The following is a 56698-nucleotide window of genomic DNA, read 5'->3' as shown; positions in this document are numbered from 1 at the left end:
ACCGGCCTGATGGCGCGGCTCGACCTGATGGAGCGCATTCGCCTCAGCCCTGAAGGCATATCCATCGACGAGGCAAAGCGCCTGACGCGGGGGATGATCGCCTCCGGCCATCGGGTCTTCGTGCTGACCTATCACACGCCGTCCCTGGTGCCGGGCAACACGCCCTATGTGCGCACGGCAGAGGATCTGCATCGCTTCCTCCAATGGCTCGACGCCTATTACGCCTTCTTCCGCGAGGAGATCGGCGGGCGGTGCGGCAGTTGGCGGGAGGCACGACCCGGCACGCCGATGTCGCATCATCCGGTGCCGGCCGCCGCGGCGCGCTGATCCTCGGAGAGCAGCATGCGGAACCTGCTCACATCCATCCTGCTGCCGCCGCTGCTCATGATCCTGGCGGCTGCTGCCGGTGGCGTGCTGGCCTGGCGGCGCGCCAGGGGCGCCGCGGCGCTGGTCCTTTTCGCCTCGCTGGTCACAATGCTGCTTGCAACACCCCTTGTCTCCGGCCTGCTGGAACGCTCTCTCGAACTGGAGCGCAGCACCGGCGCCCCGGCATCGCAACCGGAGGCGATCATCATCCTGGGCGCCGAGATCGCGCGCGACCGGGATGGCGCGCCGGATGTCGGCCCCCTCACACTCGAGCGACTGCGCGCCGGGGCAAAGCTGCAGCGCGCGACCGGTCTGCCGGTTCTCGTCACGGCCGGTGTGCAGCAGACGGGAGAGCCCTCACTTGGCAGGCTGATGGCTCGCAGCCTGGAGACCGATTTCGGCGTGCCAGTGCGCTGGGTCGAGGAAGCGGCGGCGGACACCCACGAGAACGCCACCTTCGGCACCACCATGTTGCGACAGTCGGGGATCGCGTCGGCCTATCTCGTCACCCATGGCTGGCACATGCAGCGCGCCCTCGAATCCTTCACGCGGCTAGGCATGCCAGTCACCGCCATGCCCGTGCGGCAGGTGCCACGGCAGCGCTTCGATCTCTCGGGCCTGACGCCGCGGCCCGACCACCTCGCGGCAAGCTGGTTCGCGCTGCGTGAATGGGCAGGGCGACTGGTCTATCGCCTGCGCGACGGCAGCGCCGTCCCGCCGGGTTGAAGCGCCATCCCTGGTGCGGCTTGCGTTCGACTGCGCGCACGCAAGCCGCAACGATCACAAGTCTGTGCGGGCACCTTCAACCCGCCAGGTGATTCCAGTCATGCCTGACCTGCTTCAAGCCGCGCAGCTGACCGGCACCGCGGCATCGGTACCGCCCGGCTTGCGGCCGACGAAGGCGACCATGTGGCGCGCCTCATTGTCGAAGGTGACATCCTTCACCGCTTCAAGCCCCGCGGCGCGGAACTTCGCCTCCACTTCTCCCGGATCATAGCGGTACTGGTATCGGGGGCTGAAATTGTCGAACAGCGAGACCGTGCGTTCCCGGCGGTTCGCCTGCGTGATCGGCGTCGCTTCCCCGCGCATCCGGGCAACCATCCGCACCGCGAGAGTATGCGCGGGCACCAGGTGCCAGCAGAGTTTCCAGGTGACATCGACCGGCATACGGGAGGTGATGCTGCGGATGGCGGCGTTGGGAATGCCGATCCACGGTTCGCGCCGTCGATACAACTGGACGTAGACATGCGCGCCAGGCTTGCCGAGGGCGAGGAAGCTGTCGAAGGCGCGCCAGGTATCCGGCGTGTGGTGCAGGACGCCGCTGGTGTGGATGTGATCGAAGGTGGCGGGCGCGAAGGGCGGCTCGAGGATGTTGCCTTGCACGAAATGCACCGGCGGCGCACCGGCGGCCTCCTGCTGTTCCGCATGCGCGGCGGCGCGTTCGACGCTGCGGGAGAGGTCCATGCCCACGACCTCGGCACCATAGCTGGCGATGGAGGTCGTCAGCTTGCCGTTGCCGCAGCCGGCGTCGAGCACCAACTTGCCGCGCAGCGCATTGGCCGGCAGGTCCATGGAGATGAGGAACTCGCCCTGCCGCAGGCCAAGGTCGTCCTTGAACCAGGTGCGGTCCTCGTACTGGTATTCCTGCCACTGGCGCCCAAAGCTCTCATTGCTGCGCCGGTCGAAGGCGCTGGCATCGACGCTGCCGAGCTGTCGCAGCATCACCTCCATGCCATCGAGCGCTGCCAGCGTTGCGCGATGCTGAAGATAGAAAGGTGTGTATTCCTCATAGGCATTGCGGATCATCCGCGGGACGCCGGCGATGATGGGGAAAAGCATCGGGCATGTCGTGCAGCGCAGGAAGCCCTCGCGGATGTCCTGCTGCAGCGATGGCCGGCTGTCGCCGGTCCCCGCCAAGCCCTGCTCCTCGCCGATGCAATGCAGCGTCAGAGCCGCCTTGCATGCGGGACAGCGGAGAATGTCGAGAAGCCTGATCTTCATGCTGCAACCCCTTCGCTCGTGGCCCGGCGGCCCAGCGCCGGCGCGCTCGCCACGGCCAGACGCCATTGTTCAACAACGCGCGTGGCAACATCGTCCCAGGTATGCCGTTCCGCCCAGCCGCGGATCGCACCGACATCGAAGGGGCCCGCCAACCCAGCAATCAGCGCGGCAGCGAGCGCCGCGGAATCCTCCGCATGGTCGATGAGGCGGCCGGCGAATTCGGGCACCATTCGCGGTATCTCACCGACCCGCGTGGCGACCACCGGTAGGCCCGAGGCTTGCGCCTCCCACACCACGTTCGGGCATCCTTCGTGATCGCTCGCCAGCACGAACAGGTCCGCCGCGCGCAGCCAGGCAGCGACCCCTCCGGGTGGCAGCGGCCCGGCAAGGATCACGCGGTCACCCATGCCGAGTTCATCGGCCAGGCGACGCAACTCCGGCCCGTTATCAGGCTCGCCGCCAGCCCCACCGATGACCGCGAAGCGCAGATCAGGGGCCGCCTGCAGCACCTCGGGCAGGACCCTGATGACGCGCTGGAAGCCCTTTCGCGGCGAGCGGTGGCCGACGGAAACGAGCAGCCGGCCGCCTTCCGGCAGGCCGAGGTCCCGGCGCGCCTGCTCCCGCGATCCCGGGGCGAAGCGCCGCGCATCAACGCCATTGGCTATGACTTCGATCGGCGGGGCGCTCTCCATCGGCCCATATTCGGCCATCAGGTCGCGCGCGCCCTCGGCCAGGGGATGCGAGACGGCGATCAGTCGGTCGGCCCTGCGCAGCGCCCAGGCCAGGGCGCGCCGGCGCAGCCGATCCGCCGCGGCGACGAGCGGTTCCGTGCCGCGAAGCGTGATGACGACCGGTCGGTTCAGGCTGCGCCCAAGCAGCACCGCCGCGAAGCCATCCGGATAGCCGAAATGCGCGTCGATCAGGTCGAAGTCGAAGCGACGCATGACGCCCCGAGCCGCGCGCAGCGAGGACAGGTACAGCATCGCCCCATCGAGCGCCTTGCCGTAGCGCGGCGAATACCAGAAGGCCGGATGGCTGACATCAAGCCCGCCGATGCTCTCCCGCGACGGAACCGCGGGGCGGGCGTGGAACGCACGTGGCGCCAACACCTCGATCTGCGCATGGGCCGCGCAGTGACGCAGCCGCTCGAGCACGAACAGCCCATGTTCCGGCGTTGCAGCGCTAGGGAAGACCGTGCTGAAGGCCATCACCCGCATGGGCCGCGCCCGACCCGACGGTGCATGGCGCGGCATTTTCCGTGCAGGCTCATCCTCAACGCCCGGCCCGCAATTCCGCCATCAGGCGCTCCGCCTCGGGCCTTTCGGCGAACACGTTGCCGCTGGCCAGCACGGGCGTCAGCACCGCCACCGCTTCGTCTCGCTGGCCGAGCGCCTTGAGCCCGTAGGCGAGCCGATAGGTCATGGCGGCGTCGGGGCCGCGTTCGCCGCGACTGCCCTCGGTCGCCTGACGCAGCAGCCCCACCCCGCGTTGCAGCGCGCCCTGCCGGACCAGGACCCAGCCCAGGGTGTCGGCAGTCGCCGGGCTGGGTGCGAGGAAATAGGCGCGCTCGGCGAGCGTCAGCGCACGTTCGCGCTCAACCCCTCGCGATACCAGCGACCAGGCGAGGTTGTTGAGCGCGGTCGCGTCTCCCGGTCGCCGCGCCACGACCGTATCAAGCCGCCGCTCGGCATCCTCGTAGCGCCCGGCCTGCAAGTCGAATTGCGCGAGCAACGACAATGCCGTCAGATCCTCCGGCTCGCGCACAAGCCAATCGGCCAACGCCGCAGCGGCATCCGGCAGCCGGCCTGCAGCCGCCATCATCGTCGCGCGCCGTATCGCCAGCTCTGATGATGGCGCGATGGCATAGGATTCAGTGTAGGCCTGCGCCGCGTCGGCACTGCGTCCGGCCGCGGCCAGCAGGTCGCCGCGCAAGAGCAGTGCCGCCGGCAGCGCCTCGGGTCGTTGGGCAATCTGTGCGGCCATGGTGAGTGCGGCATCGAGTCCGCGTGCCTGCCGTACCAAGCCGACCAGCGTGCCCTGCAGGACGGGATCGCCAGGCTGGGTGACGCGGCCCTCGCGCAGTACCGATTCAGCCGACGCCATATCGCCCTTGTTCGCCAGCAGGATCGCCAACTGCCGGCGAGCCGCGGCACTGCGCGGGTCCTCGGCGAGCGCCATGCGACTTGCCGCTTCCGCCCCGGCCAGGTCGCCCGCCACGGCGCGCGCCTCGGCCAGCAGCATCGGCATCTGCGCGCCCCGCCCGCGCCCTTGCAGCGCCTCGGTGCCCAGGATGGAAGCTGCGCGCGCCGCCTCCCCCGTCATCAGCAATACGCGCGCCGTGATCGAGGCAAGCTGCGCGTTGTCGGGCGCAGCCGCCTGAGCGGTCGTCAGCACATCGCGTGCCGTGGCCGCACGCGGTCCGCGGGATACCGCGACACTCGCAAGCTCCTGCGCGGCGACCGGGCTGCCTGGTTCGTTGCGCAACACCTCGGCGAGCAGCCCCTCAGCCTCCTCGTACTTGCCTTCGACTGCCGCCACCCGTGCCAGCCCAAGCCGCGCTGCCTGGAAGTTTGGCTCGTCGCGCAGGAGCGCCGTGTAGGTGGCGCGCGCCGCTGTCAGGTCAAGCCGCACGGCCTGCAGGGCAGCCTCGAGCAACCGGCCGCCAGGCGTGAGCTTCGCTTCGGGCGCCATGCGGGCGAATTCGGCCTCGGCCGACGGAACGTCGCCCGCCATCAACGCGCTGACCGCGAGCATCGCCCGCGCCCCACCTTGGTCTGGCGCCAGACGCAGGGAACCCTCGGCAGCCTCGGTCGCGCCGACCACGTCGCCGGACGCAAGGCGTGCGGCGGCGAGGCGCGCGAGCAGTTCCGCATTGCTCGGCGCCAACTCGGCAGCACGACGCAGCGCTTCGGCCGCCGCCTGGGGCTGGCCTATCGAGACCTCGATCTGGCCCAACATGTCGAGCGTAGCGGCATCCGCTGCCCCGCGGCGGACCAGGTTCTGCAAAGTGGCGATGGCATCAGCGGTGCGGCCGCCGGCCAGTTCCAGCGTCGCGAGCAGGCGGACGCCGCGCGGATCCTCCGGCTGGCGCGAAACATAGCGCCGGGCGGCATCCTCGGCCTGCGCCGGCTGGCCGACCGCACGCTTGGTCAGCGCCACTAGCAGCAGCCCACCAGGGAAATTCACCACCTGGCCGCCCAGCCGCTGCAGCGTGACATCAGCCGCCCGCCAGTCCTCCGCCTTAGCCTCGAGCGCAGCGCGCAGGAACAGCGGGGCCAGCGCATTGGGCGCAGTGCGCAGCGCGGCGTCGATCTCGGCCCGTGCCTCGGCATCCCGGTCGAGGCGCATCAGAGCCTCGGCGCGCAGGCTGCGCGCCACGATATTGCCTGGCTGCTGAACGTTGGCCACGGCTACGGTGGCTGCCGCTGCCGCAAATTCGTTGCGTCCAAACTGGAACTGCGCCTTGCGCATCAACGCCGTCACCGAATGCGGATCGGCGGAGAGCGCGCGGTCCACTGCGGCCTCGGCTGCGGCCAAGTCGCGGCCAACCAGCGCGACCTCGGCCACGGCCAGATGCGCCTGCGGCGTGCCGGGGGCCAGTCGGACTGCCTCGGCGGCAGAGGCGCGTGCCTCCTCGATCTGACGATTGGCCAATTGCGCCAGCGCACGGCCCGCTGCGATCTGGCCACCCAGGGCGGCGGGTTCGCTGACTGGTGGGAAGTCGGTCAGCAGTTGGTCGAAGCGGCGCAGGCCGAGATAGGCCTGCAGCAACATCGCGGTCCCGGCAGCGCGGTCGTAGCCGCGTTCGATCGCGGCGCGTGCTTCCTTCTCCGCGGTGTCGAAGTCGCCGACCTGCAGGCTCGCATCGGCGAGCGCCGCGCGTGTTTCCGCCGAATTCGGCGCGGTGCGCACCGCGTTGCGCAGTTCGATCTGCGCGGCTCGCAGGTCACCGCGTGCCTGTGCCTGCCTGGCGCGTTCCATCGACGCCGAAGCCGGCCAGGCAAAAAGCGTTGCGCAGACCACCCCGGCGAGGAGGTTGAGCCGGGCGTGTTTCACAGTGTTTGCCATGCGTCGCTCCTCTGCGTCGGATCGGGGTTGTCGATGGCCGTATCCGCCGGGTCGCCGCAGGCCCGCGCCGCAGCCAGCCCGTGCGTTTCCAGTAGGCTGTACAGCGTCGGCCGGCTGACCCCGAGCAGCTTTGCCGCACCGGTCAGGTTGCCCGGGCTGCGCGCCAGGGCGCGCTCGACCGCGGTGCGTTCGGCCCGCGCGCGGGCCCCGCGCAGATCGAGATCCTCATCCACCGAGGCTTCGGGCGCGGCGAGTTCAAGATCGGCCGCGCTGACCAACGGGCCATCCGCCATCACCGCTGCGCGGCGGATGCGGTTTTCCAGTTCGCGGACATTGCCGGGCCAGGTATGGGCGGCAATCGCTTCCGTCGCCGCCGGGTCGAAGCCGCGGAAGCGGCGGTCGAATTCACGCCCGAAACGGGCGAGGAACCAATTGGCGAGCAGCACCGCATCGCCGCCGCGTTCGCGCAGGGGCGGGATGCGTACTGTGACGGCGTTGAGCCGGTACAGCAGGTCGCCACGGAAGCCGCCGGTCTCGGCCAGCGCATCGAGCGGCTGGTTGGTGGCGGAGACGACGCGCACATCGACCTGGATCTGCGCGCGGCCGCCGACGCGCTCGATCACCTGGTCCTGCAGGAAGCGCAGCAGCTTGGCCTGCAGGGTGACAGGCATCTCGCCGATCTCGTCGAGGAACAGCGTGCCGCCATGCGCGTGCTCGATCTTGCCCGGCGTCTGGCGCACCGCGCCGGTGAACGCGCCGCGCTCATGGCCGAACAGCTCGCTTTCCAACAGGTTCTCGGGGATTGCCGCGCAGTTGATGGCAATGAAGGGCTTGGCGGCGCGCGGCCCGAGCGAATGCAGGGCGCGCGCCAGTGCCTCCTTGCCGGTCCCGCTCTCACCCAGCAGCAACGCCGGTACCGAGACAGCGGCGAGGCGTTCCACCGTGCGGCAGACCTTCAGCATGCCCTCATCGGCGGTGATGATGTCCTTCACCGGGCTCGGCCGCGGTGCGGTGGCAAGGCGCCGGTTCTCCTCCTCCAGCTCGGCAAGGCGCAACGCGCGGTCGATCACCGTGCGCAGCACAGCCAGGTCGACCGGCTTCTCGCAGAAATCATAGGCGCCGAGGGCGACGGCCCTGAGCAGGTTCTCGCGCTGCCCCTGCCCGCTCGCCACCACCACGGGCATGCCGGGATGCGCCCGGCGCAGCGCCTCGAGCGTCGCGAAGCCTTCCGCAACGCCCTCGGCATCGGGCGGAAGGCCGAGATCAAGCAGTGTCGCCGCGGGCTGTTCCTTGCGCGCCAGTGCCTCGGCCTGACGGCGGTCATTGGCGATCACCACCCGGCAGCCGGGAAATGCCCATCGGTATTGGGCGCACAGGCCTGGGTCGTCCTCGACGACCAGTAGGATGGGCTTGCTCATGCCCTGTCCTCCTGCTGTCGCCCCATGGCCGCTGCATCGAGTGCGAGGGTCACACGCATGGTCGTGCCGGCGCCTAGGTGGCTGAGCACGACTAGGTCGCCGCCCGCCTCGCGAAGGATCTCGCGCGCCTGCCAGGCGCCGATGCCGGTGCCGTCGGGCTTGGCGGTGCCGAACGGGCGGAACAATTCGTCGCGGATGAATTCCGGCGTCATGCCGGGGCCGTGGTCGGTGATGTCGATCACCAGCCGGTTGCCCTGGCAGCGCAGGCGGATGCGCACCGTCTCCTCCGGCGCCGAGGCGTCGCAGGCATTGTTGAGCAGATGCAGGATCGCCGTGTCGAAGCGCTCGGCGGCCATGGCAACGCGCGCCCCGGCCGCGCCGTCATCCTCGATCCGCACCGGGCGGCGGCGGTCGGCGACGAGCATGCGCAACCTTTCCAGCGGCACCATGCCGGCCGGTCCGCCGGCGGCGCCGATCTCCTCGTCGGGCTGGCGCAGCCGGGCGATGAGGCTGTTGATGCGCCCGGCCGAGGCCCGGACTGTTAGCAGCATGTCGCGCTGGAATTCCGGATCGCCGATATTCTCCTCGGCATTGGCGAGCAACAGGGTCAACTGGCTGGAGACCGTCTTCACGTCATGGGCGACGAAGGCGAAGCGCTTCGCGTAGTCCTGCAGGCGTCGCTGGTCCACCAGGGTCTCGGCGGCGCGTCGTTCGGCGAGGAACATCGCGACCTCCCGCCCGATGGTGCGCAGCAGGTCGAACACCTCCTGGTCCGTCACGAAGGCAGCGCGCGGCGCCTTGAGCAGGACGACCCCGAACAGCCCTTCGGCATGCAGCGGCAGCGGCACTGCCAGCCAGACCGAGCCGAAGGCCGCCACCAGATCGACCGACGCATCGCCGTTGAACTGCGCAATCCAGGTACCGCCTCGCAGGCTCCCCAGCAGCGCATGGTCCGACTCGAGTGCCATGGGCGCGTTCGGCGCATTCCAACTCGCCGCCCAGGCCAGGCGCGACGCGCCCGCTTCGCGCAGGAGCAGGGCGCCGCCTGGGCTGTCGACCACATCAGCGATGGCCCGGATGGCACGCACGGCGGCCGGCGCTTCATCCTCCGGGGCAGAGAGCGTCGCGACGCAGCGCAGCCATTCACGGCGGTAGTCGTAGCGGGCGGTGAAGAAGTGGTCGACGACGAGGCGCCGCAACCGCGAACGTGCCGAGCGCGTGGTCGCAGCCACCGCGAGCGCCATGGCCGCCGCCGCCAGTAGGCTCGCCTGCGCCACCGGGCTCCAGGCCGCATCGACATGGCGCAACAGCTCCGCCGCGGCACCCACGATCAGCAGGAAACTCCCCGCCAGCAGCAGCGTCGCGCCGTGAAACACCACTTCGCGCGAGACCGGGGGGTCGCGCCGGATGCGGCGGTCGCGCACCGCGGCGATCAGCAGCAACGGCAGGGCAAGACCGGTCAGCGCGGCGCGCGCATCGAGCATGCTCGGCGTAAAACTGCGCGAGATCGCCGCCTCGGCATAAAGAAGCACGTCGAAAGCCGCGAGTCCGCCAAGGGCGATGCAGGGCAGGTTGACGTGCCAACGCGCCGCCTCGCTGGCATTGCGGTAGAGGTTCTCCGCCAGCAGCACGACGAGCAGGGCAAGCCCGATACGCGACAAAATGGCGATGGAAGCGAAACTCGGCGCCGTCAGGACGCCCTGCGCCACGGGCAGCGTCGCGGCGAAGGCGATGGTGGCGACCGCCGCGCCTCCGATGGCGAAGCGACGCAGCAGCGGTCGCGCGCGCTGACCTCCAAATCGCCAGGCAAGACCGAGCAGCAGGGCGAACCACAAGGCTCCGCGCAGGATCTCAAGGGTGCCGGCCAGGTCGGTCAGCGGCGCCCCGGGCGCCAACGCCACGGCGGTTGCCCAGGCCGCGGTGCCGGCACTCGCCGCCGCAGGGAGCAGGGCGGCGCGCCCGCGGCCGGTCACGAGGATGAGCGCGGTGAGCAACAGGCTGGCCACGGCGCAGCCGGCATGCAGCGTCGCCGAGGCTTCCGCCGTCATGGCCGCGCGGCGTCGGTGCGCCGGTTCACCGCGCACCCTCCTGCAGCAGCACCACGCGGATGGTGCCGAGGATGATGGCGATATCGAGCCCGATGCTGCGATGGCGCAGGTAGTACAGGTCGTAGGACAGCTTGTTGCGCGCATCCTCGACCGAGGCGCCGTAGGGGTAGTTGATCTGCGCCCACCCGGTGATGCCCGGACGCACGGCGCTGCGGCTGTGGTAGTGTGGGATGACGGCGCCGAGGTGTTCGACGAAGTTCGGCCGCTCGGGGCGCGGGCCGATCAGCGCCATGTCACCGCGCAACACATTGATTGCCTGCGGAATCTCATCGATCCGGGTCAGCCTTATCAGGCGGCCGACACGGGTGACGCGGGGATCGCGTGCCACCGCCCAGCGTGGCCCGCCCGCTTCCGCATCGACGCTCATGCTGCGGAACTTGAACAGCCGGAACACGCGGCCATTCAAGCCGACGCGCTCCTGTCGGTAGAATATCGGTCCTGCACCTTCAATCCTGATGGCCAGTGCGGTCAGCAGCAGCAGCGGCAGTGTCATCGTCAGCAGCGCTAGGCTTCCGACAATGTCGAAGCCACGCCGCAGCGCCGCAGTCACCGCACCCTCCCGCGCCAAGGGTGTGGCGTCGAGCCAAGCCTCCGGCAGGATATCGAGATCGACCCTGCCCTGCTGCAATTCGCGGAACTCACATGCGCTCATCACGCGAACGCCCGCCTCGGCACACGCGCCCCGAAGGGCTGGCGTCACAGCGTCCGGGTCCGTAGCGACCGCGGCACGTATGCCATTGCGGCGGAGTTCCTTCACGGCGCGGCCGGCGGTCTGCCCGGCGCCATCTTGAAGCGCGATCGGACGTTCATGCGGCGCGATACCCAATACAGTGTGGACGTGATCGAAGGGCGTCGCCGGGTGCAGGCCGGCCGCGTCGATCCACGCCAGCCGCGGCCGAACCAGCCAGCTCCCCAGCGCTGACGCCAGGCCGAGCCGCATCGTGGCCACCAGGGCGACGTATAGCGCCGGGATACTCCAGAACGACATCTGCGACGCGGGCGGCGCGTTTCCCACCACCGTGACCACAAGCGCAGTGCCGAGCGTCAAGAGAAGCATTGCCATGATCGATCGTCCTGCGAGCCGGCGTGCGGCGAACCACGCCTGAGCCTGATAGAGCCCGCAGGCCGCGAGCACAGTGACGAAGACCACACCAATCGCCGCGGCAGAAAGCGCAGAGTGGTTCACCGCCATCAGGTCGGCACCATTCATCCGCCCTCCGGACAGAACAATCCCGGCAACAAACGCAGCCGCAAAGTCCATCACAATGAGAATGGCCAGACCTGGGTGCTGGTTCCTCCCAACGTGTGACTTCATGAATGTCGCCCCCAACGCCCCCGCTGAAGGTATGCACCGACGCGACGCACACAGTCGCGCCCGTTTCTGGTCGGGCGGAATAAAAGCGACAATACAGCGCCCTGCCTTCGCATGGCACTCACTACCTCAATTTCCGTCCCGTCTCGCAGGAACGATGACACGATACCGTTCGATCGCCCCCCGGGTAAACGTAAATCTTCGCGTTCTGACTTGCATTCTTGAAATCCGGACAAGAAATACGAGATCCAATCCATGGAATGCAACCAAACCGCGAATTCTTAATGTGATCACATACGTTTCGACAGCAAGGCGGAAAACCTTTGAACCTCTGCGTTCGTCGAGAATCCATTAAATGATCGAATGCCTTGTTTCATTGATCTGCCGAGTGCCGAGGCATAAAGTCGGGCTCGGCACATCGGCACTGTTAGCGATGACATCGTGTGCCCTGTCGCCGATCGGCGAGGGCTTCAAAATCAAGGCCCGCTATCCTGGGCATACTGGAGACGCGCGAATGAGCACCAAGCGCCGACCGATGATCCTCGTCGCCGCCCTCACCGTCACACTCGGCGCATGCGCCCAAAACACTGCCATTCCGGCAGACACCGCTTCCGCGACCCGTGGGCCTGCGCCGGAGTATGTCATCGGTCCGGGCGACGGCCTCGACATCTATGTCCACCGCTCACCTGAACTGACCGTGAACGGGCTGCCGGTCCGCCCGGATGGGCGGATCTCGATCCCCCTGGTGCCCGATATCGAGGCGGCGGGTCGCACCCCGACCCAACTCTCGCGGGAGATGGAGGACAAGCTGCGCCGCTTCGTCATCGATCCGAATGTAACGGTGATCGTGCGCTCCTTCGTCGGCACCTCCAGCCAGCAGGTGCGCGTGATCGGTGAAGCCACTCAGCCGCGGGCGCTGCCCTATCGCGAGGGCATGACGCTGCTCGACATCATGATCGACGCCCGCGGCCTGACCCGCTATGCTGCGGGCAATCGCGCAGAGATCATCCGTCGCGAGACCGCTGGCTCGCCGCGGCAGGTGATTCCGGTCCGCCTGTCGGATCTGCTGCGCGACGGGGACATGTCACAGGACATCCCGATTCGACCGGGCGACACCCTGGTGATCCCGCAGGGGTGGTTCTGAGATCATGCATATTGCCCTTCAACTCCACCGGTCCGCTTCCGCCGCCTGGCGGCACCGCTGGAAGGCGTTGCTCCTGACCTGGTTCGTCTGCATCGCCGGCTGGATCGGCGTTTTCCTGCTGCCCAACCAGTATATGTCGACAGCGCGGATGTACGCCGATGCCGACGCCATCCTTGGCACGCTGCTGCGCGGCATCGCGGTGGAAGGCACGCAGGCGACCCAGGTGGACGTGCTGCAGCGCACTCTGCTCAGCCGGCCCAACCTCGAACGCGTCGTCGCGCGCACCGATCTCGACATGCGCATCACCAGCCCGCAATCGCGCGAGCAGCTGATCACCGATCTTGGCCGCGAGATCCGCATCACACCGCAGACGCGCAACCTGTTCACCATCGACTATCGCGACCATGACCCACGCGTCGCCCGGGACGTGGTGCAGACGCTCCTCACGCTGTTCATCGAGGCAGCGACCGGCACCGACCGTCGCCAACTCGAGACGGCACGCAACTTCGTCGCGCAGCAGCTCGCATCCTATGAATCACAGCTGCGCGAGGCGGAACGGCGGCGCGCCGATTTCCGTGCCCGCTACGGTGACCTGCTGGCGATCGACGGCAATTCGTCGCGCCTCGATACCGCACGGACCCGTGTGCAGGAGCTGCGCGGAGAGCTCGCCGACGCGCAGGCGCGGCGCGAGCTGACCCGCCAGCAGATCGAGGCACTCAATGCCGCGCCGCCGGCGGCCCGCGGCGGTGGCGGCGGCTCGGCCGAACTGGCCCAGGCGCAGGCGCAGCTGCGGCAGTTGCGGCTGCGATATACCGACCAGCATCCCGACGTCGTCGCTACGCGCAACATGATTGCCGAGCTGAGCCGTGGTGGTGGTGGCGGCGGTGGCGGTGGACGTGCCGGCGGCGGTGCCGCGGGGCCCACCCAGCCCCTGCTGCGTGAGCAGCTGACGCTGCGCATGGTGGATGCGGAGGCGCAGATCTCATCGCTCGAACGAAACTTGCGCGACGCCGAAGTCGACCTCACCCGCATGAACGAGATGGCGCGCAATGCGCCTGAAGTGCAGGCAGAGTTCACCAATCTCGACCGCGACTACACGGTGCTGCGCCGGAACTACGAGGAATTGCTGGCACGACGTGAGTCCATCCAGATCGGCGAGGCCGCGCGCACCAGTTCCGACCGCGTGAAGATTGAGATCGTCGACCCGCCCACCCTGCCCAGCATCCCGGTCGGCCCGAACCGTCCGCTGCTGGCGGCCGGCGCACTGGGTGCGGGCATCGCCGCGGGCATCGCCCTGGCGTTCCTGCTCGTGCAGATCGACGGCACCTTCTATTCGGTGACCGAACTGCGCCGGCTGGGCCTGTCGGTGCTGGGGAGCATCTCGGCCCCGCCGACGCCACGACGCATCCTGCCGGTTGTCATCTTCGCCGCTGCCTTCGCCATGATCTTCGTCGCCTTCGGCGCCGTCCTGTCGGACATGCCTCGCCTGGTGGCGCGCGTGGCGCGGTTCATCGCATGAGCGCCCCCCTGGATCCGCGCCCCCATCTCGTCGAACGCCTTCAGCGGGCGCGCCTTGCGGAAACGCAGACGCATCTTGCCGAACGTGCCGCGCAGGCGCTGGGCGCAGCCGACCAGCCAGCACCGGCGGCAGCACCCGAGAGCGTTCGCGATGCGCCACGCCCGCCGCCGGCAACCTCCCCCATGCCGGCGCTGGTCGCGCCGGTCACCTTGGCCAGCCTGATCGGGGCGGGCCTCGTCGCCTCGGCCGAACGCGCCACCCGCACACGCGTGCTCGAGGAGATTGCCATCGCCCAGACGCAGCTGCTACGCGGTATTCCCAAGCGCAACCTCCAGGACGGCCGGCCCGCTGATACGGTGATGTTCACCTCGGCCCGCCCCGGTGAGGGCAAGACCTTCTGCTCGATCAACATCGCTGCCGGGCTGGCGCGTTCCAGTGGCCGGCCGGTGCTGCTGGTGGATGCGGATGGCAAGCAGGGGTCGCTGACCATGGCGGCAGGCCAGGCCGCGGCGCCCGGCTTCATGGCCTATGCCACCGACACTGCCATGCCGGTGGCGAAGGTCGTGGTGCCGACCGAACTCGATCGCCTCGTCCTGCTGCCCTATGGCGCTCCCAATTCGCGGGAGGGCCAGCCGGCCGGCCCGCGGCTCGCCAGCGCGCTGCAGCGCCTCGCCGCGGCGATGCCGCAGCACATCATCATCGTCGATACGCCGCCCTGCCTCGCGACGAGTGATCCGAGCACACTCGCCCCGGTCGTCGGCCAGGTCGTCATCGTCGTGAAGGCCGAGAGCACCGAACAGCGCGAGGTCGAGGCTGCGCTCGACATGGTCGATGCCTGTCCGACGCTCCATCTTCTGCTCAATCAGGTTAACCTCACCGTCAGTGACAGCTTTGGTGCTTATGGAGGCTATGATGGCTATCACGGCGGCGGTGATGCCTGATGGTTCCCGCCTGAGACGCCATCTGGCCGCGGCCGCCGGGGCGCTGTGCCTCGCGGCACCACCGCTGGCCGCGCAGGAAAGTGGTGGCGGCGGCAGTGGCGGTCTGGCGGGACCGGTCGGAGCACCGGTGGGCGGCGCTTCGCTCGGCGCGCCGGTTGAACCCTTCGCGACCTGGCAACCCGCCGGGCCGGGGCGCATGACGGCGGGGGGGGCAGCGTCCTCCGCGCCGAATGTCCGCCTCGGGCCATTCGGCGCACCCTTTGCCGCCCCAAGCGAAGCCGCCGGCGCCGGCGATCCCGGCCGCGCCTGGAACATCGTTCCCAGCATCGCGGTCGATGTCGGCGCGACCGACAACGTCTTCCAGACGCATAGCGACCGGCGCCGCGACGCCTACACCGTCATCACGCCGGCGATCCTGATAGACGGCGCGACCGAACGGGTGCGCGCCATCATCAACTACGCGCCCTCCGCCCAGCTCTATGCGACATACACCGACCAGAACCGGGTGGCGCAGCTTGGCAATGGCATGGTTCTCGCGGAACTCATCCCCGGCAGGCTCTTCCTCGATATGCGTGGTTCGGCAAGCCTGGGAACGAGCTCGGGCGGCTTCGTTCCGTCGGGGGTGCAGACGGTCAATCGCAACGACCAGGTGCAGAACTACAATTTCCAGGTCTCGCCCTACTATGTCCACCGCTTCGGGTCGGCCGCCACCGCCCAGCTCGGCTACGCCTTCCAATACTCGGCGCAGGAAGGCACCACGCAGTTCCAGCCCGGCGCCACGCTGCCATCCTTCAACAACCAGGACTACATCGGCAATCGCGGCTACCTGGTGGTGCGCAGCGGCGAGGATCTCGGCCGCCTGGCCCTGCAGGGTCGCGTCGACGGAACCGTGTTTTCAGGCACCGGCGTCTATGACGGGGCACATGTCTACGTCGCCTCGCTGGAGGCGCGCTACGCCATCACGCCAACGATCGCCGTCCTGCTGGAAGGCGGATACGAGGACATCGAATACGCCGGCACGAATCCCAATCGCATCCAGGACGCCATCTGGTCCGTTGGTGCGCGCCTGACGCCGACGCCGGAGAGCTTCCTGACGGTGCGGTATGGCCATCGTGGCGGCTTCGACAGCCCGTCGCTCCAGGCCGGCCTGCAATTGGGCGGCTTCACGCGTCTCACGGCAAGCTATGTCGAGCAGCTCGCGACGAGCGCGACCAATGCGCAGGATCTGCTATCCACCACGACGCTCGACGAACTCGGCAACCCCGTCGATTCACAATCCGGCGCACCGGTGCTGTACGCCAACGCCTTCTTCCCCGCTCAGAGCGGGTTGTTCCGCATGAAGACCGGCGCCGTGACGCTGACGCAGTCCTGGCCGCGCGACAGCGTCTCCCTGTCGGCCTACTACCAGGAACAGATTCCGATTTCGGCCGCACCGGGGACCCTGATATCGCAGACCACCGGCTATTACGGCGGCATCTCCTGGACACATGAACTCACGCCCAGCACGGCGCTGAACCTCGGCGTGCAGATCGGGCGCAGCGAATACGGCAACCAGCCCGCGACCACCGTGATCTATGCCAACGCCGCCCTCTATCATCAGATCAACGACCGGCTGAGCGGCGTCGTACGATTCATCTACAGCACCCAGACCTCGGACGTGGCGGCCAGCGAATATTCGCAGTCCGTCATCCTGGCTGGTCTGCGCCAGACCTTCTGAAGGGATCGCGCATGCAGATCGACTGCTACGGGCTGCGCGAGCACCCCTTCCAGATGACGCCCGATGCGCGGCTGTTCTACGCCAGCCGCGCACATAGCCGGGCCTATGCACATCTTCTGTTCGGCCTGGCCCAGCAGGAAGGCTTCGTCGTCGTCACCGGGGAGGTCGGCGCAGGCAAGACGACGCTGATCGAACGGCTCTGCGCCGAACTCGCACCGGCCGGCCACGCCGTCGCGCGGGTGATGACGACGCAGGTCGAGGCCGACGACCTGCTGCGCCTGGTCGCCGTCGCCTTCGGCGCCGATGCCGGCGGCAGCAAGGCGGAAATCCTGCGCGCCATCGTCGACCGGCTTTGGGAAGGTGTCTCCAAGCGCGGGGTCCGCCACATCCTGATCGTGGACGAGGCGCAGGCGCTGCCGGTCGGGGCGCTCGAGGAACTGCGCATGCTCTCCAACGTCACCGAGGGTGAGCGCGCGCTGATGCAGGTCGTGCTGATGGGCCAGCCGCAGTTGCGCCGGACCCTTGCGCGACCCGACCTCGACCAGCTGCGTCAGCGCATCCTCGCCGCCTACCACCTTGGCAGCCTGACGCGGGAGGAGACGCATCTGTACGTGCGCCACCGCATGACCGCGGTGGGTTGGACCGGCCACCCGGCATGGGAGGATGCCGCCCTCGACATGGTGCACCGCCATACCGACGGCATCCCCCGCCGGATCAACCGGCTTTGCTCGCGCATCCTGCTCTCGGGCTCGCTCGAACATCGTTCCGTGCTGACGGTCGACCTTGCCGAGGCAACAGCACTCGAACTCGAACAGGATCTCGGCGAGATCGTCGCGGCGCCGGAGCTGGCCCCCGGGCAGCGTGCAACCGAGGAAGCGATCCAGGAGCTCGAGGACCGCGTCGCCGATCTCGAACGCCTGACGGCGCGACGCGAGCGGACCTTCCGTCGCATCCAGGACCTGCTCGACGCAGCCACGGTGGAGCGCGCGCGTCGATGACCCCGCCGCCCATCCGCAACGCCATGAGCGTGGACGTCGAGGAATGGTTCCAGGTGCAGGCCTTCGCCGGCACCATTCCGCGCGACCGCTGGGACAGCTTCGACACGCGGGTCGAGGCCAGCACCGACCGTATCCTCGCGCGCTTCGCCGAAGCCGGGGTGCGCGCCACCTTCTTCACCCTGGGCTGCGTGGCCGACCGCCACCCGGCGCTGCTGCGCCGCATCGCCGCGCAGGGCCACGAGATCGCGAGCCACGGCCAGGGGCACGAACTGGTCCATGCGATCGGCGAGGCGCGCTTCCGCGCCGATATCCGCCGCGCCAAGCGAACCCTGGAAGATGTCGCCGGGGTGGCCGTGCATGGCTATCGCGCACCCACCTTCTCGATCGGGGCTGCGATCACGCCCTGGGCGCATCGGGTGCTGGCCGAGGAAGGCTACGTCTACAGCAGCTCGGTCTTCCCGGTGGGCCACGACCTGTATGGCGCCCCCGACGCGCCCCGTGGCCCGCATGCACCGGACCCCGATGGCGTCGCGGAGCTGCCGATGACGACACTGCGGGCGCTGGGGCGCAACCTGCCCTGTGCCGGCGGCGGCTGGTTCCGCCTGGCGCCCTATCCGCTGTTCCGGGCGGCGCTGAAGCGGGTCAATGCCGTCGAGGGACGCTCGGGGATCTTCTACTTCCATCCATGGGAGATCGATCCCGGTCAGCCCCGCCTGGCCGAGGCGCCGGCGCGTGCGCGCTTTCGCCACTATGCCCGCCAGGCCTCGATGGAGACCCGCATCGCCCGTCTGCTCCGTGACTTCGCCTGGGGCCGGATGGATGAGGTCTTCGCCGGCGCGATCGCGGGCACCGGTGCCCGCATCCCGGCCCGCCGCGCCGCGGCCGCCTGAAGGCACGGTGATGGCGGTCCAGATCCGCGACCTCGATGAGCATGCTGCCCCCGCCTGGGATGCCTTCGTGCGCGCATCGCCGGCGGCGACCTTCTTCCACCTCAGCCCCTGGGCGCGGGTGATCCGCGAGGCCTTCGGCCACGCCACCCACTATGCTTATGCCGAACAGGACGGTGCGGTGGTCGGCGTGCTGCCGCTGGCACGGATGCGCACGCGGCTGTTCGGCGACCTGCTCGCCTCCACGCCCTTCTGCGTCTATGGCGGCGCCGTCGCCGCGACGCCCGAGGCGGCGGAGGCGCTGGCCATCCATGCCATCCAGATGCAGGAACGCCTTGGAGCGCCGTGCCTGGAATTCCGCCGGCGGGAGGTTCCCGATGAGGGCTGGCAGACCCGGCCCCCGCTGTATTTCACCTTCCGCAAACCGATCGCCATCACCGGCGACGAGCAGGAGGATCTCGCACGCAACATCCCGCGCAAGCAGCGTGCCGAGGTGCGCAAGGCCGTCGCGCGCGGCCTGACTGCGGTGACCGACGGCGATATAGACCGGCTTCACCGGATCTACGCGGAGAGCGTGCGCAACCTCGGCTCCCCGGTGTTTCCGCGCCGCTATTTCCGCCTGCTCGCCGAGGCCTTCCCCGGCGCGCATGACGTGACCACCGTGCTTCATGAAGGACGCCCTGTCGCCGCGGTGCTGAACTTTCATTTCCGCGAGGAGGTGCTGCCCTATTACGGCGGCGGCACGCGGGCCGCGCGCGGCCTCGCCGCCAACGACCTGATGTACTGGGAGGTGATGCGCCGCGCAGGGCACGAGCGCGGCGCGACGGTCTTCGATTTCGGGCGGAGCAAGATCGACACCGGCGCCTTCGCCTTCAAGAAAAACTGGGGCTTCACGCCGCAGGAGCTGCACTACTGCTACCGCCTCGCCCCCGGCGCGCATGTGCCGGAGAACAATCCGAACAACCCGAAATACCGTTTGCTCATCGCGGCATGGAAGCGGCTGCCGCTCGCGGTCGCGAATGTCATCGGGCCGCGTCTCGTGCGCGGGCTCGGATAGGGCGAACCGATGGGACGCCGGCGCCTTCTGTTCCTAGCCCACCGCATCCCCTACCCGCCGGACAAGGGCGACAAGATCCGCGCCTGGCACATGCTCGACCACCTGGCCGATCGCTGGGACGTCGATCTCGGCTGCCTGGTGGATGATCCGGCGGACCTTGCGCATCTCGGCGTGCTGCGCGGCCGCTGCGCCGTGGTGGAACACGCGCTGCTGCCCAATCGCGGACGCATCGCGCGGGCACTGATGGGCATGCGGCCGGGACGGCCGCTCAGCCTCGGCTGGTTTCGCGATGCCCGGCTGGCGGCCTGGGCGCGGGCGGGCCTCGGCGCGGGGCGCTACGACGCGGTGCTCGCCTATTCCTCTGCGATGGCGCCCTACGCCCTGGGGCCAGCGCCGGGACCGGTACGCCGCGTGCTCGACATGGTCGATGTCGATTCCGAGAAGTGGCGGGCCTATGCCGCCGGTGCGCGGCCGCCGATGCGCCAGGTCTGGGCGCGCGAGGCGCGTACCCTGCTGGCCTTCGAACGCCGTGCCGCCGCGGCCTTCGATCGCACCCTGCTGGTCTCGCGTGAGGAAGCGGCGCGCTTCGCCAACCTGGCCCCGGAGGTCGCCGGGCGGATCGGCTGGGTGGATAATGGCGTGGACCTTGGCCGCTTCGATCCGACCCTGCCCTTTCCGGCGAGCGGCGAGGCCACGCTCGTCTTTACCGGCCGGATGGACTACCGCCCGAATGTCGAAGCGGTCATCTGGTTCGCCGGGGCGGTGATGCCGCTGCTGCGCGCCCGCTGGCCTGCCGCCGCCTTCAGCATCGTCGGCGCCAAGCCCTCCCCCGACGTTCTCGCGCTGGCGCAACTGCCCGGCGTGACGGTGACCGGCGAGGTGCCCGACACGCGCCCCTTCATCGCCGCGGCGACCGCCTGCGTCGCACCGCTGCGGATCGCGCGAGGCATCCAGAACAAGGTGCTGGAAGCGATGGCGATGGCGCGCCCCGTCATCTGCTCCCCGCAGGCCTTCGAGGGTGTCCATGCCGTGGCCGGGCGCGATCTGCTCGTGGCCGACGACGCGGGCTCCTGGGTGGAGGCCATCGGCGCCGTCTTCGCCGGCCGGCATCCCGGGCTTGGTCCCCGGGCACGTCAGGCCATCGAGGCGGGGCATGACTGGACAGTGACGCTGCGCGCCCTTGATGCCGCGCTGGAGAATGCTCCGGCACCTCGCCAGCAGGAGGTGGCGGCATGACGGCCATGTTACCCCGCACCGCCGATCGGACCGGCAAGGCGGGGATCATGCCGCCGACTGGCTGGGCCGCCCCGCTCCTCGCGCTTGGCGTCGCCCTGGCCGCCTGGGGCGCGCTGTTCGCGCCGGAAGCCGCCGCGGCCGTGGCCGTATGGGAAAGCTCGACGGCGTACAATCATTGCTGGCTGATCCCGCCGATCGCCTTGTGGCTCGGCTGGCAGCGGCGGGGCCGGCTGCAGGGCATGGTGCCAGCGCCCTCATTCCGGGCAGCGTTGCTGCTGCCGCCGCTTGGCCTCGGTTGGCTGGTGGCGGAGCGGCTCGGCATCATGGAAGGGCGCCAGCTCGCGGCGGTGGCCATTGCGGTGACGGTGGTCGTCGCGATCCTCGGGCTGCGTTTCGGGCGCGCGATGGCCGCGCCGCTCGCCTATCTGGTCTTCCTGGTGCCCTTCGGCGCCTTCAGCGTGCCGGTTCTGCAGCGGGTCACGGCCCGGATGATCGAGTTCCTGCTCGGTTTGACCGGCATCCCGCATTATGTCGATGACATCGTCATCGAGATCCCGGCCGGCCGGTTCCTGGTGGCGGAAGCCTGCGCCGGGCTGCGCTTCCTGATCGCATCGGTGGCCTTCGGGGCGCTCTACGCGCTGACCATGTTCCGCAGTACGGGCCGACGGCTCGTGGTGATGGTGCTGTCGGTGGTGGTGCCGATCCTCGCCAACGGGCTCCGCGGCTTCGGCCTGGTCATGATCGGGCACTACAGCGGCACCGCGGCGGCTGTCGAAGCGGACCACGTGCTATACGGCTGGCTGTTCTTCTCCATCGTGCTGCTGCTGCTGATCCTGGCGGGGTTGCCGTTCCGCCAGGATGGCAGTCCGCCATCCAGGCCCTCGGTCGTGCCGCCGCCCATCGACCGCCCGCGTGGCACCGTTTTCGCAGCGATGGCTGCTGTCGCCATGCTGGGGATAACGCTTGGGCCGGCCGTGGCATGGGCACTCGACCGCGGGGGGCGGGCCGAGCCCGCCAGCATGGCCGGGCGGCTCATCCCCCCGGATGGCTGCGTCGCAGAGGCCGGGGGGACCAGGTTGCAATGTTCCGGCTGGATCGTCTCGGCACGGGTCATCGCCTTCCCCGCGCGCGCCAACTGGTCCGCGGTCGTCGCGGCCCGACGCCAGGCCCTGGGCGGCAGCGATATCGAGTATGGCTATACGGTGACCTTGAACGATGGCGCCGCCCGCTGGTCGGTGCGCCAGTCGCAGAACGGCATGCGCGCGGTCGCCACCTGGTTCGATGGCCGGCCCGCTGGCGAGGGGTTGCGCGACCGCGCCACCCAGGCCTGGAATGTGCTCCGCGGTGGCGATGCGAGCCCGGTCGTGGTGGCGCTCGACCTCCAACCAGGGGCCGGTGCGGCATTTGATCCGCAGCGTGTGCGTGGCGCCTTTGAACAGGTGCTGGCGGCTCAAGGTGTCGACCTTGTGGCCCGCGCCGCCGCCTTGTCCCGGCCGCGCTGATCCCTCCTCAGGGGGCTGTGCCAGGTGCGCCTGCGGCGTATTCTGGAATCCGATACCGCCCGAGATCCTCCGCCGTTGGGGGACCCGACAGCCGCATCCTGGATGCTGGCCCGCCAGGGAAGCGGCTGGGGACATGGTCATCAAACAGACCGTGACCACGGGTGTGCGGGCGAGCCGACAGACAGGGCTCGTTCTGACTTGAGCCGAGCCTCATGATGCCGCGCCGCGCGCCCGTAGCCGCTTCCGCCAAGACCGCGACTTCGGCGCAGTGTCGCCGGACTTTACAGGCCGCGGATCATTGCACAGCGGACTAAGCCAACATATTGATTTAGCAGAAGATTATTGATGGCACGCGAATTGCCTTTATCGGTGGAGACCTACCGCTCATGCGCGGGTCGGCAGAACGATTAAGGAGGGTAACATGCATTCCCTACGGAAGTTGGCGCTCGCGGCCGTAAGCACCATCGCAATATCCAGCGGAGCAATGGCAGCACCCATTGCGGTCGGCTCGCAGATCTCGCTCAACGGGATTGACAGCTTCACCGCGACGTCCGTCACCTTCGCGAATCCAGCCAATATCGGTGGGCTGGGCGGCAGCTTCGCCGCAGCCGGCATGACCACCTGCACCGGCTGCGTGACGATGTCGAGCTTCACCAACGCCACCCCGCTGCCCTTCACCCTGTTCACCGCCATCAGCAACGCCATCACGGCGAGCCTGTCGGTGACCAATGTGTCCTTCTCCTACACCCCGGGCGACATTCCGCGCCTCGACGGGCTCGGCACTGGCATCCTGAGCCTCACCGGCTATGACCCGACGCCAGGCGTCTTCGCCCTGACGACGCAGGGCCCGGCCGGCGCGAGCGTGACCTTCTCGGTGACCTCCGTTGCGGTGCCTGAGCCCGCCAGCATGATCCTGCTCGGCAGCGGGTTGCTCGGCCTCGCCGCGCTCCGCCGCCGCTCGCGTACTGCTGCCTGACAGCTTGTCCCCGGCCACTGTGCCGGGGCGAACTGTTCGTTTGGCCTTCTGCTCGGAGTGGCCCCGTCATTGGGGCCACTTTCGGCATTTGCGAACCTGCAGACATTTTCTGAATTTTCGAAGCCTTCTCGGCGAGGCGAGGGCCGGAGTCTGAACGCAGGATTCGCTGGAGCGTAATTGGTTCACGTTCGAGCGACCATTACGCTCCAACCTATTGTTTGGTCGCGTGTTTCAGGACCCGGCGCAGCTATGGCCATCACGCTCTACTGCCATCGCCCCTTTTGTTGACCTGTGCCGATGCGCGTGATGCGATGGAGGAGATGCAGGGTGGTTCGTGGACGAGGGCGTTCCAGGCGCGGCAACAGGCGTCGATGATCCGCTCGGTGGCCAGCCAGACCCAGCGCAGCCTCGTCACTCAACTGATGCGGCGGGCGCACCGACATGTGGCTGAAGTTCAGCCGGGCCAACAGCTCACCGATGCTGCGTTCGTGGAACGCGACACCGAACTCGCGCGCGATCAGATCGCGCAGGTCGGTCCGAGGCCAACCCATCAGGCCGCCATGCGCCACCGAGTCCGGCGCGGCTTCCATCCAGGCTGTGACCTGCGCTTCCTGCTCGACGCACAGCCGGCGTCGCGGACCTGTCCTGCGGGGCCGGTCCGACAGGCCCGCCAGACCTTCCGCAGTGTAGCGGTGCACCCAGTCGCGCAGCGTCCGCATCAGCTGCAGCTCGCGCGCGCAACTGTGCCGGGCTCAGTTCCAGCCGCGTAATCGCCACCGCCACCATCGTCCATTTCCCAACGCCGTACCCGCGTCAGGGAATCACAGCGGTCGCCAGCGGGGAATCCTCGGGAGTCAGAACTGAGGGCCGCTGAATGAGGGCAGGAACGGCAGGATACCAGCGGTCCGTGCCATGGGCCGCTGGTACGACGAGGTTCCAAAGCGGGTGAAACCGCTATCGTTTTGCTGGAGCGAGGATGGTCACCCGCCCGGGCGATTTCACCCGGGCCGGCTCCGATCCCGGACATGAACTGAACATGGAAACAGCGGTGCCCTTTCAGGCACCGCCGTCCCATCAACGGGCCCCTTGCGGGGTGGTATCAGGCCTGGCGGCGACGCGCCGCGAAGCCCAGGCCGAGCAGGCCTATGCCGAGGATCGCCATCGAGGCGGGCTCGGGCACCGGCGCCGTCAGCTTCGCATACAGGTAGGCGGTGCTGGTGCCGCCTTCCTGGCTGATGAAGTTGTCGGTGATCGCGCCGCCGATCGAAGTCGCGAACCCGACGACCGCCAAGGTGTAGGGCTGCCCGGCGATGGTAAAGGCCTGCGAACTCGAGAGGTTCTCGAAGGTGATCTTGTCGGCACAAGGCGTGACGGACGGATAGGCGCAGGGCGTCTCGTTCGGCGTCTCGTCGATCAGGAACCGATAGGAGAAGTTCTGCGTGGCAGGGCTCGCGCTGTCGACCGCGACGGCCAGGCCCAGCGTGGCACTGGTGGCCGCGCTGCCGCCAGCGATCGGATTGTTGTAATGGACCAGCGTGCCGAGCAGGAAGTTGGTGTCGGTAGGGACGACGGCGGCCGGCGGCTGCGCGCCGTCGAAGCCGAGGCCGCTCTGGCCCTCGCCCAGGCTGACACCCCAGCGGACGGTGGTGAACACGTCGGGCGAGACGCCCTGGGTGCCATTGAGCACGATGTTCGAGCCACCCGTCGTGCCGGTCCAGGTCGGCGTGGTCGAGAGGATGTTCGCCGCCATGGCGCCACTGGCGAGCACGGCGGACAGCGAAACCGCTGCGACGCCGGCGGTGAGGAGGGTGCGGAACGACATGGTCATCTCCTTGGCAAAAGGTTCTTGGGCGCCTGCGTGATCCCTGACGAACCAACGCCCTCGCTCCGCCAACATGGTTAGCAACCGGTATGCCATCGCATCTATTTCTTCTAAAGCGTTGATTTTAATCTGAAATATACCTCACAGCCTTGTGTTTGGATCGATACCGTAAGGGGAGGCGACACGGTTCGGCTGCCGCCGCCAAACAAGGGCCTGGCGCAGGTCCCTTTCAGGCGGCGTCACTTGATCGGGTGACGATGTCCGGCGGGTTCGGCGGGCGGGCTTTCGGTAGGGGACCCGTCGACCACGGCGCCTGAACCGCCCCGGGCCGCCTGCGGCAAGGGTCCGCCAGCCACGCGATGTCCCTGGGCTTTTGGCATCGCCAGGCCGAGCACCGGCCGCCTGCGATCCAATCCACCCCTGGATGGGGCCCTGTGTCGGATGAATTTACACCCATCCCGCACAGCCACATCCGGTGAGGGAGCACGCTTGATCGGGCTAGGCCCCTATCGGCCGTCAGGCGTCCGGATAGGCGATCGCCACCACCTCGATCTCCTCGGTGCCGGAGGGGATGCGGATCCGCCGCAGGTCCCCCACCCGCGCACCCAGCAGCGCGCGCGCCACTGGCGCCACCCACGAGACATCGCCGCGCTCGGCGTCGGCTTCATCCACGCCGACGATGCGGATGGTCACCTCGGCATCGTCCGACATCCGGGCATAGGTGACGGTCGCGCCGAAGAACACCTGGTCGCGCCTGGCCTGCGCCGCCGGATCCACCACCTGCACCCGGTCCAGCCGCTTGCGCAGAAAGCGCACCCGTCCATCGATCTGCCGCAGGCGGCGCTTGCCATACTGGTAGTCCGCATTCTCCGACCGATCGCCGAGCGAAGCGGCCCAGGAGACGATCTCGACCACCTTGGGGCGTTCATCCTCCCACAGGGCGCGGACCTCCTCCCGCAGCGCGGCGGCGCCCGCAGGGGTCATGTAGAAGGGCGTGCCGGGCGGCAGGCCGGGCGGGGCGTCATCCCCGTCGTCGTCATCCTCGCTCACGGGTCGAGCAGCGCGTGCCGCACGGCCTCCCAGGATTCGCGATCGGGCGCGCAGATCAACCCGCCATCGCGATGGGTGGGCCCATACGCGCTGCCGTCGAAGCGCGCAGAGAAGCCGCCAGCCTCCCGGTGCAGCAGCCAGCCCGGCAGGTGGTCCCATGGCAGCAACCGGTTGTAGAACAGCACATGGCCGTGCCCGCCGGCCGCCCAGCGGTATTCATGGGCGGCGCAGCGATACCCGACCACCCCGGCGAACAGCGGAAACCGCGCCGTCACCTGCCCACGCAACGGCGGCGGCAGGAAACCCCAGGAGATCGCGCCGACCATCCTGTCCAGCGGCACCGGCGCGGCAACACGCAGATCGGCCACCGGGCGGCCCTCGGGATCGGCGATCCAGGCCCCCTCCCCGCGCAGCGCGATGGCGGTGTCGTCGCCCAGCGGATCATGGATCCAGGCGCCGACCACCTCGCCCTTCACGACCGCGGCGGCCATGGTGGCGAACAGCGGCAGGCCGGCGGCGAAATTCGCCGTGCCATCCACCGGATCGACGACGAAAGCCAGGTCGGCATCGGCAAGCCGGTCCATCACGGCGGGATCAGCCGCCGCCGCTTCCTCTCCCACCACGGCGCAGCCGGGGAAGATCCGCTTCAGGCCGGCCTCGATGATTCGCTCCGCACCTTCGTCCGCGTCGGTGACGAGGTCGAGCGGACCGGATTTCGAGCGCACCTCTCCCTGCGCCAGGCGACGGAAGCGCGGCAGGATCTCGGCGCGCGCGGCGTCGCGCAGCAGGGCCGCGACCTCGCCCAACCGGGCGGCGCCGATCATGGCTGGCGGCCCTCGAAGCGGGCCCGGTCGGCGGGGGAAAGTCGCACGGTCAGGCGCACGCCATCCTCCCGGTCGTCGCGGGCCAGCACCTCGCCATGCTGGTACAGCCAGGCAAGCCCGGCCCCGTCGCTACCGGGCAGGACAAGGTCGACGGTCTCCATGCCGGCGGACAGCCGCGTATCGATGGACCGGCGGAGTTCTTCCAGTCCCTCCCCGGTCAGCGCCGAGACCGGCACGGCGCCGGGCGCGCGGCGCGCCACCGCCTCGACGCCGCCGAGCAGGTCGGCCTTGTTCAGCACCTCGACGATGCGGTCCTGCCAGCCAGGTTCGAGGCTGGCATTCGGGCCCTCGGCCATCTCCTCCATCACGCCTAGCACGTCGGCGCGCTGCGCGGCGCTGTCCGGATGGGCGATGTCGCGCACATGCAGGATGATGTCGGCGGCGGCAACTTCCTCGAGCGTCGCGCGGAAGGCCTCCACCAGCTGCGTCGGCAGGTCGGAGATGAAGCCCACCGTGTCCGACAGGATCGCGGTGCGCCCGGATGGCAGCCGGATCGCGCGCATGGTCGGGTCGAGCGTCGCGAACAACTGGTCCTGCGCATAGACGCCCGCGCCGGTCAGTTCGTTGAACAGCGTGGACTTGCCGGCATTGGTGTAGCCGACCAGCGCGATCACCGGATACGGCACGCGCGCGCGGGCGCTGCGGTGCAGGCCGCGGGTGCGGCGCACCTGCTCCAGTTCCTTCTTCAGCTTCACGATGCGGTCGCCGATCAACCGGCGGTCGATCTCGATCTGCGATTCGCCAGGGCCGCCAAGGAAGCCGAAGCCGCCGCGCTGCCGTTCCAGGTGGGTCCAGGACCGCACCAGCCGGGTGCGCTGGTATTCCAGATGGGCGAGTTCGACCTGCAGCGCGCCTTCCTTGGTGGCGGCACGCTCGCCGAAGATCTCCAGGATCAGCCCAGTGCGGTCGATGACCTTGCAGCCCCAGGCGCGTTCCAGATTGCGTTGCTGCACCGGCGTCAGCGCCGCATCCACCACGACGAGGTCGGCTTCCTGTTCCTTGAGCGCGCGGCCGACCATCTCGACCTGGCCTTCGCCCATCAGCGTGGCGGGGCGGCGTTCGCGCAGCGGATGCACGGCCGAATGGACGATCGCCACGCCGATCGAAGCGGCGAGACCGACCGCCTCGGCGAGTCGTGCCTCGGCCGCACGATGGCCGCCCGCGTCGCCGATGGCGACGCGGCTCGGTTTCTCAAAGGGCAGTATGACGGCGGCGCGGGTGGGCTGGCCGCCGCCTTCCTCACTCGCTGCCGGCAGGGGGCACCTCACGCGCCAGGGTCATGCGGGTCTCGGAGGCCGGCGCGCCGGCAGCCGCCGGCTGCGCACCGGCCTGGGCAGTCGCGTCAAACAGCATGATCGGCGCACCAGGCATCACGGTGCTGATCGCGTGCTTGTAGACGAGCTGGGTATGACCATCCCGGCGCAGCAGCACCGAGAAATTGTCGAACCAGGTGATGATCCCCTGCAGCTTCACGCCATTGACGAGGAAGATCGTCACGGGGGTCTTGGATTTGCGAACGTGATTCAGGAACACGTCCTGCACGTTCTGGGACTTCTCGGCGGCCATTGGACCGGTCCTTCTTTTTGCTGGTCACCGACCAGACAGCGGTCCGGCGAAAACCATTTCCGGCCGCCGGCCCCGCCGTTGTCGCCGCCCTGTCAGGCCTTGGCAAGCGAAAGCAGGGCCTGGGCGAGATCATCACCATGCGAGAATTGCAGATCAGGTGCCGCCGCGGCCACGCCGCCATCATGTCCAGCATCGCCCAGCAGCACGGCGACGAAACCGGCGCGGCGCGCGGCCTGCATGTCGAGCGCGGTGTCGCCGACATACCAGATGCCCGGCGATGGCCGGAGGCCCATCGCCTCGAGCGCCATCAGCATCGGCGCCGGGTCGGGCTTGTCCGCCGCGGCGTCCCCCGCCCCCACCAGCGCGCCGAATCGCGCCACCCAGCCGAGATGCGCGGCTTCCGCCCGCAGCAGCGGCCCCTGCTTGTTGGACACCACGCCCTGGGGGGCGACACGGGCGGCGGCCGCGACGGCGGCGACGGCGCCCGGCATCGGGGCGACGACAGCCAGATGGCAGGCCGTCACCTCGGCATAGAAGATGTCCCGTGCGCGTTCCCAATCGGCGCCGAACATGCCGGGAAAGGTGTCGCGCAGCGACCCGCGCACATTGGCCAGCACCTCGGCGCGGTTCCAGACGGGCATGCCAAAGGCGCGGAAGGTGGCGGCGAGGCCGGCCTCGATCGCCGCCCAGCCATCGACCAGCGTGTTGTCCCAATCCCACAGGACCGCGGCAGGTACCTTCATCCCTTGAGTTGCCCGAGCAGGCCCAGCATGTCCCCCATCACCCAGAGGTGGCGGATGCGCCCCCCCTCCAGCGTGAAGAAGCCGACCCCTTCCCAGGCCAGTTCGCGCCCACTCGGCGGCGCGTCCAGGAAGGGCCCCGCATCGTGCCGGCCGGAGAAACGGACGCGGGCGGCGACGCGATCATCCTGCGCCAGCACATCCTGCAACGCGCAGTGATAGGCGGAAAACGCCATGCGCACGCTGCGGACATAGGCGGCGAAGGCGTCATGGCCGCGCATCACCTGGCCGAAGGTGCCCTGGAAGGCGACGTCGTCATGCATCAGCGCCGGCAGCCGGGACAGGTCGCCCTGCTCCCACAGCTCGGCGTAGAAGGCGCGGATCGTGGCGAGGTTGGCCTGTTCCCCCGGCGTCATGCGGCGTTCTTCAGCCCGCCCTGCACATGGCGGGCGAAGATGTCGAACAGCCGGCGCACCACGGGGCCGACCGCACCATCGCCGACAGCCGCGCCATCGATGCGCAGGATCGGCTTCACGAAGGAGGTGGCGGAGGTGATGAAGGCCTCCCGCGCGCGACGCATCTCGTCGAGGCTGAACGGGCGGTGCTCGACCACCAGGCCGGACTCACCCAGTTCCGCCAGCAGCGCCGCACGGGTGCAGCCCGGCAGGATCGCATGGTCGAGCGGCGGGGTGCGGATGACCCCCTCCTCATCGACGATCCAGAAGGATGTCGCGGCCCCCTCGGTGACCATCAGCGTGTCGGGGTCGAACAGCACCGCCTCGATCGCGCCCTGTTCGCGGGCCGCCTGGCGGGCCAGGCAATTGGGCAGCAGGTTGACGGTCTTGATGTCGCAGCGCGCCCAGCGCAGGTCGGGCTGGGTGATCGCCGCCCCGCCCCAATTGTCGACCGAGGCCGGATAGGGCGGGATGCGCTTGACCGTCACCACCAGCGCCGGCGGCACCGGACGCTTCGGGAAGGCATGGTCGCGACGCGACACGCCGCGCGTCACCTGCATGTACAGCAGGCCTTCGGTCACCCGGTTGCGCCGGGCCAATTCCCGCAGCACCAGGCGCAGCGCCTCGCGCGCCATCGGCATGGGCAGGCGGATTTCGCGCAGGCTACGTTCCAAGCGGTCGAGATGGCGGTCCTCGTCGATGAACATGCCGGCATGCAGGTGGACGACTTCGTAGATGCCATCGCCGAACTGGTAGCCGCGATCCTCGATGTTCACGCTGGCTTCGGATTGCGGCCGGTAGCGGCCGTTGACATAGGCGATGCGGGACATGCGGGCCTTCAGGCGTTGCCGACAGTGCCGGACGGATTGGCGCGGTCCTCGGCCTGCACGCCGAGGAACTTCAGCTTGCGGTGCAGGGCACTGCGTTCCATGCCGACGAAATTCGCGGTACGGCTGATGTTGCCGCCGAAGCGCAGCAACTGCGCTTCCAGATACTGGCGCTCGAACAATTCGCGCGCCTCGCGCAGCGGCAGCGTCATGATCTCGGATGACCGATCGAGCTTCAGCACCGCCGGCGCGGCGGCCCCCACCTGCGGCGGCAGCATGTCCGGGCGGATCGCTTCCTTCGCGTCGCCCGGCGCCATGATCAACAGCCAGTCGATCAGGTTGCGCAGTTCCCGCACATTGCCCGGCCAGTCATAGGCCTGCATGGCGGCGAGCGCGTCCTCGCTCAACTCGCGTGAGGGCATGCCGGTGGTCTCGGTAGACCGCGCCATGAAGTGGCGGGCGAGCAGCGGCACATCCTCGCGCCGCTCGCGCAGGGACGGCAGGCGCAGCGGCACCACGGCCAGGCGGTAGAACAGGTCCTCGCGGAAGCGCCCGGCCGCGATCTCGGCGGCCAGGTCGCGATTGGTGGTGGACAGCACGCGCACATCCACCTTCACCCGCGTGCCGCCGCCGATGCGCTCGAAACCCTGTTCCTGCAGGGCGCGGACGATCTTGCCCTGGGTCTCGAGCGGCATGTCGGCGACTTCGTCGAGCAGCAGCGTGCCGCCATGGGCGCGTTCCAGCACGCCCGCGCGGCGCGGCTGGGCCGCGGCATCGGTGCCGGCCTCGACGCCGAACAATTCCTCCTCGAAGCGCGCCGGGTTCAGCGTGGCGCAATTCAGCACCAGGAAGGGGCCGTCGGCACGCTTGGACCGCGCATGGATCATCCGCGCGGCCACTTCCTTGCCCGCGCCCGCCGGGCCGGTGATCAGCACGCGCGACCCGGTGGGGGCCACCTTCTCGATCGCACCGCGCAACTGGCTGAGCGGCCCGGAACCGCCCACCAGGTCGGTCTCCGGCCCGGCGCGCAGGCGCAGCTCGCTGTTCTCGCGTCGCAACCTGGCGGCTTCCAGCGCACGGGATACGATCAGCAGTAGGCGGTCCGACTTGAACGGCTTTTCGATGAAGTCGTAGGCGCCCTGCTGGATCGCCTGCACCGCTGTCTCGATGGTGCCATGGCCGGAGATCATGACTACGGGAACCTGCGGTTCCTCGACATGCAGGGCTTCGAGGATACCAAGCCCGTCGAGGCGCGAATTCTGCAGCCAGATATCGAGGATGACGAGCGAAGGCCGCCGCTGCCGGAAGGCGGCGATCGCCGTGTCGGAATTGTGGGCCTGGCGCGTCTCATAGCCCTCATCCGACAGGATCCCCTCGATCAGGGTCCGGATGTCGGGCTCGTCATCGACGATCAGGATCTCATGCGCCATGCGCAACCTTCGCTCCCTCGGCGGCTCGGGTCGAATCAGGACCCGAGTCCGGCCCGGCTGCCGTGGCCCTGATCGGCAGGATCAGGGCGACGCGCGCACCAGGGCCGTCTTCGCGATCCTCCAGGGCCAGCCTGCCGCCATGGTCCTCCATGATCTTCTTCACGATGGCAAGGCCAAGGCCGGTTCCCTTGGTCTTGTGCGTGACATAGGGCTCGGTCAGGCGGTCGCGGTCCTCCTCCTGCGGCAACCCGACTCCGTCATCCTCGACGATGAAACTAACCTCGGCGGCGGTCGATTCGACACGGGCGCCGATATGGCCGGCCCCCTCCTCCGCCCGCATGGCGACGGCATCGGCGGCGTTCTGCAGCAGGTTGGTCAGCGCCTGCCCGATCAGCCGGCGGTCGCAGGCGATCACGGGCGCAGGATCGGCATAGTCGGTGACATAGGTGATCTCGGGATGCGCATCGCGCTGCAGCACCAGCGCCTCGCGCAGCAGGCGATTGGCGTCCTCGGGCTTGATGACCGGCTGGGGCATGCGCGCGAAGGCTGAAAATTCATCGACCATGCGCCCGATATCGCCGACCTGCCGGACGATGGTGTCGGTGCATTGGCGGAAGGTGTCGGGATCGTCGGTGATCTGCTTCAGGTAGCGCCGCTTCAGCCGCTCGGCGCTCAGCTGGATCGGCGTCAGCGGGTTCTTGATCTCATGGGCGATGCGCCGGGCGACATCCGCCCAGGCCGCCTTGCGCTGGGCGGAGACGAGTTCCGTCACGTCGTCAAAGGTCAGCACGAAGCCCTCGACGCGCCCGCCCTGGATTTCCGCGCCCAGCCGCGCGATCAGCGTGCGTCGCGCCGCAGGCGCGCCGGGGCGATTATCCGCGGCCGGCGCGCCAGACCGGATCTCGGCGGTCTGCGGCCGGTCGGGCTGGGCGCGCACCGCGTCGATCAGCGCGGCGAATTCGGGTGCGACGCCGGCCAGCGGCAGGCCGATCGCGGCATCGAGGTCGACACCCAGCAGCGCCGAAGCGGACCGGTTCGGCAGGTTCACCCGCCCTTCGGCATCCAGGCCAATCACGCCAGCCGACACGCCCGACAGCACCGTTTCCGTGAAGCGCCGCCGCTCGTCGATCTGGCGATAAGCTTCCATCAATTCACCGCGCTGGGCACCGAGCTGGCTGGTCATGCGGTTGAAGGCGCGCGACAGGCTGGCGACCTCGTCATCCGCATTGCCTTCCTGCACGCGGGTCGACAGGTCGCCCGCCCGCACCCGTTCCGCCGCGGTGATCAGGCGGGAGATCGGCCCGGCGATCCGGTTGGCGATCAGCAGCCCCAGCAGCACGGCGGCCAGCAGCACCAGCAGCGTCGCGATGCCGAAGATCAGGAAGAAGGTGATCTGCAGGTCACCCTGGTTGCGGTCCAGCCGATCGTATTCCTGGAAGGCCAGTTCCGTCGTGCGCATGTGTTCCAGCACGCCGGGATCGACCGGCCGGCTGATCATAAGCATCAGGCCTGGCGGCACGTTCAGCGATGGCGGGATGTTGAGCGCCACCAGCGCCCGCACGCGACCTTCCCCGCCCTCGCCGGGGAATACCACCACCTCGCCGTTGCGGGCCTGCTCGATCGCCCAGGACGGCGGCGCATCCACCACCGCGCCGGTGGTCAGCCCCGCCGAGGCGATCACCTGGCCCAGCGTCGGTTCCACCACCAGCGATTCGGTCAGGCCGCGGATGGCGGTGTGGGTGGCGAGCAGCCGCGCGAAGGCCAGCCCGTTATCCGGCAGCAATTGCGGCCCGGCGCGGTTCAGGTCATTGGCGATGGCGAGGATGTCCGCGCGGATGGTGTTGCGGTGTTCCTCGAGATAGGCGCGCGAGGCCACGAGGGAGGCTTCGAGCGTGTTGCGGACCCGGTCGGAGAACCAGGACTGAATGCCGAGGTTGAAGAACACCGCGGAGAAGCCCGCGACGAAGATCGCCGGTACCACCGCGACCACGCCGAACAGCAGCACCAGCCGCACATGCAACCGCGACCCGGCCGAACCGCGCCGCCGCTCCACCCACATGCGCACGAGCCGCACCGCGAGCGAGGCCGCCAGCAGCAGCAGCACCGAGAGGTTGGCGAGGATGATGCCGACCACCTCGCCAGGCCCGGTCGGGCCCAGCGGCGTGCCGCCGGACAGCACCATGAAGGTGGTGAGGCCCAGCATCAGGGCGACGACCGCTAGGCCAATGGTGACGCCGCCACCCTGCAGCGCCGTCGCCGCACGCCCAGCCCAGGACCGGCCGCCGGCCTCGGCCGTGGCGTCGTCGGCCACAGGTTGCGTGCGCGTGGCCGGCCGCGTGCCGCCACGGCGCCGGAACAGGCCCAGCATGTCAGGGCCCACGCATGGTCAGGACAGGCCGCGCACCACGGGCAGCTCGAGCTCGCGGATCTTCTTGCGCAGCGTGTTGCGATTGAGCCCGAGCATGGCCGCCGCCTTGATCTGGTTGCCCCTTGTAGCACCAAGGGCGAGTCGCAACAGAGGCCGTTCGACCTCGGCCAGCACGCGTTCATACAGGTCGCGCACCGGCATGCCGTCCTTGTGGGCGGACATGAAGGTCTGCAGGTGGCGTTCGACCGCCTGTTCCAGCGTCGCCGGCTGCGATTGCCCGTCCGGGCCGGTGGGCTGAACGGCCTCGGCCAGCTCGGCCGCGACGGCGTCGCCACCGATGACCTCCTGCGGGTACAGCGCGGCCAGGCGGCGCATCAAATTCTCGAGCTCGCGCGCATTGCCCGGCCAGGCATGCGCCTTGAGCCCGTCGAGCGCCTCCGGCGACAACTGCTTGCCCGGCAGGCCCGACGCCCGCGCCCGGTCGAGGAAGTGGCGCGCCAGCAGCGGGATGTCCTCGATGCGTTCGCGCAGCGGCGGCAGGCGGATCGGCACGACATTGAGGCGGTAGAACAGGTCCTCGCGGAACATGCCCTGGCGGATCAGCTGCCGCAGGTCGCGATGCGTCGCGGCGACGATGCGGACATTGGCCTTGATCGGCTGGCGTCCGCCCACCGTCGTGAATTCGCCTTCCTGCAGGACGCGCAGCAACCGCGTCTGCGCCTCGGGCGGCATGTCGCCGATCTCGTCGAGGAACAGCGTGCCGCCGGCGGCCTGTTCGAAGCGGCCGATGCCGCGGTTCAGCGCGCCGGTGAAGGCGCCGCGCTCATGGCCGAACAGTTCGGCCTCGATCAATTCGCGCGGGATCGCCGCCATGTTGATCGCGACAAAGGGGCCGGACCGCCGCTTGCCGTAGTCGTGCAGCGCGCGGGCGACCAATTCCTTGCCGGTGCCGCTTTCGCCCGTGATCATCACCGTCAGGTCGGTGGTCGTGAGGCGAGCGACGGTGCGGTAGATCTCCTGCATCGCCGCGGACCGGCCGACCAGCGGCAGTTTCTCGCCCTGGTCGTGGTCGTCATGGGCGGCAGGTTCGGCCGGGGCGGCGAGCGCCCGCTCGACCACCGAGAGCAATTCCTTCAGGTCGAAGGGCTTGGGCAGGTATTCGAAGGCACCGCGCTGGGTCGCCTTCATCGCCGTGGCAAAGGTCGATTGCGCCGACATCACCACCACGCGCAGTTCCGGGCGGATGCGCTTGATGCGCGGCACCAGGTCCAGCCCGTTCTCGTCGGGCATCACCACGTCGGTGATGACAAGGTCGCCTTCCCCATCCTCCACCCAACGCCAGAGCGTGGCAGCGGAGGAGGTTGCACGCACCTGATAGCCCGAGCGCGCGAGCGCCTGGCTGAGCACGGTGCGGATCGCGCGATCGTCATCGGCAATCAGGATGGTTCGCGGTTCGGTCATTGAGCAGTCCCGAGGCTTCCCGGCGGGGGCGCAGGCATGGAAAGACGGAACACCGTGCGGCCGGGTCGGCTATCGCATTCGATCAGCCCGCCCTGGTCCGCCACGAGTTTCGCCGCGAGCGCGAGGCCAAGCCCTTGTCCCCCCCGCTTCGTGGAAACGAAGGGTTCAAAAAGCGTGCCGCGCACTTCGTCTGCGATTCCGGGGCCATTGTCGCGGACGCTCACCTGCAATGGCAGGTGAACGCGGTCGGTTGAGCCGGGCACGGCGATGCGCACGCCATGCTGGTAAGCGGTGGACAGGGCGATTTCGCCGTGCACCGGATCCACCGCTTCTGCCGCGTTCTTGACCAGATTGAGCAGAATCTGAACAAGCAGATCGCGATTGCCCCAGACCGGCGGCAGCGAGGGGTCATAATCCTCGGTGACGCGCAGATGAGAGGCAAAGCCGGTCAGCGCGATGCGCCGGACGTGGTCCAGCACCCGATGGATGTTCACCGGGGCCAGTTCGGTCGGGCGGTCGGAGAACATGTCGAAGCGATCGACCAGCCCGCGGATACGGTCGGCCTCGTCCTGGATCAGCTGGCAGAGCTCACGGTCGGCCTCCCCGGCATTCTGCTCCAGCAACTGGGCGGCGCCGCGGATGCCCGACAGCGGGTTCTTCACCTCATGCGCCAGCATCGCCGCCATGGCCGAGGCACCGCGCGCAGCACCCCGGAAGTTCAACTGGCGATCGAGCATCTGCGCCGTCGATCCGTCCTCGAGCGTGAGCAGAACGGCGCCGGGCATCTCCGGCAGCGGAGCGGCGTGCACGGTGACACCGCGGCGCGCCAGGCGCGGGCTTTCCAGCAGCAGGTCGTGGTCGGAGACCTGCGCATCGGATTGCCGCACCTGGGTGATCAACGCGAAGATCCGCCCATCCTCCGGCAACAGGTCCGACAGGCGCATCTGCGCCAGCGAGGCGGCGGAGACCTGGAAGAACTGCTCGGCAGAGGCATTGGCGCTGACGAAGCGATTTTCGGCGTCGAGCACCACCACCGGGACCGGCATCGCACCCAGGATCGCCGAGGCCTCGGGTGCGGCGCGCCCCTTCCAGCCGATCGGGCGCACCGCGCGGCGCAGCAGGCTGGACTTCATGCTGCGATCCGCTCCTCGCCCGCTTCGCGGAAGTCGTCGCGCACGGCCTCCACGCCACGTTCGATGAGCGGGTCGTAGAAGGCGTGCACCAGATCGGTGACGGCCTCGGGCGTCTCGCAGCGATTCACCTGCACGCGGAACTCGGCCGAACCCGGCAGGCCCTTGGAATACCAGGCGACATGCTTGCGTGCGAGCCGCACGCCCGGGCTGCTGCCGTGATGGTCCAGCATGTCGGCGTAATGCTGCAGCAGGATGCGCTTCTGCTCCACCAGCGCCGGCTCCGCCGCGTCCTCCCCGCGCAGCCGCGCAGCGACCACGGCGGGGAACCACGGCCGGCCATAGCAGCCGCGGCCGATCATCACGCCATCGGCGCCGGACCGGCGCAGCGCCTCGACCGCCTGCTCGACGGTAACGATGTCGCCATTGGCGATGACCGGGATGGAGACGGCATCCTTCACGCTGCGGATGAAGTCCCAATCGGCCGTGCCCGTGTAGAACATCTGCCGGGTGCGGCCATGAACGGTGACCATCCGGATGCCCGCTTCCTGCGCGATGCGCGCGAGCGTCGGCGCGTTCAGGCTGTTGTGGTCCCAGCCCATGCGCATCTTCAGCGTCACCGGCACGGATACGGCCTTCACCGTGGCCTCCAGGATGCGCGCGGCGGCGATCTCGTCGCGCATCAGCGCGGAGCCGGCCGATTGCCCGACCGCGACCTTCTTCACCGGGCAGCCGAAATTGATGTCGACCACCGCGGCGCCGCGATCGACCACCAGCCGTGCCGCCTCGGCCATCGCCTCGGGATCGCATCCCGCCAACTGGACGGAAGCCGGGCCGCCGAAGCCATCCACCTCGGCCATCTTCAGTGTCTGGCGATTGGTCCGGATCATGGCCTGGGAAGCGATCATCTCGCTGACCACCATCGGCGCGCCCAGCGCACGGGCCAGGCGACGAAACGGCAGGTCCGTCACCCCGGACATGGGGGCGAGGATGACCGGCGTGTCGATGGTGGCGCCCCCGAGACGGATCGGCGTCAGGCTGCTCGCGCAATGGTTGCTCATGATTTGTGCAACGTAGGGGTTGCGCGCCTCTTCGGCAACAGTGCCTGCGTAGCCTGCCGCGCAACCGCGCACACGCATCCGTCGTTTGCAGGAGCGCGAGTGAATAATCATGTTGCGGCGCATAACAAAGCCGGAAGTTCCACATGCCATCCCTCGATCGCTGGGCGCCCTACGCCCTTGGCCTGCTGCGCATCGTCGCGGCCGTCATCTTCTTCGAACACGGCACCCAGAAGTTGCTGGGTTTTCCCGACCGAGCGGGTGGTGCCGGCGGGCCGGCGTTGCTTTCCATGTACGGGGTGGCCGGCCTCCTGGAGATCATCGGCGGTGCGCTGCTCGCCATCGGGTTGTTCGTGCGACCCACCGCCCTCGTGCTGTCCGGTTTCATGGCCAGCGCCTACTGGATCTCCCACGCGCCGCGCAGCATCTTCCCGGTGCTGAACGGCGGCGATGCCGCCATCCTGTACTGCTTCCTGTTCCTGTATCTCGTCTTTGCCGGTGGCGGCGCCTTCGCCTTGGACAACCGACGGACATAGTCTATGCCCCGCCCCCTTCGCGGGGCGGGAGGCGCCGATGACCATGGATGCCCTGCTGATGGCCGCCGGCGCCGGCACGCGGTTCGGCGCGGCGGTGCCGAAGCAGTTCCTGACCCTGCTCGGGCGCCCCGTGCTGCGCCATGCGGCCGAGGCCCTGCTGCGCGATGGCCTGGTACGCCGCATCCTGCCCGTCGTCGCCGCCGGCGAGGAAGCGCGGGTTGCTGGCATGCTCGAAGGCCTGCCCAGCCTGCCGCCGGTCCAGGGCGGCACGACCCGTGCCGCCAGCGTGCAGGCGGGCCTGGCGGCACTGTCGGCCGACCCGCCACGCTTCGTGCTGGTGCATGACGCGGCGCGCCCCGTCATCCCCGCCGGCACCATTGCCGCCCTTCGTGCCGCCCTGGATGGCGCGCCCGGCGCCATCCCCGCCCAGCCTGTCACCGATACGCTCAAGCGTGGCGCAGGCGGCCGGATTGCCGCCACCGTGCCGCGCGACGGGCTGTTCCGCGCGCAAACGCCGCAGGCCTTCGACTTCGATACGCTGCGCGCCGCGCACCAGGCAGGCGATGGCAGCGCTACCGACGATGCCGCCCTGCTGGAAGCCGCCCGCCTGCCGGTCGCCCTGGTCGCTGGCGGGGAGGCCAACATCAAGATCACCTGGCCGGAGGACCTCGCCCGCGTGGAAGCCCATCTCGCCGCCCGCCTCATCCCGCGCATGGGAACCGGATTCGACGTGCACCGGCTGGTGCCGGGGCGGCCGCTCGTGCTGTGCGGCCTCCAGCTCCCCTCACCGGTCGGCCTGTCGGGGCATTCGGATGCCGATGTCGGCATCCATGCGCTGTGCGACGCGATCTATGGCGCGCTGGCCGAGGGCGACATCGGCCGCTGGTTCCCACCGTCCGAGGCGCAATGGAAGGATGCCGACAGCGCACGCTTCCTGCGCCACGCCGCCGGGCGGATCGCCGCGCGCGGCGGGGTCCTCGCCAATGCCGATGTCACGCTGATCTGCGAGCGGCCGAAGATCGCGCCCCATGCCGAGGCGATGCGCGTCCGGCTGGCCGAGCTGCTGGGCGCTCCGGTCGGCGACATTTCCGTCAAGGCGACCACGACCGAGCGGCTGGGTTTCGCCGGCCGCGGCGAGGGCATCGCGGCCCAGGCCGCGGCCGTGGTGCTGCTGCCACCCCGATCGTAAGATTGTATTAATTTTTTGATGATTGCTCTGTTCCGAGACGCAAGGAAGCTTTATCCTGGCGAGGCGCCGTTTCGGCGTCTATGGGCGGCGGATATGGAGCGGCTGATCTCACCCCTGCCCCAATGGGGCTTGGTCCCTCCGACCCTCGCGGCGCCGGGCGGCATTGCCGCGCGCCTGCCGCCGATCGGCGAAGCGCATGACGCCGCGCTGGAGGGGCTGTTCGCCCGCGCCTCACTTGCCGATCCGGAGGGTCCCGACCATCCGAAGCGGGTCGGGCAGATCGCCGCCATACTTGCCGATGCCGTTGGATTGCCGCCCGACCTGCAGGAACTCCTCGCGCGAGCCGCGGCGCTGCACGACATCGGCAAGATGTCCTTGCCGGAGGGCGTGCTGGGCCACCGGCACGTGCTGGACCCCGAGGCGCGGCGGCAGATGGAACGGCACACCGTGCTCGGCGCCGGTATCCTGGCGCATGTGCGGGCGCCATGGATGCAACTGGCCGCCGTCATCGCCCTCATGCACCACGAACGCTGGGATGGCAGCGGATACCCGGTCGGCCTGGCCGGCGAGGATATCCCGCTCGCCGCCCGGCTGGTCGCGGTGGCCGATGTCTACGACGCGCTGCGCTCGGACCGCCCCTACAAGGATGCCCAGGACCACGGGCAGGCCATGGCGCGTCTGCTGGAAGGCGATGGACGGATCGGCCCGGCGCAATTCGATCCGGCCGTGCTCGACGCGCTGCGCCGCCGGGAAGCCGAGATCGCAGCCGTGGAACGTTAGCGGTAGAACCCGTTCGCCCCGGCTCACGGCACCATCTCCACCCCCATTGTTTTCGGGGACATCATGGCCCGGTCCCGCGATGCCACCCGGTCGGGATCGGCTCCGGGCCCGCGATTGACCGGCTCGATTGGCGCGTGGCTGGCAGGCCCGACGACCTGCGGCCCTGGCGGCGCGATCATGCGCCGACCGCAGCCTCGAGGCTGGCATCCCGGGTGGCGGCCCCCCGTGCGGCGACGGCGGCGATCATCGCCGGGATGCGCGAGGGCGGCTCGGGGCGGCCGAACAGATAGCCCTGGGCCGCATCGCATCCTTCGGCACGCAGCCTTTCCAATTGCTCAGCGGTCTCCACGCCTTCCGCCGTGACGGCGATGCCGAGGCTGCGCCCCAGCCCGGCCACGGCGCGCACGATCGCCGCCGCATCGCCGCCGGCCGGCAGATCCTGAACGAAGGATCGGTCGATCTTCAGCCGGTCGAACGGAAACAGCCGCAGCTGGGTCAGCGAGGAATGGCCCGTGCCGAAATCATCCATCGCGAATCGCACGCCGGCGTCGCGCAGTTCCAGCAACTGGCGCAGCGCGGCATCGGCGGTGGCGAGCAGAACGCTTTCGGTAACCTCCAATTCGAGCCGCGCGGCCGGCAGGCCGGCGGCCGACAGTGCCGCGGCGACGTCCTCCGGCAGGCTGCCATGCTCAAGTTGCGCGGGCGCGATGTTCACCGCCACCGTCAGCGGGTCCGGCCAGGCAGCGGCAAGGCGGCAGGCTTCATGCAGCACCCAGGTGCCGATCCGGCGCATCAGCCCGAGCCGTTCGGCGACCGGCAAGAACACCGCCGGCGCCAGCAGCCCGCGCTCCGGATGACGCCAACGGATCAGCGCCTCGAAGCCGGTCAGTCGTTCGTCCGGCAGGGCGACCTGGGGCTGGAAATGCAGTTCGAAGGCGTTGTCCGCCACCGCCTGGCGCAAGGCCGCCTCGAGGGCACGCTGCTCCTGCCAGCGGCGATCCATCTCGGGGCTGAAGCGGCGGAAGCCGCCGGCGCCCTCGGTGGCGGTCTCGTTTCGGGCCATGGCGGCGCGGCGCAGCAATTCGGCCGCGCTGTCGCCATCCGCCGGTGCGACGGCGATACCGACCCGCGGGGTCACGACGACGATTTCACCGGCGATCAGGTACGGCTTGCCGAGCAATTCGACCAATCGCCCGCCCAGCGCCGCGGCCCGCTCGGGGTCGTCCACCTCGCTTTGCAGAACCGCGAATTCCTCACCGGCGAGGCGGGCGACCAAATCGGCATCGCGCACCGCGGCCTGCAGGCGGCGCGCGGCGGCGCGCAGCAGGTCTTCCCCGATGGCGTGGCCGAGCACCTGGTTGACGGCGCGGATGCCTTCGATGTCGCACAGCAGCACCGCGCCACCCGATCGCCTGCGTGGTGGCCGGTCGAGCGCGGCGGCCAGCCGCGCGACGAACATCGCGCGGTCGGCGAGGCCGGTCAGCGGATCGAGGCCGGCGACGCCGTTGGCGAGCAGCGTCTCCGCCGCCATCGCCATCATCCAGGACCCGCTCGACGCGCGGCGGATGGAGAAGCGCAGCCCCGGCGCGCCGGGCAAGCGCAGATCCTCGACCTCGGCACCACCGGGCAGGGTGGCGCCCAGGCAGGCCGCCAGCAGCGCGGCGACGGCGTCGCGGTCCAGCCGCGGGCTGGCTTCGAGCAGTTCATGCAGGCCGCGCGCCTGGCGCCCGGTGCGCGACAGACCGAGGAGCGCGATCGCCCGACCGGTGACCAGGCCGACATGCAAATCGGGATCGAAGCTCAGCAGGCCTTCCGTCGCGCCGACGCTCGCCCCGTGCGGGGCCGTGCCCTGCGCCCGGCCGACCTCCGCATCCGCCATCCCGTCCATGCTGACCCGCCTGTCTTCACCGGGGGGAGCAGCACCGCACCGTGCGGCGCGGATGCGGCCCCATGGTCCCCTCAAGTAGCGGGGACTGGTAAAGAATGTGTGGAGACAGCCCTGGTCCCGCGGCGGCGCGCCGCGGGATCCGCATCATGGCGCCGCCGCGACGCGCCTGCCAGCGAAGGTCACGCCTGGCGTCGCATCGCCGCGCCCGCGTGGGCGGCCAATGCGAGGCGGATGCGGTCGACCCGCGGCCCGTCGATGACGCGTGGCGCGCAGGCTGCCTCGGTCGGCGCAGCGGCGAAGTCCGGATGCAGCGTGACCACCAGGCCGGCATTGCCAAACTGGTTGCGGTTGCCGCAGTCGAGCCAGGATTCCGCCGGCGCGCCGTCGGCGACGATGACGTCATGGCGGTCGAGTTCGACGTGAAGATACTCGACACGCCCCGCGGCCGGCGTTTCCTGCCGGATCGCCACACCATCGAGCAAGGCTGCGGCCGGCACCAGCACGCCGTCGATATACAGAGCGTGGTCGGGCGAGACGACGAGGTCACGCCAGGGCACGCCGGCACCGAGCGCCCCGGCACACACCCGCACGGGGCGCACCGCGTCCGGCCGCGGGTGGCGGCGCGTGTCGATCCGGCGGCGGCCGATCCAGCGTATCGGCCGCAGCCAGGTCCCGCCGAGGCCAAGGGTCACGACCAAATCGCCGGCGCGCAGCGCCTCGACCGGCACTTCGCCGCGATCGGTCAGGATGCGCGTGCCGGCGGCATAGCAGGGCGTCTGCAGCGTCTCCCCGGTGTCGCCATAGGTGACCCACTCGATGTCGCCGGCGATGAAGTCCTGGCCGTCGTCGCCATCGGAAGGGTCCGTGTCGATGACGTTCCAGCCGCCCGCGCTGTCGACCCATTCCCAGCGATGGCCTGCCGAGCCACCGGCCAGTTCCACCGTGTCGCTGCCATCGCCGCCAAAGGCGCTGTCATTGCCCGGGATGCCGTTGAGGATGTCGTCGCCATTGCCGCCATACAGCGTGTCGTCGCCGGCCCCGCCGGTTAGCGCGTCGTTGCCCTCACCGCCGAAAAGCAGGTCGTCGCCATCATTGCCGACGAGGAAATCATCCCCGCCCTGGCCATCCATCGTGTCGTTGCCGTCGCCGCCGACGACCTGGTTGATCGTCTCGGCGCTCTCGTTCAGCCAATAGTCCTGGATATCGGTGCCGACGTAGGAATCGGCGCCCGTGGTCGGCTCATTCGGGTCGCGAGGCGTGCCGTCGGGGGCGTACCAGGTTCCAGACATCGCGGATTCCTTGAGTCGGGCGGGGATGAGCCTCCTGAATCAACTATCGCGCGATTAACTGCACCGCAATATTCGCCATAAAGTTTCACGCGCCATTCACGATGGCGCGTGCAGCAGCACCCTGATCCCGCCCCTCCAGCCAGGGGCGACGCGCGCGGGTCAGCCAACCCGTTCCAGAACGGACACGTAGTTCGCGACTGCCGCGCCGCCCATGTTGAACACGCCACCGAGATCGGCCTTGGGCAGTTGCAGCGCCCCGGCGGTGCCGGTCAGTTGCATTGCCGCAAGCACATGCATCGACACCCCGGTTGCACCGATCGGGTGGCCCTTGGCCTTCAACCCGCCGGACCGATTCACCGGCAGGCGGCCGGTCGCCGCCGTCCAGCCTTCCAGCGCGGCGCGGCCGCCCTGCCCTTCCGGCGCCAGGCCCATCGCCTCGTATTCGATCAATTCGGCGATGGTGAAGCAGTCATGCGTCTCGACGAAGGACAGATCAGCTACGCCCACCCCGGCCTGGGCATAGGCGCGCGCCCAGGCCTCCCGCGCGCCCTCGAAGCGGGTGATGTCGCGCGCGGCGATCGGCAGGAAGTCGTTGACCTGCACCGCGGCGCGGAAGCGCACGGCCTTGGCCATGGCGCGGGCCGTCTCCGCATCGGCCAAGACCAACGCCGCCGCGCCATCGCTGACCAGCGAGCAATCGGTGCGCTTGAGCGGCCGCGCGACATAGGGATTCTTGTCGCTCTCGGCACGGCAGAAGGCGTAGCCGAGATCCTTGCGCATCTGCGCCCAGGGATTGTCCACGCCATTCTTGTGGTTCTTCGCAGCGATGGCGGCGAGCGCATCGGACTGGTCGCCATGGCGCTGGAAATACGCCTCGGCGATGCGCCCGAAGACGCCGGCGAAGCCGCCTTCGATGTCCTGCTCCGTCTTGCGATAGGAGGCCGTCAGCAGGATGTCGCCAACCTTGGGGCCGGGGGTGGAGGTCATCTTTTCCGCCCCCACCACCAGGGCGATACGCCCGCGCCCGGCGGCAATGAAGTCCCGCGCGCCATGGATCGCGGCAGACCCGGTCGCGCAGGCATTCTCGAAGCGCGTGATCGGCTTGAAGCGCAGTTCCGGCACCGATTGCAGGACCAGCGAGGACGGGAAGCCCTGCGGCGTGAAGCCTTCGCCGAAGACGCCGACGAAGCCGGCATCGACATCCTCCGGGCCGATGCCGGCATCCTCGATGGCGGCGCGGGCGACGCGGGCGATCAGCGTCTCGAGGTCCGGCGCGTCCTCGAGCTTGCCGAAGGGGCTGTGCGCCCAGCCGATGATGCAGGCTTCGGTCATCGCTGTTCCTCCTGGTCAGTGCGGGCAGTCTACCGCGCTTTTCGGGTCAGACGGAATCGGCGCCGCCAAGTGGCGGTACAAGCGGCAGGGCAGCAGCGAGCGGAGAGGCCGCGAGCCGGTCGCGCAGCGAGCCGACGTCGGGTTCGGGCTCGATGACGGCCGGGATTGCCCAGCCCAGCCGTTCGGCCCGCCAGGCGAGCATGGCGCGCAGCGCCGCCTGGGGTGCCCTGCGCGGCAGGCAGTCCGGCGCCTCGGGGTCTGGCCGGGCCGTTTCGACAGCCAACCCCGCGGCCAGCACCGCATCATGCGCAGCGAGCGTGATCTGGACGAGGTCGACCGGCCCGGTGGCTGGCTCCTCCAGCACGCCATGACCATCGACGAGCGCACCGGCGCTGATCAGCGATCCGTCGATCAGCAATGCATGGTGGGGCGGCAGCAGCAGGTCCTCCTGCGGCGCGCCATCGTCCAGTGCCTCTGCCTTCAGCCGCACCATTGGCCCCGACCAGCGGACCCGCCGCACCGCCATCAGAGCCTGGAATGGCGCCGAGGTGCCGGAGATGGCGAGGACCAGCGCGCCGGGCCGCAGTGTCTCGACGGGAACATGGCCGGTGGGCGTCAGCACGGGCGTCCCGATCGGCAGGCCGCAGTCAGGCGATATGTCGGTCACGCGCGTTCCTTGTTCGATCGGCCGGGTGCGGCAAGGGTCGGGCGGGTCCGGCCGGGGGTCAACCACCATGCACCGGCCGCCGCCGGTCGGCGCATTCCCAGCCGCGCTACCCGAACACGCCGGCCAGGACGTAGGTCAGCGCCGCGATCAGCGCCGAAGCCGGTATCGTCAGCACCCAGGCGACGATGATGCCGCTCGCCACGCCCCACCGCACCGCGGAGGTCCGCCGGATCGCACCCACGCCCACGATCGCGCCGGTGATGGTGTGCGTGGTCGAGACCGGCACGCCGAGCCCGGTCGCGGCGAACAGGGTGATCGCGCCGCCGGTCTCCGCGCAGAAGCCCTGCATCGGCGTCAGGCGGGTGATCTTCGAGCCCATGGTGTGGACGATGCGCCAGCCGCCGAACAGCGTGCCGAGCGCCATCGCCGCCTGGCAGGACAGCACCACCCACAGCGGCACGTGGAAACTTTCCCCCAGCATGCCCTGGGAGAACAGCAGCACGGCGATGATCCCCATCGTCTTCTGCGCGTCGTTGCCGCCATGGCCGAGTGAATAGAGCGAGGCGGAGACGAATTGCAGCGAGCGGAAGGTGGTATCCACCTTGAACGGCGTGGTGCGGGAGAAGACCCAGGACACCATCACCATCAGCACCATCGCGAGCACCATGCCGAGTGCCGGCGACAGCACGATGGCGAACAGCGTCATGCCAAGGCCGGTCCAGACGATGGCACCGACCCCCGCCTTGGCGATGCCCGCACCCAGGATGCCGCCGACCAGCGCATGGGAGGAGGAGGACGGGATGCCCTTCCACCAAGTGATGACATTCCAGGCGATGGCGCCGGACAGCGCGCCGAAGATCACTTGCGGATCGACGATGCGTGCCGAGACGATGCCCGTGCCGATGGTCTGCGCCACATGCAGGCCGAAGAACAGGAAGGCGATGAAGTTGAAGAAGGCCGCCCAGGCCACCGCGTAGTGCGGCCGCAGCACGCGGGTGGACACGATGGTGGCGATGGAATTGGCCGCGTCGTGCAGCCCATTCAGGAAATCGAAGGCCAGCGCGACGGCGATCAGCCCGATCAGCAGCGGCAGGGCGAGGCTCGCATCCATCGGCGGATCAGACGTGCTCGACCACGATGCTCTCGATCTCGTTCGCCGCATCGTCGAAGCGGTCCACGATCTTCTCGAGCTGGTCATAGACCTCCCGCATGGCGATGAAGCGCAGCGCGTCGCCGTCGCGGGCATCGCGGAACAGCGTGGTCATCCCGGAATCGTGGATGTCGTCGACCTCGCCCTCGACCTGGCGGATCTGCTCGCATAGCTCATTGATGCGTGCGGCATTGGTGCTGATGCGCGACATCAGGGGCACCGCTTCGCGCAGCAGGGCCGCGCAACGCAGGATAGCGTCGCCCATGCGACGCAGGTCCTCCGCGAATTCGGTCATGCCGAACAGCACGATCGACTTCGACGCCTTCTTCATCTGGTCGAGCGTGTCGTCCATGCGCCCGATCAGCGCCTGGATGTCGCCGCGGTCGAAGGGGGTGACGAAGGTGTGGCGAACGGCCTGGACCACCTCCCGCGTGATGGCGTCGGCGTCGTCCTCGGCGCGCAGCACGGCGGGGTAGTGCTTCGCCACGGCATCCCCGCCATCCAGCATCGCCCGCAGTTCACCGGCGCCGAGCAGGATCGTGTCGGCGTGGCGGGCGAACATCTCGAAGAAGTTCTCCTCCCGCGGCATCATCCGACGGAACAGATGGAACATGGGCGCGGGTCCTTGTGGGCGGCGGCAGCCGGATCTGCCTCAGCGTTTAGTCTCGTCCGGCCTGCGGCGGCTAGATCTGCATCAAGCCGCTCGCCAAGGGGTCATCGCACCAGCGCGGCCAGCACGCCGGCCTGGAAGGCGCGGCGTTCGGCGCCGAAATCGATGCCATGGGCCGCAGTGAAGGGCGGCTGCGGCCAGCAGGACAGCGTGACGATCACCGTTTGCGTCGCGCGGTCGATGAAGATGCTCTGCCCGGCGAATCCGACCGCGACCATCGCGCCCGCCGGATCGATCCACCAACTGTAGCCATAGCCATCGGCACCATAGCTGTTGCCGGCCGGATCGAGGGCGAAATGCCGCCTCCCCGCCTCGGCCACCCAGCCTTCGGGCAGGATTCGGCGGCCGCCGGCGACGCCGTCCTCCAAGATGAACTGGCCGAAGCGACCGAGATCGCGGAGCGCGACGCCGGCCCGGCTGCCGCCGATCTCCTGCCCGCCATCGGATTCCAGCGTGTAGAAGGCGTCGAACTCCATCCCCGCCGGCCCCCAGATGGCGCGCGACATGGTCGTGGCCAGGTCCTCGCGCATCGCCGCGCTGACCAGGCAGCCGAGGACGTAGGTATCGCCGGTGCAATAGGCGAAGCGACTGCCCGGTGATGCCTCGGCCGGCAAGGAGCGCATCAGCGCCAGGACCCCACCCGGCACCTTGTCGCCGAGCGACTTGCTGTAGCGGTTCACCTCGGAGGCGCGGTCCGTGTAGTCCTCCGACCAGCGCACGCCCGAGGACATGGTCAGCAGGTGCCGGATGGTGACGGCATCATAGGCCGAGCCGCGCAGCGCCGGGAGATGCGCAGAGACCGTTTCATCCATGCTGCCGATCCGCCCTTCCGCCAGCGCCACGCCGACCAGCGTGGCGGTCAGCGACTTCACCGTCGACATGGTGGTCCAGCGGGTCGTTTCCGTCAGGCCGAGCGCGTAGCGTTCGAGACGGATGGCGCCGTCCCGCAGCACCAGAAGCCCGGCGACCTGGGTGCGGTTGAGATAGTCGGCGAGGCCGTGATCGCGCCCGCCGATGCGGTAGATCGGGACGATCTCAGGGCCGCGCGGCAGGGTGCGGGGCCGGTCGCCGCGAAGGATCGCTCGGGTCGCGAAGATGGCATCGACATTGGCATAGGCGACAGGCTGCTGGGTGGGTGGCAGCAGCAGGAAATCCTCCCCGGCCGGGAGGTGCCGGGCGGGCTCGGCGAGATGGCTTGTCACGGCTGCATGTCCTGGCTCGGCACAGGGCGGTGCATGGAATGGGCGCCATGCGAACAGTCGGGCCGTCTCACGAATGCGGGTTGGCGCGCCCTGAGGGATTCGAACCCCCGACATTCGACTTAGAAGGTCGATGCTCTATCCAACTGAGCTAAGGGCGCCCGCCGCTGTCCTACCACGGGCCGACCTGGTCAGTGCGACCAGTTCTCGCTGCGCCCGAAGCGGAAATTGTCGGCATAGACCTTCGGCTTCATCGCCGCCGGCTCCGCCGGCGCCTCGACCTCATAGGCGATGCCCTGTGCCTCGGCGTAGGCCAGCGCCTGGTCACGGCTGTCGAATTGCAGATGGATCTGCCGGTTCATGTCGCCCGAACCGACCCAGCCGGTCAGCGGGTCGAGCACCTTGGCCTCGGCCGGCGCGTATTCCAGCACCCAGGCGTGAGACTTGCCGCGGCCGGACTGCATCGCCGATTTCGGCGGCTGGAAGATGCGGGCCAGGCCCTTGTGCTGCGACATGCTTGCGGTCCTCGGAAGTCGAATCGGGGCGACTGGATTCGAACCAGCGACCCCTTGGTCCCAAACCAAGTGCGCTACCAGACTGCGCTACGCCCCGTCGCGGCGCACCCTATGGAAGCGGCGGCCCGGGGGCAAGCGGGCTTACGGCGCCGTCCCGAACAACGGGTGCAGCACCCGGTCCCCGGGTCTGATGTTCATCCGCTCCGTCACCCCGGCGGCCAGTTCCAGCGTGGCCCGCACCGGACCGTTGGAGGACACGGTCGCCAGCGACTGCGGCACCGTGCGCTCGGCAATGCGATGAATGCGGCCATCCGCGGCGATGAACACCATGTCGAGCGGCGCGATGGTGTTGCGCATCCACATGCTGCTTTCGCGCGGGCTGCCCCAGTCGAACAGCATGCCCTCATCGGGCTTCACCTCGGGGCGGAACATCAGGCCGATCATCTGCTGGTCGGGCCGGATGGCCATTTCGACGGTGAAGGGCAGCCGGCGCCCGTCACGGGTCACGATGACCATCGGTTCGGTCGGCAGGCGTGGCTGCGGCTGATCGACGCCAGGCTGGGCGCGGGCGGCGGCAGGGGCGGCGAGGATGGCGGCGAGCAGGGCGCGGCGGAACATCATGGGATCTCTCATGGCATGGCGGGCAGCGGGGCGGGAAGGTCCACCATGGCCTGGGCGGCGGCGCGGCGCACCACGGCGCGGACGACGCCACGTCGCGGTGGGTCGGCCAGGGTGGTGAACCAGGCCTCGGGCGGGTTGCGCCCAGCGGCACGGGAGAAGGACAGGCCGCGCAGCACCGCCTCGGCAGCCGGCGGCAGGCGCTCGGGCATGGGATGGCCGTTCAGCGTGCCCCACACCCCGGCCCAACAGCGCGCCACCGACCAGGGATTGTAGCCGCCGCCGCCCAGCACGATCAGTCGCGGGGCGAGGCCCGCAAGCGCCGCCACGACCGCCCGATGCGCATTGTTGGACAGGCACAGTTTCGCCAGCGGATCCTCCTCCAGCGCATCGGCGCCGCATTGCAACATGATTGCCTGCGGGCGCAGATGGCGGATAATCGGCAGGATCGCTTCATGCAGCACCCACAGCATCTCGCTGTCGTTGAAGCCGGGTGGCACGGGGATATTACGGGCATGGCCGCCGGCCCGGTCATCGACGCCGCCGGTGAAGGGCCAGCGCCCCTCCTCATGCACGCTCAGGGTGAAGATTCGCGGATCGTCATGGAAGGCATCCTGCACCCCATCGCCATGATGGGCGTCGATGTCGAGGTACAGGACGCTCGTCAGCCCCTGGTCGAGCCAGGCCAGCAGCCCCAGTACGGCATCATTGACGAAGCAGAAGCCCGAAGCCCGGTCGGGGCGGCCATGATGCGTGCCGCCGCCAGGCACATGCACCACCCCGCCCTGCCGGGTCAGGTCGGCGGCGAGGATCGTGCCGCCGGCGCTGGTGGCGGGCCGGCGGAACATCTCGCGATAGATCGGGTTGCCATCGGCGCCGAGGCGGTAGCGATCGCGGTCCTGCGGGCTGACGCTCTGAGTCGCCTCGGCGCGCTGCAGCGCCGCCAGGTATGCCGGGGCATGGAAGCGCGCCAGCGCGGCGGCACTCGCCATCGGGCTGTCGCGGTAACGGGTCTCGTCCAGCCAGCCCAGCGCCCGGATCAGGTCGAGCGTCACCGAGACGCGCGGAATCGCCAGCGGGTGCTTGGGCCCGTAGCTGGAGCGACGGTAGATCTCGGAGCCGATGAGGATCGGATGCATGCGCGCCACGCAGGGATGGGACCGCCGAGACGCTTGCGCAAGGGAGCCCACCGAATCGTCCGGATGGACCGGCAGCCCCACCCCGGATACCGTCCGCACGATGCCGTGATTCGCCGCTCGGCACTTCCGGAGGGACGTCTTGCGCCTCAGTGACCTTCTCGTCGCCCTCGAACTGCTGTCCCGCCACGACGTCAACGATGCGCTGGACCAGCAGTCGCGCAGCGGCCGCCCGCTCGGCGACGTGCTGGTCGAGATGGGGCTGCTCGACGCCAGCACGATCGCCGACCTGCAGGACGGCCTGCCGGCGCCGCCCGAAAGCATCGCGCAGCTCGGCATCGAGCCGCGCATCGTGCTCGACATGCTGGTCAAGTATCTCAGCAACACCGGCCAGGGCTCGACGGCCTCGATCGCCGAGACACTGGCCATCTCCCGTCGCCTCGCGACCGTGCTGATCGAGACGGCGCGCGCCCAGGGGGTGGTTGAGCTGAAGCCCGGCATCGTGGCCGGGGAGCTGCGCGTGGACCTGACCCCGCGCGGGCGCTCCATGGCAGTCGAGGCCTTCGCCAACAGCGCCTATATCGGACCGTTGCCCGTCTCGCTCGATGAATACTCGCGCCGCGTCCTGCGCCAGACCATCGGCGGGGAGGTCGTGACCGCCCAGGCCGTGGCCAGCGCCATGCAGCCCCTGGTGGTCGAGGAACTCCTGCTCGCCAAGGTCGGCATCGCCGCGAATGCCGGCCGTTCCATCCTGCTGTATGGCGCGCCGGGCAACGGCAAGACCTCGATCGCCGAGCGCATGGTCAAGGCCTTCGGCGCCATGGTGCTGGTGCCGCATTGCTTCGAGGTGAGCGGGCAGATCGTGAAGGTATTCGATCCGTCGGTGCATCGCCGGCTCGGCGCCGGGGGCGGACGGGGCACGTCGACCAGCCTGTTCGCCGATGAATTCGACCCGCGCTGGGTCGCCTGCCGGCGGCCCTTCGTGTCGGCCGGCGGCGAGCTCAGCCTCGACATGCTCGACCTGAAATTCGAGGAGACCGCGCGCTTCTATGAAGCGCCGCTGCACGTCAAGGCGATGAACGGCGTACTGCTGATCGACGATTTCGGCCGTCAGCTGGCGCGGCCCGAGGCCCTGCTGAACCGCTGGGTGGTGCCGATGGACCGGCGCATCGACTTCCTCAAGTTGCACACCGGGCAATCCTTCCAGATCCCCTTTGACCAGTTGCTGGTGTTTTCGACCAACCTGTCGCCCCGCGACCTGATGGATCCGGCCTTCCTGCGCCGCCTGCCCTACAAGATCCACGTGCACGGACCGAACACGGCCGATTTCGCGCTGCTGCTGCGCACCAAGGCGGAAGAACACGGCATCGACTACCCGGAGGCGGCGATCGTCTACACCATCGAGGCGATCAAGAAGCACGGCACGCCGCTCGCCTTCTACCAGGCGAGCGAGATCCCGCAGCAGATCGCCGACCTGTGCAACTTCCTCGACCGGCCGATGCAGGCGAATGAGAGCACGATCCGCTTCGCCCTGGGCAACCTGCTGGTGGATTGAACCTCCGGGGTGGTCGATGCCGGCCAGCCCCGGACTGGGCATGTTCAGCGCAGGATGATCTCGACGCGCCGGTTCTGCGGCTCCCTCGTATTGTCGGGCGTCGCCACCAGCAGGTTGGTTTCACCGAAGCCCCGGGCGACGATCTCGTTATGCGGCACGCCGATGCGCACGAGTTCGGCCGCAACCGCGTTGGCGCGGCGGACCGACAAGGCTTGATTGTACTGCGCCGAACCGGAAGTGTCCGTATAGCCATTCACTTCGATGCGGGTCACGGCCTGGCTGGTGCGCGCGCGCGCCGCCTCGGCGATGATCTGCCGTGCACGATCGGTCAGCTCGGCGCGGTTCCAGTCGAAGAATACCAGGAAGCTGCGCGCCGGGACCGGCGCCACGGCGGCGGCGGCTGGAACAATGGCATCCGAGCGGCCGAAATTGTAGCGGAGCGCGAACAGAATGTTGTTGTTGTGGGATGCGGCATCCACCGGCGCGGTGCGCGAAGTGCCCCCCGGCCCCGTCACCCTCGCATTCAGTATCGGCGATTCCTGGGCGATGTAGCGGTACTCGACGGCTGCATAGAGGCCGGGCACCCCGGCCCAGTCGAGCGGGAAGGACAGGCCGACGATGCCCTGATAGACCATGCCTTCGCCGTGATCGCTGAGATTGAGCCCGCTGCCGGAAACGGACCCGCCGACGTTGCTCCATTGCGACCAGCCATAGCCGGCCCCGCCGCCGACATAGGGCAGGACGTAACGATGCGGGATTCCAATCGTACTCAGATTGATGTCCCACAGCAGATTGGCCATCACAGCCTGGCTATCGAACGTCCCGCCTCCGGCCCGCCGTGAAAAGGCCAGGCCATTACCGGCGTCAGCCTCGCTGCGCCTGAATACGCCTTCGAGTTCTACGCGCAGTCCGTAGCGAAACCCCCAGCCGGCACTGATGGCCCCGATGAAACCCGGGTCCCAGGACATGCGAAAATGATCGCTGGGGGTGGCAAGGCCGGAGTTGGGCATAGGTGCGACGGGTGCATTGCCCTCGTACAGCATGGAAGCGCCGAGGCCGAAGCCGACATAGGGGCCCCTTGTGAGTTGCGCTGACGCGGGCGGGCTTTTGGCAAGGCACCAGGCCATCGCGGCGGCCACCAATGGAGAGAAGGTTCTCATCCCAGGTTCCTCCGGCCCTTCTTATTCGACGGCAGGAAACCGACCCGCATAAAATTGCACGGACCTAAAATACATTCCGCAAACTTTCACATGAATTATTATAAAATAAGAACGCATAAACGCTCTTTACAATATTTATTACTATTCATAAAAAGGAATGATCGATTCTCTGTTCCAAAGAGCCCTTCGGCGAATGGCGGCGGATACGACCATCAGGATGTTCCTCCTTGCCGAGGATTATCCTGGCCGTGCGGAATCCGGCCCGGACGCTGCCATCGGGCGTCCCGTCAGAAATCGCTGCGGTTGTCGCTGCCTCGCCCTCGGCAAGCCCCGGGGTCAGGGCCGGGCCATCCGAATACGCCCGATGGACGATCGGGGGTGCGCCCATGATCCCGGGCTCACGGGTCGACGCGCCCATGCGCCCTGGACCCGGCGCCATGAGGATGGACGAACACCATCGGAGGTGCCCGGCAGGTTCCTGCGCTGGGTCTGCGATCACCAGGCCCGGAAAAGGCGCGGGACGGAACCTGCCCGCCCGCTGCGACGCCGAACGGACGCCGCAGCGCCGCGCCCTGATTCGCCCTTCCTGAGCCTTCCCATGGCGACACGACCGCCAGGCCTTGCCTCAGACCTGCGGCATGCCCTCCGGAACCACGGTCGTGATCAGGCTCGCATCCAGCGCCTCATACTCATGGTAGCGGATGGTGTCGTAGAGCTGCGCGCGGGTCTGCATGCGGTCCACCATCTTCTGCGTCCCGCCATCGCGGGTGATAGCGGCATACAGATCCTCCATCGCGCGCGCGGCGACGCGCAAATGGCTGACAGGCCAGATCACCATGGCATAGCCCATCGCCTGGAATTCGGCGGCGGTGAAGAAGGGCGTGCGGCCGAACTCGGTCATGTTCGCGAGCAACTTCACGCCGGGCATGCGCTTCGCGAACTCGACGAACATCTCCTTCGTTGTCAGCGCCTCGGGGAAGATCGCATCCGCGCCGGCCTCCAGATACAGCTTCGCGCGCGCCACCGCGCCATCCATGCCCTCGCTCGCCGCGGCATCGGTGCGGGCGATGATAACCAGATGCTTGCGGGCGCGCCGGGCGGCGGCGACCTTGGCCGCCATGTCCTCGGCCGCGGCCAGCTTCTTGTCGTTCAGATGCCCGCACTTCTTCGGCAGCAACTGGTCCTCGAGATGCACGGCGCCCGCGCCGGCTTCCTCGAAGGTGCGGACCATGTGCATGACGTTCAGCGCCTCGCCATAGCCGGTGTCGCCATCGACCAGCACCGGCAGGGCCGAGGCGCGCACCACCTGGCGGATATGCCAGGCGACGTCGTCGACCGTGATCATGCCCAGGTCGGGCAGGCCCATGGTCGCGGACATCGCCGCGCCGGACATGTACAGCGCCTCGAAGCCCTGCTTCTTCGCCAGCAGGGCCGCGATGCCCAGATGCGCGCCCGGCATCTGCAGGATCCCGGGCCGGTCGAGCAGGCGGCGGAAGCGCAGGCCCGCGGGTTCGTCGGGGACATCGTCGGCGATCACATAGGGCATCAGGCCCTCCTCAGATGAAGAAGATCAGCGTCACGAGGATAAACAACGGGATCAGGAACACCAAAGCCCAGGCGCAATAGCCAAAGAAGGACGGCATGCGCTCGCCATTCTCCTCGACGATCGCCTTCACCATGAAATTCGGTGCGTTGCCGATATAGGAGTTGGCCCCCATGAACACCGCGCCGCAGGAAATCGCCGCCAGCGTCAGCGCCCCTTCGGTCATCAACAAGCCCGGATCGCCACCCGCCAGGTTGAAGAACACCAGGTAGGTCGGCGCATTGTCGAGGAACGAGGACAGCGCGCCCGACATCCAGAAGAACACCCAGGGGATCGGTTCCCCGGTGGGTCCGGTGGTCAGCGCTACCAGCGGTGCCGCGGCACCGTCCGTCCCGGCGCGCAGGATGGCGAGCACCGGGGCCATGGTGACGAAGATCGCGGCGAACAGCTTCGCGACCTCGATGATGGCCCCCCAGGCGAAGCCGTTCGCCTCCCGCAGCGCCGGCGCGGTGAGCCGGACGGAAGCGAATGTGACGGCGAGGAACACGGCGATCCCGACCAGGCGTTCGATGCCGATCTGCTGGCCGAAGATGGTGACCTCGCCGGGCTGCCAGGCGCCCTGGAGCAGCACCATCAGCACCACCACGCCGATCAGCCACAGATTGACGGTGCCTTCGAGGCCGAGCGGCTCGCGCGCCCCAGGGGCCGGCGCGTGCGCCTTCTCCTTCGCCCAGGCGATCGAATCCAGCACGTAGTAGACCGCCAGCAGCAGGACCGCGCAGAACAGGAACTCGCTGAACAGGTGCGTCGTCGTCCAGAAGAACGACACGCCCTTGAGGAAGCCCAGATACAGCGGCGGGTCGCCCAGTGGGGTCAGCGATCCGCCGATGTTGCTGACCAGGAAGATGAAGAAGACGAAGGTGTGGGTCTTGCGCTGGCGGAACGCGTTGGCGCGCAGCACCGGGCGGATCAGCAGCATCGAAGCGCCGGTCGTGCCCATCACCGAGGCGATGACGGTGCCCAGTGCAAGCAGCGCCACATTGGTCAGCGGCGTGCCGACCAGCGACCCCTTCAGCAGCACGCCGCCACCGGTCACATACAGCGCCAGCAACAGGGCGATGAAGGGGATGAATTCCTGCAGGACGATGTGCCAGACCTCGTCGGCGGCGCGGCCCGGCCCGAAGACGACGGCGAAGGGCACCACCAGCAGCAGGCCCCAGCCTGCCGCGATCTTCCCGTAATGGTCGTGCCAGACATGCCCCGCCAGCAGGGGCATCAGCGCGATCGAGCCCAGCAGCCCAACGAAGGGAATGCCCCATGCCAGGGACAGGTCCGACCCTGATGCAGCCGCCGCCGCCGCCGCCGGCCCGGCGGACAGAAGCAGGGCCAGCAGCGCAGGCAGCAGGATGGCGCAGGCGGCCTTGGCCAGA

Annotated in this window: 50 protein-coding genes and 2 tRNA genes (2 of these 52 only partly in view); 16 read left to right on the top strand and 36 right to left on the bottom strand. The window is 68.9% G+C overall.

Features of this window, described 5'->3' with window-relative positions:
* Both AAFN86_RS06750 and AAFN86_RS06745 read left to right on the top strand, forming a co-directional pair.
* On the top strand, positions 1 to 327 hold the 3' portion of the coding sequence (locus tag AAFN86_RS06750) for a glycosyltransferase (RefSeq protein WP_347542507.1). The gene continues 1932 nt to the left of window position 1, outside the view; the window shows 327 of its 2259 coding nt (coding positions 1933-2259); the start codon falls outside the window, past its left edge; it ends in the stop codon at positions 325 to 327.
* Between the two features lie 15 nt (positions 328 to 342).
* Entirely contained in the window at positions 343 to 1092 is a 750-nt protein-coding gene (locus AAFN86_RS06745; protein WP_347542506.1) for a YdcF family protein, read from the top strand.
* A 114-nt stretch (positions 1093 to 1206) separates the two neighbouring features.
* On the opposite strand, the gene AAFN86_RS06740 is transcribed toward AAFN86_RS06745, so the two are convergent.
* Genes AAFN86_RS06740 through AAFN86_RS06715 form a run of 6 tightly spaced genes read right to left on the bottom strand, consistent with a single transcriptional unit; the run spans position 1207 to position 11276 of the window.
* Complete coding sequence (locus tag AAFN86_RS06740) at positions 1207 to 2367, bottom strand: methyltransferase domain-containing protein (protein ID WP_347542505.1); 1161 nt, start codon at positions 2365 to 2367, stop codon at positions 1207 to 1209.
* Positions 2364 to 3584, bottom strand: a complete 1221-nt coding sequence (locus AAFN86_RS06735; protein WP_347542504.1) for a glycosyltransferase — start codon at positions 3582 to 3584, stop codon at positions 2364 to 2366. The genes AAFN86_RS06740 and AAFN86_RS06735 overlap by 4 nt, the downstream gene beginning before the upstream one ends.
* 55 nt (positions 3585 to 3639) lie before the next feature.
* The gene (prsT, locus tag AAFN86_RS06730) at positions 3640 to 6435 is read right to left on the bottom strand and encodes an XrtA/PEP-CTERM system TPR-repeat protein PrsT (RefSeq protein ID WP_347542503.1); all 2796 of its coding nucleotides are present in this window, start codon (positions 6433 to 6435) and stop codon (positions 3640 to 3642) included.
* The gene (prsR, locus tag AAFN86_RS06725) at positions 6420 to 7853 is read right to left on the bottom strand and encodes a PEP-CTERM-box response regulator transcription factor (protein WP_347542502.1); all 1434 of its coding nucleotides are present in this window, start codon (positions 7851 to 7853) and stop codon (positions 6420 to 6422) included. Before prsR ends, prsT begins: the two co-directional genes overlap by 16 nt.
* On the bottom strand, positions 7850 to 9901 hold the full coding sequence (prsK, locus tag AAFN86_RS06720; protein ID WP_347542501.1) for an XrtA/PEP-CTERM system histidine kinase PrsK: 2052 nt from the start codon (positions 9899 to 9901) through the stop codon (positions 7850 to 7852). The genes prsR and prsK overlap by 4 nt, the downstream gene beginning before the upstream one ends.
* Positions 9902 to 9926: 25 nt before the next feature.
* Positions 9927 to 11276 (bottom strand): exopolysaccharide biosynthesis polyprenyl glycosylphosphotransferase, encoded by a 1350-nt coding sequence (locus AAFN86_RS06715; RefSeq protein ID WP_347542500.1) that lies wholly within the window; start codon positions 11274 to 11276, stop codon positions 9927 to 9929.
* Positions 11277 to 11787: 511 nt separating this feature from the next.
* On the opposite strand from AAFN86_RS06715, the gene AAFN86_RS06710 reads away from it, so the two are divergent.
* The 10 genes from AAFN86_RS06710 (at position 11788) to AAFN86_RS06665 (ending at position 23250) form a co-directional block, all read left to right on the top strand.
* Complete coding sequence (locus tag AAFN86_RS06710; RefSeq protein ID WP_347542499.1) at positions 11788 to 12417, top strand: XrtA/PEP-CTERM system exopolysaccharide export protein; 630 nt, start codon at positions 11788 to 11790, stop codon at positions 12415 to 12417.
* 4 nt (positions 12418 to 12421) lie between these two features.
* Entirely contained in the window at positions 12422 to 13936 is a 1515-nt protein-coding gene (locus AAFN86_RS06705) for an XrtA system polysaccharide chain length determinant (RefSeq protein WP_347542497.1), read from the top strand.
* Positions 13933 to 14877 (top strand): AAA family ATPase, encoded by a 945-nt coding sequence (locus AAFN86_RS06700; protein WP_347542496.1) that lies wholly within the window; start codon positions 13933 to 13935, stop codon positions 14875 to 14877. Before AAFN86_RS06705 ends, AAFN86_RS06700 begins: the two co-directional genes overlap by 4 nt.
* The gene (locus AAFN86_RS06695) at positions 14870 to 16594 is read left to right on the top strand and encodes a TIGR03016 family PEP-CTERM system-associated outer membrane protein (protein ID WP_347542494.1); all 1725 of its coding nucleotides are present in this window, start codon (positions 14870 to 14872) and stop codon (positions 16592 to 16594) included. Before AAFN86_RS06700 ends, AAFN86_RS06695 begins: the two co-directional genes overlap by 8 nt.
* 11 nt (positions 16595 to 16605) lie before the next feature.
* Complete coding sequence (locus tag AAFN86_RS06690) at positions 16606 to 17592, top strand: AAA family ATPase (protein ID WP_347542492.1); 987 nt, start codon at positions 16606 to 16608, stop codon at positions 17590 to 17592.
* The gene (locus AAFN86_RS06685) at positions 17589 to 18482 is read left to right on the top strand and encodes an XrtA system polysaccharide deacetylase (RefSeq protein ID WP_347542491.1); all 894 of its coding nucleotides are present in this window, start codon (positions 17589 to 17591) and stop codon (positions 18480 to 18482) included. Before AAFN86_RS06690 ends, AAFN86_RS06685 begins: the two co-directional genes overlap by 4 nt.
* A 10-nt stretch (positions 18483 to 18492) precedes the next feature.
* On the top strand, positions 18493 to 19536 hold the full coding sequence (locus tag AAFN86_RS06680) for a FemAB family XrtA/PEP-CTERM system-associated protein (RefSeq protein ID WP_347542490.1): 1044 nt from the start codon (positions 18493 to 18495) through the stop codon (positions 19534 to 19536).
* 9 nt (positions 19537 to 19545) lie between these two features.
* The gene (locus AAFN86_RS06675) at positions 19546 to 20772 is read left to right on the top strand and encodes a TIGR03087 family PEP-CTERM/XrtA system glycosyltransferase (RefSeq protein WP_347542489.1); all 1227 of its coding nucleotides are present in this window, start codon (positions 19546 to 19548) and stop codon (positions 20770 to 20772) included.
* A complete protein-coding gene (gene xrtA / locus AAFN86_RS06670; protein ID WP_347542488.1) occupies positions 20769 to 22274 on the top strand; it encodes an exosortase A in 1506 nt (501 codons plus the stop codon). Before AAFN86_RS06675 ends, xrtA begins: the two co-directional genes overlap by 4 nt.
* Positions 22275 to 22758: 484 nt before the next feature.
* Positions 22759 to 23250: a PEP-CTERM sorting domain-containing protein gene (locus AAFN86_RS06665; RefSeq protein WP_347542487.1), complete on the top strand. Its 492-nt coding sequence runs from the start codon at positions 22759 to 22761 to the stop codon at positions 23248 to 23250.
* A gap of 263 nt (positions 23251 to 23513) precedes the next feature.
* On the opposite strand, the gene AAFN86_RS06660 is transcribed toward AAFN86_RS06665, so the two are convergent.
* The 14 genes from AAFN86_RS06660 to dusB all read right to left on the bottom strand — a co-directional run bounded on the left by AAFN86_RS06660 (position 23514) and on the right by dusB (position 38044).
* Positions 23514 to 23969: a helix-turn-helix domain-containing protein gene (locus tag AAFN86_RS06660; protein ID WP_347542486.1), complete on the bottom strand. Its 456-nt coding sequence runs from the start codon at positions 23967 to 23969 to the stop codon at positions 23514 to 23516.
* A 380-nt stretch (positions 23970 to 24349) separates the two neighbouring features.
* Positions 24350 to 25072: a THxN family PEP-CTERM protein gene (locus tag AAFN86_RS06655; protein ID WP_347542485.1), complete on the bottom strand. Its 723-nt coding sequence runs from the start codon at positions 25070 to 25072 to the stop codon at positions 24350 to 24352.
* Between the two features lie 516 nt (positions 25073 to 25588).
* Positions 25589 to 26122 carry a transcription elongation factor GreB gene (greB, locus tag AAFN86_RS06650; RefSeq protein WP_347542484.1) on the bottom strand — a complete coding sequence of 178 codons (534 nt, stop codon included), beginning with the start codon at positions 26120 to 26122 and terminating at the stop codon, positions 25589 to 25591.
* A complete protein-coding gene (locus AAFN86_RS06645; RefSeq protein ID WP_347542483.1) occupies positions 26119 to 26946 on the bottom strand; it encodes an inositol monophosphatase family protein in 828 nt (275 codons plus the stop codon). Before AAFN86_RS06645 ends, greB begins: the two co-directional genes overlap by 4 nt.
* Entirely contained in the window at positions 26943 to 28274 is a 1332-nt protein-coding gene (gene hflX, locus AAFN86_RS06640) for a GTPase HflX (RefSeq protein ID WP_347542482.1), read from the bottom strand. Before hflX ends, AAFN86_RS06645 begins: the two co-directional genes overlap by 4 nt.
* Entirely contained in the window at positions 28246 to 28572 is a 327-nt protein-coding gene (gene hfq / locus AAFN86_RS06635) for an RNA chaperone Hfq (RefSeq protein ID WP_347542481.1), read from the bottom strand. The genes hflX and hfq overlap by 29 nt, the downstream gene beginning before the upstream one ends.
* A gap of 92 nt (positions 28573 to 28664) precedes the next feature.
* Entirely contained in the window at positions 28665 to 29315 is a 651-nt protein-coding gene (locus AAFN86_RS06630) for an HAD family hydrolase (RefSeq protein ID WP_347542480.1), read from the bottom strand.
* On the bottom strand, positions 29312 to 29728 hold the full coding sequence (locus AAFN86_RS06625; protein ID WP_347542479.1) for an ester cyclase: 417 nt from the start codon (positions 29726 to 29728) through the stop codon (positions 29312 to 29314). The genes AAFN86_RS06630 and AAFN86_RS06625 overlap by 4 nt, the downstream gene beginning before the upstream one ends.
* Positions 29725 to 30597, bottom strand: coding sequence for a D-amino-acid transaminase (locus AAFN86_RS06620; protein ID WP_347542478.1), 873 nt, complete (start codon positions 30595 to 30597; stop codon positions 29725 to 29727). The genes AAFN86_RS06625 and AAFN86_RS06620 overlap by 4 nt, the downstream gene beginning before the upstream one ends.
* Before the next feature lie 8 nt (positions 30598 to 30605).
* A complete protein-coding gene (locus AAFN86_RS06615) occupies positions 30606 to 32024 on the bottom strand; it encodes a sigma-54 dependent transcriptional regulator (protein WP_347542477.1) in 1419 nt (472 codons plus the stop codon).
* Positions 32014 to 34392, bottom strand: a complete 2379-nt coding sequence (locus AAFN86_RS06610) for a PAS domain-containing sensor histidine kinase (protein ID WP_347542476.1) — start codon at positions 34390 to 34392, stop codon at positions 32014 to 32016. Before AAFN86_RS06610 ends, AAFN86_RS06615 begins: the two co-directional genes overlap by 11 nt.
* Positions 34393 to 34410: 18 nt before the next feature.
* Positions 34411 to 35853: a nitrogen regulation protein NR(I) gene (gene ntrC, locus AAFN86_RS06605; protein ID WP_347542475.1), complete on the bottom strand. Its 1443-nt coding sequence runs from the start codon at positions 35851 to 35853 to the stop codon at positions 34411 to 34413.
* A complete protein-coding gene (locus tag AAFN86_RS06600) occupies positions 35850 to 36986 on the bottom strand; it encodes an ATP-binding protein (RefSeq protein WP_347542474.1) in 1137 nt (378 codons plus the stop codon). Before AAFN86_RS06600 ends, ntrC begins: the two co-directional genes overlap by 4 nt.
* Entirely contained in the window at positions 36983 to 38044 is a 1062-nt protein-coding gene (gene dusB / locus AAFN86_RS06595; protein WP_347542473.1) for a tRNA dihydrouridine synthase DusB, read from the bottom strand. The genes AAFN86_RS06600 and dusB overlap by 4 nt, the downstream gene beginning before the upstream one ends.
* A gap of 143 nt (positions 38045 to 38187) precedes the next feature.
* On the opposite strand from dusB, the gene AAFN86_RS06590 reads away from it, so the two are divergent.
* From AAFN86_RS06590 to AAFN86_RS06580, 3 genes are all read left to right on the top strand, one after another.
* The gene (locus AAFN86_RS06590) at positions 38188 to 38577 is read left to right on the top strand and encodes a DoxX family protein (RefSeq protein ID WP_347542472.1); all 390 of its coding nucleotides are present in this window, start codon (positions 38188 to 38190) and stop codon (positions 38575 to 38577) included.
* Positions 38578 to 38614: 37 nt separating this feature from the next.
* Positions 38615 to 39766 (top strand): 2-C-methyl-D-erythritol 4-phosphate cytidylyltransferase, encoded by a 1152-nt coding sequence (gene ispD, locus AAFN86_RS06585; RefSeq protein ID WP_347542471.1) that lies wholly within the window; start codon positions 38615 to 38617, stop codon positions 39764 to 39766.
* A gap of 129 nt (positions 39767 to 39895) precedes the next feature.
* Positions 39896 to 40546 carry an HD domain-containing phosphohydrolase gene (locus AAFN86_RS06580; protein ID WP_347542469.1) on the top strand — a complete coding sequence of 217 codons (651 nt, stop codon included), beginning with the start codon at positions 39896 to 39898 and terminating at the stop codon, positions 40544 to 40546.
* 175 nt (positions 40547 to 40721) lie between these two features.
* Here the strand turns inward: AAFN86_RS06580 and AAFN86_RS06575 are convergent, their stop codons facing one another.
* The 12 genes from AAFN86_RS06575 to AAFN86_RS06520 all read right to left on the bottom strand — a co-directional run bounded on the left by AAFN86_RS06575 (position 40722) and on the right by AAFN86_RS06520 (position 51013).
* Positions 40722 to 42434, bottom strand: coding sequence for a bifunctional diguanylate cyclase/phosphodiesterase (locus tag AAFN86_RS06575; RefSeq protein WP_347542468.1), 1713 nt, complete (start codon positions 42432 to 42434; stop codon positions 40722 to 40724).
* Between the two features lie 179 nt (positions 42435 to 42613).
* A complete protein-coding gene (locus AAFN86_RS06570) occupies positions 42614 to 43723 on the bottom strand; it encodes a Hint domain-containing protein (RefSeq protein ID WP_347542467.1) in 1110 nt (369 codons plus the stop codon).
* Positions 43724 to 43882: 159 nt separating this feature from the next.
* Entirely contained in the window at positions 43883 to 45055 is a 1173-nt protein-coding gene (locus AAFN86_RS06565) for an acetyl-CoA acetyltransferase (protein ID WP_347542465.1), read from the bottom strand.
* Between the two features lie 46 nt (positions 45056 to 45101).
* Positions 45102 to 45722: a Hint domain-containing protein gene (locus AAFN86_RS06560; protein WP_347542464.1), complete on the bottom strand. Its 621-nt coding sequence runs from the start codon at positions 45720 to 45722 to the stop codon at positions 45102 to 45104.
* 106 nt (positions 45723 to 45828) lie between these two features.
* Entirely contained in the window at positions 45829 to 46833 is a 1005-nt protein-coding gene (locus tag AAFN86_RS06555; RefSeq protein WP_347542463.1) for an inorganic phosphate transporter, read from the bottom strand.
* A gap of 7 nt (positions 46834 to 46840) precedes the next feature.
* Complete coding sequence (locus AAFN86_RS06550) at positions 46841 to 47485, bottom strand: DUF47 family protein (protein ID WP_347542462.1); 645 nt, start codon at positions 47483 to 47485, stop codon at positions 46841 to 46843.
* Positions 47486 to 47586: 101 nt separating this feature from the next.
* Positions 47587 to 48744 carry a serine hydrolase gene (locus AAFN86_RS06545; protein WP_347542461.1) on the bottom strand — a complete coding sequence of 386 codons (1158 nt, stop codon included), beginning with the start codon at positions 48742 to 48744 and terminating at the stop codon, positions 47587 to 47589.
* 81 nt (positions 48745 to 48825) lie between these two features.
* Positions 48826 to 48902: transfer RNA gene (locus AAFN86_RS06540), tRNA-Arg, on the bottom strand.
* Between the two features lie 30 nt (positions 48903 to 48932).
* Positions 48933 to 49256 (bottom strand): ETC complex I subunit, encoded by a 324-nt coding sequence (locus AAFN86_RS06535; protein ID WP_347542460.1) that lies wholly within the window; start codon positions 49254 to 49256, stop codon positions 48933 to 48935.
* Positions 49257 to 49279: 23 nt separating this feature from the next.
* Positions 49280 to 49353, bottom strand: a tRNA-Pro gene (locus tag AAFN86_RS06530).
* A 44-nt stretch (positions 49354 to 49397) separates the two neighbouring features.
* Positions 49398 to 49877 carry a DUF192 domain-containing protein gene (locus tag AAFN86_RS06525; protein ID WP_347542459.1) on the bottom strand — a complete coding sequence of 160 codons (480 nt, stop codon included), beginning with the start codon at positions 49875 to 49877 and terminating at the stop codon, positions 49398 to 49400.
* 8 nt (positions 49878 to 49885) lie between these two features.
* Positions 49886 to 51013 (bottom strand): acetoin utilization protein AcuC, encoded by a 1128-nt coding sequence (locus AAFN86_RS06520; protein ID WP_347542458.1) that lies wholly within the window; start codon positions 51011 to 51013, stop codon positions 49886 to 49888.
* A 139-nt stretch (positions 51014 to 51152) separates the two neighbouring features.
* On the opposite strand from AAFN86_RS06520, the gene AAFN86_RS06515 reads away from it, so the two are divergent.
* On the top strand, positions 51153 to 52565 hold the full coding sequence (locus AAFN86_RS06515) for a hypothetical protein (RefSeq protein ID WP_347542457.1): 1413 nt from the start codon (positions 51153 to 51155) through the stop codon (positions 52563 to 52565).
* Positions 52566 to 52609: 44 nt separating this feature from the next.
* Here the strand turns inward: AAFN86_RS06515 and AAFN86_RS06510 are convergent, their stop codons facing one another.
* The 4 genes from AAFN86_RS06510 to AAFN86_RS06495 all read right to left on the bottom strand — a co-directional run.
* Positions 52610 to 53725, bottom strand: coding sequence for an OmpA family protein (locus tag AAFN86_RS06510; protein ID WP_347542456.1), 1116 nt, complete (start codon positions 53723 to 53725; stop codon positions 52610 to 52612).
* Positions 53726 to 53870: 145 nt separating this feature from the next.
* The gene (locus AAFN86_RS06505) at positions 53871 to 54143 is read right to left on the bottom strand and encodes a hypothetical protein (protein WP_347542455.1); all 273 of its coding nucleotides are present in this window, start codon (positions 54141 to 54143) and stop codon (positions 53871 to 53873) included.
* Positions 54144 to 54350: 207 nt separating this feature from the next.
* The gene (gene prpB / locus AAFN86_RS06500; RefSeq protein WP_347542454.1) at positions 54351 to 55271 is read right to left on the bottom strand and encodes a methylisocitrate lyase; all 921 of its coding nucleotides are present in this window, start codon (positions 55269 to 55271) and stop codon (positions 54351 to 54353) included.
* A 10-nt stretch (positions 55272 to 55281) separates the two neighbouring features.
* Positions 55282 to 56698: the 3' portion of a sodium:proton antiporter gene (locus AAFN86_RS06495; protein WP_347542453.1), read on the bottom strand. Its footprint extends 5 nt past the window's final position; only the last 1417 of its 1422 coding nucleotides appear in the window; its start codon lies off the right edge, out of view; it ends in the stop codon at positions 55282 to 55284.

This window comes from Roseomonas sp. CAU 1739 (assembly GCF_039839775.1).
Lineage (GTDB): Bacteria > Pseudomonadota > Alphaproteobacteria > Acetobacterales > Acetobacteraceae > Neoroseomonas.
This window is presented reverse-complemented; position numbering and strand designations above follow the sequence as displayed.

What these genes read in the sequence shown, in the direction of transcription:
- AAFN86_RS06740 (WP_347542505.1), bottom strand. Translation starts at nt 2,367, where the DNA reads ATGAAGATCAGGCTTCTCGACATTCTCCGCTGTCCCGCATGCAAGGCG.
- prsT (WP_347542503.1), bottom strand. Translation starts at nt 6,435, where the DNA reads ATGGCAAACACTGTGAAACACGCCCGGCTCAACCTCCTCGCCGGGGTG.
- AAFN86_RS06685 (WP_347542491.1), top strand. Translation starts at nt 17,589, where the DNA reads ATGACCCCGCCGCCCATCCGCAACGCCATGAGCGTGGACGTCGAGGAA.
- AAFN86_RS06745 (WP_347542506.1), top strand. Translation starts at nt 343, where the DNA reads ATGCGGAACCTGCTCACATCCATCCTGCTGCCGCCGCTGCTCATGATC.
- AAFN86_RS06690 (WP_347542492.1), top strand. Translation starts at nt 16,606, where the DNA reads ATGCAGATCGACTGCTACGGGCTGCGCGAGCACCCCTTCCAGATGACG.
- AAFN86_RS06575 (WP_347542468.1), bottom strand. Translation starts at nt 42,434, where the DNA reads ATGGACGGGATGGCGGATGCGGAGGTCGGCCGGGCGCAGGGCACGGCC.
- AAFN86_RS06505 (WP_347542455.1), bottom strand. Translation starts at nt 54,143, where the DNA reads ATGGGCGCGTCGACCCGTGAGCCCGGGATCATGGGCGCACCCCCGATC.
- AAFN86_RS06645 (WP_347542483.1), bottom strand. Translation starts at nt 26,946, where the DNA reads ATGATCGGCGCCGCCCGGTTGGGCGAGGTCGCGGCCCTGCTGCGCGAC.
- dusB (WP_347542473.1), bottom strand. Translation starts at nt 38,044, where the DNA reads ATGAGCAACCATTGCGCGAGCAGCCTGACGCCGATCCGTCTCGGGGGC.
- ntrC (WP_347542475.1), bottom strand. Translation starts at nt 35,853, where the DNA reads ATGACCGAACCGCGAACCATCCTGATTGCCGATGACGATCGCGCGATC.
- AAFN86_RS06660 (WP_347542486.1), bottom strand. Translation starts at nt 23,969, where the DNA reads ATGCGGACGCTGCGCGACTGGGTGCACCGCTACACTGCGGAAGGTCTG.
- AAFN86_RS06555 (WP_347542463.1), bottom strand. Translation starts at nt 46,833, where the DNA reads ATGGATGCGAGCCTCGCCCTGCCGCTGCTGATCGGGCTGATCGCCGTC.
- AAFN86_RS06520 (WP_347542458.1), bottom strand. Translation starts at nt 51,013, where the DNA reads ATGCATCCGATCCTCATCGGCTCCGAGATCTACCGTCGCTCCAGCTAC.
- AAFN86_RS06735 (WP_347542504.1), bottom strand. Translation starts at nt 3,584, where the DNA reads ATGCGGGTGATGGCCTTCAGCACGGTCTTCCCTAGCGCTGCAACGCCG.
- AAFN86_RS06630 (WP_347542480.1), bottom strand. Translation starts at nt 29,315, where the DNA reads ATGAAGGTACCTGCCGCGGTCCTGTGGGATTGGGACAACACGCTGGTC.
- prpB (WP_347542454.1), bottom strand. Translation starts at nt 55,271, where the DNA reads ATGCCCTATGTGATCGCCGACGATGTCCCCGACGAACCCGCGGGCCTG.
- AAFN86_RS06620 (WP_347542478.1), bottom strand. Translation starts at nt 30,597, where the DNA reads ATGTCCCGCATCGCCTATGTCAACGGCCGCTACCGGCCGCAATCCGAA.
- AAFN86_RS06615 (WP_347542477.1), bottom strand. Translation starts at nt 32,024, where the DNA reads ATGGCGCATGAGATCCTGATCGTCGATGACGAGCCCGACATCCGGACC.
- ispD (WP_347542471.1), top strand. Translation starts at nt 38,615, where the DNA reads ATGACCATGGATGCCCTGCTGATGGCCGCCGGCGCCGGCACGCGGTTC.
- AAFN86_RS06550 (WP_347542462.1), bottom strand. Translation starts at nt 47,485, where the DNA reads ATGTTCCATCTGTTCCGTCGGATGATGCCGCGGGAGGAGAACTTCTTC.
- AAFN86_RS06535 (WP_347542460.1), bottom strand. Translation starts at nt 49,256, where the DNA reads ATGTCGCAGCACAAGGGCCTGGCCCGCATCTTCCAGCCGCCGAAATCG.
- AAFN86_RS06705 (WP_347542497.1), top strand. Translation starts at nt 12,422, where the DNA reads ATGCATATTGCCCTTCAACTCCACCGGTCCGCTTCCGCCGCCTGGCGG.
- AAFN86_RS06665 (WP_347542487.1), top strand. Translation starts at nt 22,759, where the DNA reads ATGGCAGCACCCATTGCGGTCGGCTCGCAGATCTCGCTCAACGGGATT.
- AAFN86_RS06655 (WP_347542485.1), bottom strand. Translation starts at nt 25,072, where the DNA reads ATGTCGTTCCGCACCCTCCTCACCGCCGGCGTCGCAGCGGTTTCGCTG.
- prsR (WP_347542502.1), bottom strand. Translation starts at nt 7,853, where the DNA reads ATGAGCAAGCCCATCCTACTGGTCGTCGAGGACGACCCAGGCCTGTGC.
- AAFN86_RS06715 (WP_347542500.1), bottom strand. Translation starts at nt 11,276, where the DNA reads ATGAAGTCACACGTTGGGAGGAACCAGCACCCAGGTCTGGCCATTCTC.
- AAFN86_RS06680 (WP_347542490.1), top strand. Translation starts at nt 18,493, where the DNA reads ATGGCGGTCCAGATCCGCGACCTCGATGAGCATGCTGCCCCCGCCTGG.
- AAFN86_RS06675 (WP_347542489.1), top strand. Translation starts at nt 19,546, where the DNA reads ATGGGACGCCGGCGCCTTCTGTTCCTAGCCCACCGCATCCCCTACCCG.
- AAFN86_RS06510 (WP_347542456.1), bottom strand. Translation starts at nt 53,725, where the DNA reads ATGAGAACCTTCTCTCCATTGGTGGCCGCCGCGATGGCCTGGTGCCTT.
- AAFN86_RS06590 (WP_347542472.1), top strand. Translation starts at nt 38,188, where the DNA reads ATGCCATCCCTCGATCGCTGGGCGCCCTACGCCCTTGGCCTGCTGCGC.
- AAFN86_RS06700 (WP_347542496.1), top strand. Translation starts at nt 13,933, where the DNA reads ATGAGCGCCCCCCTGGATCCGCGCCCCCATCTCGTCGAACGCCTTCAG.
- AAFN86_RS06525 (WP_347542459.1), bottom strand. Translation starts at nt 49,877, where the DNA reads ATGATGTTCCGCCGCGCCCTGCTCGCCGCCATCCTCGCCGCCCCTGCC.
- AAFN86_RS06570 (WP_347542467.1), bottom strand. Translation starts at nt 43,723, where the DNA reads ATGTCTGGAACCTGGTACGCCCCCGACGGCACGCCTCGCGACCCGAAT.
- AAFN86_RS06625 (WP_347542479.1), bottom strand. Translation starts at nt 29,728, where the DNA reads ATGACGCCGGGGGAACAGGCCAACCTCGCCACGATCCGCGCCTTCTAC.
- hfq (WP_347542481.1), bottom strand. Translation starts at nt 28,572, where the DNA reads ATGGCCGCCGAGAAGTCCCAGAACGTGCAGGACGTGTTCCTGAATCAC.
- AAFN86_RS06565 (WP_347542465.1), bottom strand. Translation starts at nt 45,055, where the DNA reads ATGACCGAAGCCTGCATCATCGGCTGGGCGCACAGCCCCTTCGGCAAG.
- prsK (WP_347542501.1), bottom strand. Translation starts at nt 9,901, where the DNA reads ATGACGGCGGAAGCCTCGGCGACGCTGCATGCCGGCTGCGCCGTGGCC.
- AAFN86_RS06710 (WP_347542499.1), top strand. Translation starts at nt 11,788, where the DNA reads ATGAGCACCAAGCGCCGACCGATGATCCTCGTCGCCGCCCTCACCGTC.
- AAFN86_RS06600 (WP_347542474.1), bottom strand. Translation starts at nt 36,986, where the DNA reads ATGAAGTCCAGCCTGCTGCGCCGCGCGGTGCGCCCGATCGGCTGGAAG.
- AAFN86_RS06695 (WP_347542494.1), top strand. Translation starts at nt 14,870, where the DNA reads ATGCCTGATGGTTCCCGCCTGAGACGCCATCTGGCCGCGGCCGCCGGG.
- xrtA (WP_347542488.1), top strand. Translation starts at nt 20,769, where the DNA reads ATGACGGCCATGTTACCCCGCACCGCCGATCGGACCGGCAAGGCGGGG.
- AAFN86_RS06610 (WP_347542476.1), bottom strand. Translation starts at nt 34,392, where the DNA reads ATGCTGGGCCTGTTCCGGCGCCGTGGCGGCACGCGGCCGGCCACGCGC.